The 57,348-nt window shown below is 48.9% G+C and carries 55 protein-coding genes (1 of these 55 only partly in view); 42 read left to right on the top strand and 13 right to left on the bottom strand.

Annotated features, from left to right (window positions below; genetic code table 11):
• The first annotated feature begins 499 nt into the window (after window positions 1–499).
• The gene (locus BUB73_RS06890; protein ID WP_073284636.1) at window positions 500–1,318 is read left to right on the top strand and encodes a hypothetical protein; all 819 of its coding nucleotides are present in this window, start codon (window positions 500–502) and stop codon (window positions 1,316–1,318) included.
• A gap of 764 nt (window positions 1,319–2,082) precedes the next feature.
• Window positions 2,083–2,316 carry a DUF7675 family protein gene (locus tag BUB73_RS06880; RefSeq protein WP_073284630.1) on the top strand — a complete coding sequence of 78 codons (234 nt, stop codon included), beginning with the start codon at window positions 2,083–2,085 and terminating at the stop codon, window positions 2,314–2,316.
• A gap of 846 nt (window positions 2,317–3,162) precedes the next feature.
• Here the strand turns inward: BUB73_RS06880 and BUB73_RS16615 are convergent.
• Window positions 3,163–3,312, bottom strand: a complete 150-nt coding sequence (locus BUB73_RS16615; RefSeq protein WP_083539678.1) for a YkvA family protein — start codon at window positions 3,310–3,312, stop codon at window positions 3,163–3,165.
• 173 nt (window positions 3,313–3,485) lie between these two features.
• Here BUB73_RS16615 and BUB73_RS06870 point away from each other — a divergent pair, with 173 nt between their 5' ends.
• The 6 genes from BUB73_RS06870 (at window position 3,486) to BUB73_RS06845 (ending at window position 6,395) form a co-directional block, all read left to right on the top strand.
• A complete protein-coding gene (locus BUB73_RS06870; protein ID WP_073284627.1) occupies window positions 3,486–3,836 on the top strand; it encodes a contractile injection system sheath initiator in 351 nt (116 codons plus the stop codon).
• Between the two features lie 2 nt (window positions 3,837–3,838).
• A complete protein-coding gene (locus BUB73_RS06865) occupies window positions 3,839–4,030 on the top strand; it encodes a hypothetical protein (protein WP_073284624.1) in 192 nt (63 codons plus the stop codon).
• A 270-nt stretch (window positions 4,031–4,300) separates the two neighbouring features.
• Window positions 4,301–4,591, top strand: coding sequence for a type II toxin-antitoxin system RelB/DinJ family antitoxin (locus BUB73_RS06860; protein ID WP_073284621.1), 291 nt, complete (start codon window positions 4,301–4,303; stop codon window positions 4,589–4,591).
• Window positions 4,588–4,989 (top strand): type II toxin-antitoxin system tRNA(fMet)-specific endonuclease VapC, encoded by a 402-nt coding sequence (locus BUB73_RS06855; protein WP_073284618.1) that lies wholly within the window; start codon window positions 4,588–4,590, stop codon window positions 4,987–4,989. Before BUB73_RS06860 ends, BUB73_RS06855 begins: the two co-directional genes overlap by 4 nt.
• A 43-nt stretch (window positions 4,990–5,032) precedes the next feature.
• A complete protein-coding gene (locus BUB73_RS06850; RefSeq protein ID WP_073284616.1) occupies window positions 5,033–5,860 on the top strand; it encodes an FISUMP domain-containing protein in 828 nt (275 codons plus the stop codon).
• 115 nt (window positions 5,861–5,975) lie between these two features.
• The gene (locus tag BUB73_RS06845; RefSeq protein ID WP_073284614.1) at window positions 5,976–6,395 is read left to right on the top strand and encodes a DUF1810 domain-containing protein; all 420 of its coding nucleotides are present in this window, start codon (window positions 5,976–5,978) and stop codon (window positions 6,393–6,395) included.
• Between the two features lie 65 nt (window positions 6,396–6,460).
• Here BUB73_RS06845 and BUB73_RS06840 read toward each other — a convergent pair whose 3' ends face one another.
• Entirely contained in the window at window positions 6,461–6,913 is a 453-nt protein-coding gene (locus BUB73_RS06840; protein ID WP_088666778.1) for a hypothetical protein, read from the bottom strand.
• A gap of 311 nt (window positions 6,914–7,224) precedes the next feature.
• Here BUB73_RS06840 and BUB73_RS06835 point away from each other — a divergent pair, with 311 nt between their 5' ends.
• Window positions 7,225–8,487 carry an ATP-binding protein gene (locus BUB73_RS06835; protein ID WP_073284609.1) on the top strand — a complete coding sequence of 421 codons (1,263 nt, stop codon included), beginning with the start codon at window positions 7,225–7,227 and terminating at the stop codon, window positions 8,485–8,487.
• Window positions 8,488–8,574: 87 nt separating this feature from the next.
• On the opposite strand, the gene BUB73_RS06830 is transcribed toward BUB73_RS06835, so the two are convergent.
• Window positions 8,575–9,153 (bottom strand): hypothetical protein, encoded by a 579-nt coding sequence (locus tag BUB73_RS06830; RefSeq protein ID WP_073284605.1) that lies wholly within the window; start codon window positions 9,151–9,153, stop codon window positions 8,575–8,577.
• Window positions 9,150–9,638, bottom strand: coding sequence for a hypothetical protein (locus tag BUB73_RS06825; RefSeq protein WP_139259139.1), 489 nt, complete (start codon window positions 9,636–9,638; stop codon window positions 9,150–9,152). The genes BUB73_RS06830 and BUB73_RS06825 overlap by 4 nt, the downstream gene beginning before the upstream one ends.
• 149 nt (window positions 9,639–9,787) lie before the next feature.
• On the opposite strand from BUB73_RS06825, the gene BUB73_RS06820 reads away from it, so the two are divergent.
• Together BUB73_RS06820 and BUB73_RS06815 are read left to right on the top strand one after the other, a co-directional pair.
• On the top strand, window positions 9,788–10,111 hold the full coding sequence (locus BUB73_RS06820) for a type II toxin-antitoxin system RelB/DinJ family antitoxin (protein WP_073157981.1): 324 nt from the start codon (window positions 9,788–9,790) through the stop codon (window positions 10,109–10,111).
• Window positions 10,096–10,683 (top strand): PIN domain-containing protein, encoded by a 588-nt coding sequence (locus tag BUB73_RS06815; protein WP_073157984.1) that lies wholly within the window; start codon window positions 10,096–10,098, stop codon window positions 10,681–10,683. The genes BUB73_RS06820 and BUB73_RS06815 overlap by 16 nt, the downstream gene beginning before the upstream one ends.
• A gap of 104 nt (window positions 10,684–10,787) precedes the next feature.
• Here BUB73_RS06815 and BUB73_RS06810 read toward each other — a convergent pair whose 3' ends face one another.
• Window positions 10,788–12,398 carry a bifunctional indole-3-glycerol phosphate synthase/phosphoribosylanthranilate isomerase gene (locus tag BUB73_RS06810; RefSeq protein ID WP_073284599.1) on the bottom strand — a complete coding sequence of 537 codons (1,611 nt, stop codon included), beginning with the start codon at window positions 12,396–12,398 and terminating at the stop codon, window positions 10,788–10,790.
• Window positions 12,399–12,560: 162 nt separating this feature from the next.
• Here BUB73_RS06810 and BUB73_RS06805 point away from each other — a divergent pair, with 162 nt between their 5' ends.
• From BUB73_RS06805 to BUB73_RS06770, 8 genes are all read left to right on the top strand, one after another.
• Window positions 12,561–12,971 carry a type VII toxin-antitoxin system MntA family adenylyltransferase antitoxin gene (locus BUB73_RS06805; protein ID WP_073284596.1) on the top strand — a complete coding sequence of 137 codons (411 nt, stop codon included), beginning with the start codon at window positions 12,561–12,563 and terminating at the stop codon, window positions 12,969–12,971.
• A gap of 171 nt (window positions 12,972–13,142) precedes the next feature.
• Complete coding sequence (locus BUB73_RS17675) at window positions 13,143–15,731, top strand: fibrobacter succinogenes major paralogous domain-containing protein (protein WP_073284593.1); 2,589 nt, start codon at window positions 13,143–13,145, stop codon at window positions 15,729–15,731.
• Window positions 15,732–16,001: 270 nt separating this feature from the next.
• Window positions 16,002–16,823, top strand: coding sequence for a four helix bundle protein (locus BUB73_RS16880; protein WP_073284590.1), 822 nt, complete (start codon window positions 16,002–16,004; stop codon window positions 16,821–16,823).
• The gene (locus BUB73_RS06790) at window positions 16,783–17,073 is read left to right on the top strand and encodes an FISUMP domain-containing protein (RefSeq protein ID WP_158236663.1); all 291 of its coding nucleotides are present in this window, start codon (window positions 16,783–16,785) and stop codon (window positions 17,071–17,073) included. The genes BUB73_RS16880 and BUB73_RS06790 overlap by 41 nt, the downstream gene beginning before the upstream one ends.
• Window positions 17,070–18,134 carry an RNA-directed DNA polymerase gene (locus BUB73_RS06785; RefSeq protein WP_073284587.1) on the top strand — a complete coding sequence of 355 codons (1,065 nt, stop codon included), beginning with the start codon at window positions 17,070–17,072 and terminating at the stop codon, window positions 18,132–18,134. The genes BUB73_RS06790 and BUB73_RS06785 overlap by 4 nt, the downstream gene beginning before the upstream one ends.
• Before the next feature lie 211 nt (window positions 18,135–18,345).
• A complete protein-coding gene (locus BUB73_RS06780) occupies window positions 18,346–19,548 on the top strand; it encodes an ATP-binding protein (RefSeq protein WP_073284584.1) in 1,203 nt (400 codons plus the stop codon).
• Between the two features lie 39 nt (window positions 19,549–19,587).
• On the top strand, window positions 19,588–20,559 hold the full coding sequence (locus tag BUB73_RS06775) for a fibrobacter succinogenes major paralogous domain-containing protein (RefSeq protein ID WP_073284582.1): 972 nt from the start codon (window positions 19,588–19,590) through the stop codon (window positions 20,557–20,559).
• 94 nt (window positions 20,560–20,653) lie between these two features.
• Entirely contained in the window at window positions 20,654–21,727 is a 1,074-nt protein-coding gene (locus tag BUB73_RS06770) for a Fic family protein (protein WP_073284579.1), read from the top strand.
• Between the two features lie 174 nt (window positions 21,728–21,901).
• Here BUB73_RS06770 and BUB73_RS06765 read toward each other — a convergent pair whose 3' ends face one another.
• Together BUB73_RS06765 and BUB73_RS06760 are read right to left on the bottom strand one after the other, a co-directional pair.
• Window positions 21,902–23,497 (bottom strand): bifunctional anthranilate synthase component II/anthranilate phosphoribosyltransferase, encoded by a 1,596-nt coding sequence (locus BUB73_RS06765; RefSeq protein WP_073284576.1) that lies wholly within the window; start codon window positions 23,495–23,497, stop codon window positions 21,902–21,904.
• 121 nt (window positions 23,498–23,618) lie between these two features.
• Window positions 23,619–25,031: an anthranilate synthase component I family protein gene (locus BUB73_RS06760; protein ID WP_073284573.1), complete on the bottom strand. Its 1,413-nt coding sequence runs from the start codon at window positions 25,029–25,031 to the stop codon at window positions 23,619–23,621.
• Window positions 25,032–25,659: 628 nt separating this feature from the next.
• Here BUB73_RS06760 and BUB73_RS06755 point away from each other — a divergent pair.
• From BUB73_RS06755 to BUB73_RS17970, 5 genes are all read left to right on the top strand, one after another.
• On the top strand, window positions 25,660–27,366 hold the full coding sequence (locus tag BUB73_RS06755) for a type II and III secretion system protein (protein WP_249269314.1): 1,707 nt from the start codon (window positions 25,660–25,662) through the stop codon (window positions 27,364–27,366).
• Window positions 27,367–27,500: 134 nt separating this feature from the next.
• Window positions 27,501–28,427 (top strand): hypothetical protein, encoded by a 927-nt coding sequence (locus tag BUB73_RS06750; protein ID WP_139259137.1) that lies wholly within the window; start codon window positions 27,501–27,503, stop codon window positions 28,425–28,427.
• A gap of 86 nt (window positions 28,428–28,513) precedes the next feature.
• Window positions 28,514–29,281, top strand: a complete 768-nt coding sequence (locus BUB73_RS06745) for a hypothetical protein (RefSeq protein WP_139259136.1) — start codon at window positions 28,514–28,516, stop codon at window positions 29,279–29,281.
• Window positions 29,278–29,592 carry a type IV pilus modification PilV family protein gene (locus BUB73_RS06740; protein WP_073284562.1) on the top strand — a complete coding sequence of 105 codons (315 nt, stop codon included), beginning with the start codon at window positions 29,278–29,280 and terminating at the stop codon, window positions 29,590–29,592. The genes BUB73_RS06745 and BUB73_RS06740 overlap by 4 nt, the downstream gene beginning before the upstream one ends.
• A complete protein-coding gene (locus BUB73_RS17970) occupies window positions 29,580–29,810 on the top strand; it encodes a prepilin-type N-terminal cleavage/methylation domain-containing protein (RefSeq protein WP_073234831.1) in 231 nt (76 codons plus the stop codon). Before BUB73_RS06740 ends, BUB73_RS17970 begins: the two co-directional genes overlap by 13 nt.
• A gap of 71 nt (window positions 29,811–29,881) precedes the next feature.
• On the opposite strand, the gene BUB73_RS06730 is transcribed toward BUB73_RS17970, so the two are convergent.
• Complete coding sequence (locus BUB73_RS06730) at window positions 29,882–31,453, bottom strand: glycosyltransferase (protein WP_170932275.1); 1,572 nt, start codon at window positions 31,451–31,453, stop codon at window positions 29,882–29,884.
• Between the two features lie 160 nt (window positions 31,454–31,613).
• On the opposite strand from BUB73_RS06730, the gene BUB73_RS06725 reads away from it, so the two are divergent.
• From BUB73_RS06725 to BUB73_RS06670, 13 genes are all read left to right on the top strand, one after another.
• Window positions 31,614–32,114, top strand: coding sequence for a sulfurtransferase TusA family protein (locus BUB73_RS06725; RefSeq protein WP_249269312.1), 501 nt, complete (start codon window positions 31,614–31,616; stop codon window positions 32,112–32,114).
• Between the two features lie 10 nt (window positions 32,115–32,124).
• Entirely contained in the window at window positions 32,125–32,709 is a 585-nt protein-coding gene (locus tag BUB73_RS06720) for a hypothetical protein (RefSeq protein WP_073158038.1), read from the top strand.
• A 14-nt stretch (window positions 32,710–32,723) separates the two neighbouring features.
• On the top strand, window positions 32,724–32,999 hold the full coding sequence (locus tag BUB73_RS06715) for a hypothetical protein (protein WP_073158041.1): 276 nt from the start codon (window positions 32,724–32,726) through the stop codon (window positions 32,997–32,999).
• Between the two features lie 88 nt (window positions 33,000–33,087).
• Complete coding sequence (locus BUB73_RS06710) at window positions 33,088–34,977, top strand: SulP family inorganic anion transporter (protein WP_073158044.1); 1,890 nt, start codon at window positions 33,088–33,090, stop codon at window positions 34,975–34,977.
• Between the two features lie 202 nt (window positions 34,978–35,179).
• Window positions 35,180–35,314: a hypothetical protein gene (locus BUB73_RS17820; RefSeq protein WP_254917597.1), complete on the top strand. Its 135-nt coding sequence runs from the start codon at window positions 35,180–35,182 to the stop codon at window positions 35,312–35,314.
• A 64-nt stretch (window positions 35,315–35,378) separates the two neighbouring features.
• Complete coding sequence (gene purN, locus BUB73_RS06705) at window positions 35,379–35,969, top strand: phosphoribosylglycinamide formyltransferase (protein ID WP_073158047.1); 591 nt, start codon at window positions 35,379–35,381, stop codon at window positions 35,967–35,969.
• Between the two features lie 100 nt (window positions 35,970–36,069).
• Window positions 36,070–36,801, top strand: coding sequence for a ribonuclease HII (locus BUB73_RS06700; RefSeq protein WP_073284559.1), 732 nt, complete (start codon window positions 36,070–36,072; stop codon window positions 36,799–36,801).
• A 233-nt stretch (window positions 36,802–37,034) separates the two neighbouring features.
• Complete coding sequence (locus BUB73_RS06695; RefSeq protein ID WP_139258260.1) at window positions 37,035–37,727, top strand: MotA/TolQ/ExbB proton channel family protein; 693 nt, start codon at window positions 37,035–37,037, stop codon at window positions 37,725–37,727.
• Window positions 37,728–37,735: 8 nt separating this feature from the next.
• Window positions 37,736–38,146: an ExbD/TolR family protein gene (locus tag BUB73_RS06690; protein ID WP_073158055.1), complete on the top strand. Its 411-nt coding sequence runs from the start codon at window positions 37,736–37,738 to the stop codon at window positions 38,144–38,146.
• 11 nt (window positions 38,147–38,157) lie between these two features.
• On the top strand, window positions 38,158–38,934 hold the full coding sequence (locus tag BUB73_RS06685; protein WP_249269311.1) for an energy transducer TonB: 777 nt from the start codon (window positions 38,158–38,160) through the stop codon (window positions 38,932–38,934).
• Between the two features lie 19 nt (window positions 38,935–38,953).
• The gene (locus BUB73_RS06680; RefSeq protein ID WP_249269310.1) at window positions 38,954–40,264 is read left to right on the top strand and encodes a translocation protein TolB; all 1,311 of its coding nucleotides are present in this window, start codon (window positions 38,954–38,956) and stop codon (window positions 40,262–40,264) included.
• A 17-nt stretch (window positions 40,265–40,281) separates the two neighbouring features.
• Window positions 40,282–40,881, top strand: coding sequence for an OmpA family protein (locus BUB73_RS06675; protein WP_073158058.1), 600 nt, complete (start codon window positions 40,282–40,284; stop codon window positions 40,879–40,881).
• A 99-nt stretch (window positions 40,882–40,980) separates the two neighbouring features.
• Complete coding sequence (locus BUB73_RS06670) at window positions 40,981–41,982, top strand: tetratricopeptide repeat protein (RefSeq protein WP_254795012.1); 1,002 nt, start codon at window positions 40,981–40,983, stop codon at window positions 41,980–41,982.
• 393 nt (window positions 41,983–42,375) lie between these two features.
• Here the strand turns inward: BUB73_RS06670 and murA are convergent, their stop codons facing one another.
• Together murA and BUB73_RS06660 are read right to left on the bottom strand one after the other, a co-directional pair.
• Window positions 42,376–43,659: a UDP-N-acetylglucosamine 1-carboxyvinyltransferase gene (gene murA / locus BUB73_RS06665; protein WP_073284553.1), complete on the bottom strand. Its 1,284-nt coding sequence runs from the start codon at window positions 43,657–43,659 to the stop codon at window positions 42,376–42,378.
• Between the two features lie 5 nt (window positions 43,660–43,664).
• Window positions 43,665–44,501, bottom strand: a complete 837-nt coding sequence (locus tag BUB73_RS06660; RefSeq protein ID WP_073284550.1) for an RDD family protein — start codon at window positions 44,499–44,501, stop codon at window positions 43,665–43,667.
• Between the two features lie 86 nt (window positions 44,502–44,587).
• Between BUB73_RS06660 and rapA the strand changes: the two genes are divergently transcribed.
• The 5 genes from rapA to BUB73_RS06635 all read left to right on the top strand — a co-directional run bounded on the left by rapA (window position 44,588) and on the right by BUB73_RS06635 (window position 52,884).
• Complete coding sequence (gene rapA / locus BUB73_RS06655; RefSeq protein WP_073284547.1) at window positions 44,588–47,575, top strand: RNA polymerase-associated protein RapA; 2,988 nt, start codon at window positions 44,588–44,590, stop codon at window positions 47,573–47,575.
• Window positions 47,576–47,761: 186 nt separating this feature from the next.
• Window positions 47,762–48,901 (top strand): glutamate 5-kinase, encoded by a 1,140-nt coding sequence (gene proB, locus BUB73_RS06650; RefSeq protein ID WP_073158072.1) that lies wholly within the window; start codon window positions 47,762–47,764, stop codon window positions 48,899–48,901.
• Between the two features lie 15 nt (window positions 48,902–48,916).
• Complete coding sequence (gene scpB / locus BUB73_RS06645; RefSeq protein WP_073158075.1) at window positions 48,917–49,624, top strand: SMC-Scp complex subunit ScpB; 708 nt, start codon at window positions 48,917–48,919, stop codon at window positions 49,622–49,624.
• A complete protein-coding gene (gene mutS, locus BUB73_RS06640) occupies window positions 49,624–52,275 on the top strand; it encodes a DNA mismatch repair protein MutS (RefSeq protein ID WP_073284545.1) in 2,652 nt (883 codons plus the stop codon). Before scpB ends, mutS begins: the two co-directional genes overlap by 1 nt.
• A gap of 105 nt (window positions 52,276–52,380) precedes the next feature.
• Window positions 52,381–52,884 (top strand): HD domain-containing protein, encoded by a 504-nt coding sequence (locus tag BUB73_RS06635; RefSeq protein ID WP_073284542.1) that lies wholly within the window; start codon window positions 52,381–52,383, stop codon window positions 52,882–52,884.
• Here BUB73_RS06635 and BUB73_RS06630 read toward each other — a convergent pair whose 3' ends face one another.
• The 3 genes from BUB73_RS06630 to BUB73_RS06620 all read right to left on the bottom strand — a co-directional run.
• Window positions 52,885–53,391: a RidA family protein gene (locus tag BUB73_RS06630; protein ID WP_073158084.1), complete on the bottom strand. Its 507-nt coding sequence runs from the start codon at window positions 53,389–53,391 to the stop codon at window positions 52,885–52,887.
• Window positions 53,392–53,567: 176 nt separating this feature from the next.
• Entirely contained in the window at window positions 53,568–56,960 is a 3,393-nt protein-coding gene (locus BUB73_RS06625; RefSeq protein WP_083539672.1) for an MFS transporter, read from the bottom strand.
• 123 nt (window positions 56,961–57,083) lie between these two features.
• Window positions 57,084–57,348, bottom strand: partial view of a sodium-dependent transporter gene (locus BUB73_RS06620; protein ID WP_073284539.1) — the end only. The gene runs 1,409 nt beyond the window's last position; only the last 265 of its 1,674 coding nucleotides appear in the window; its start codon lies off the right edge, out of view; the stop codon is at window positions 57,084–57,086.

Here is a 57,348-nt window from a genome sequence, read left to right as displayed (position 1 = left end):
TCCACCCTGATGATTAACAAGAGTCCCGGATGCAGGTGAGATGCGCCGGCGCCTTTTTTTGCATTGCTCAGCGGCAATGCTTTTTTTACATCGGGCTTCCCTTTGGTGTTTTCCCCTGGTTCAAAAAGAACCCCTATAAGATTAAAAGACGCGAATTTCTCCACGCCTACGCTGTCGTTCCTGGGCCATACCCACGCAACAGCTGCAACTGATGCTCCTGCACCTCCCAGCCCTTATTCGCCGCCAAAGCCATAATGGGATTGACAATTATTGGTTAAAGAGGTATATTATTGACACACCGGTTGCGTTAGCCATTCCCTGATAAACAACCGGCGTCACGTAAGGAATGGAATTCGTGAGAGCCTTTACAAGCCCCTTCTTTTGAAGGGGCTTATTTATTTCCAGAATTCAAAAAACATTCCAACAGAATCAAGCAAGTCATTATTTGTCACAAAAAAATATATGTTAATCAAGCGACCGTCCAGCAAAGGAGTTCATCATGCAGAAAAAAATCGAAGGAAAAATCTTTGAAGAACGATTCGTTATTAACAATGGTTGTGATATATACGACCACTGTGTATTTTTGGACGAAGTTGTTATTGATGGACCAGCATCGCCAACTTTTCTTAAATGCACTTTTTGTTATGAGGGAGTCTCTATTCAAAATGGCGGCAAAGGCCTCTTTGTTGAGAGAGACGAAAAAGAAGAAGAATTTTTTAAAGTTCGCATCGACGGAAAGGATTCTTTTGGTGATTTTAGAGATATTCTGATCGAAGGCCTTGACGAGGTAAGCCTCAACATATCCAATGGAGGATCAGGCAATTTCTCAAACTGTCGCTTATCTTCCGATGGCGCAAATGATCCCATTTGTGCATATATCGACGAAGGTTCAAGCGCTAACTTTTCAAAATGTGCATTTTGTTGCATACCAAACGATGGCGTCATAATTGGAAAGGAATCTTTCGCAACTTTTGATCATTGTCTTTTCAGCAACTTTTACACTATCGACGAATTTCATCCTGTTGGCCCAGTTACCTTATTGGATAATATCGTTGAAAAAACAATCTTTACAAAATGTCGCTTTTTTGGTTCAGACGAACAGGGGCGTTTCACATTCTGCATTGGAGGAAAAGGAGACGCAAATTTTCACTCTTGCAACTTCTTTTTTCCTAAAGGCGCAATCATCCTCGACAAACCCCACGAATCTAAATCAGTTTACAAGAACTGCAGGTTTAACACAGAATTTCCCCTCAGCAAAAACCAAGTTGATTGCAGCTATGAACCCAACGCCAAAGAAGACGACTTTTTAATTGTATAAGGACAAAAGATTTCCCTAATCTCAAAAAATACCGATTTAAACAAAAAAAGACGCTCCATCAAGAACGTCTTTTATAATAAAGTGAAGAACGTAAGACAAGGCGGCGAACTCTTGCATACGGTACTGTGGCTTCGTTCAAAAAGCTTAGCTTCCGAAGTGGTAAACCTCTTTCCACTAACTCATACGTTCTTCAACCATCAACATACCTCTTTTCTTAGAGAAATGCAAATGGTCTCTACAGAAATTGACGAAAAAAAGGTGAAAATCACCCTAAGATTTACCTAAGCATCAAAACAACCTAAATAAAACTTGATATTCTCCGAATAAAGCGGTATATTGAAGGTGTAGAATGTTTCTAGTAAGTGTCAAGTCCGAAACACTTGGTCACGTGCCGAAAGGTAACGCACTTTATGGCGAGGTAACGGGCCGCCAGAACATTCTACTTTTTTATTCTGATTTACCTAGGCGTCAAAAACAACCTAAATAAAACTCTGGCATGGGGTATTGACAATTATTGGTTAAAGAGGTATATTGGGAGTGCTTGAAGGTTTTAGGGCTGCAACCCGTTGTAAGACTGGAAAGGGGACGGTACTCTTGCAGGAGGCCGTCCTCGACCATTTATGGGGCTTTGAAAATTTTAACACCTTCAATCATTGATTCATCTTTTGTTGAAGCTATAGCAGTCCAAATCTTAAAGATTTACCTAGGCGTCAAAACAGCCCTTATAAAACTGAAAAGAGGTATATTATGGGGAGAGGTTAAGTATGATTACGGTTGACAAAGAGACGAGAAAGTTCGAGTTTTATAAGGAAAAAGAGGACGATAAAATATGGTGGGTTGACTACATTGATTTTTTGGGGAATTATGCTGTATCTTTTGATAAAAAAAAGATTCTGTTTTTATTCGGTGACTATCCGAAGAATTTTACCAAAGAGGAAAAAGATTTGTTTGATAAGGAAAATCCTTATTGGGCAAACTTTTTCCGCAACAAGAAATAGATGCTGTTTACTACATATTCGTGTTAAACAATCCTAACAACTCCCTGAATTTTGGAGAGTTTTTCAGATTTATCCAGGTTCAAAAACAGCCCCTATAAAACATAAAGAAAACAAACCCTTGTTTAATGCGGGTTTGCTAGGCATTTAACGTTAAAAAAACATAAAAAAATAAAAAGACGCTCCATCAAGAACGTCTTTTATAATAAAGTGAAGAACGTAAGACAAGGCGGCGAACTCTTGCATACGGTACTGTGGCTTCGTTCAAAAAGCTTAGCTTCCGAAGTGGTAAACCTCTTTCCACTAACTCAATACGTTCTTCAACCATCAACATACCTCTTTTCTTAGAGAAATGCAAATGGTCACTACAGAAATTGACGACAAAAAGGTGAAAATCACCCTAAGATTTACCTAAGCATCAAAACAACCTAAATAAAACAAAATAGGACATGCAGGTGGCCCGTTACCTCACCATAAGAATCTCCTTCAACTGAAGGCTAATCCAAAGCGTTTCGGACTTTACGCTTACTTGCATATCCTATACCACTAATATACCTCTTTCCTTGGAGAAAATCAAGATTTATCCAGGTTCAAAAACAGCTCCTATAAAACATAAAGAAAGCGAAACCCTTGTTTAATGCGGGTTTGCTAGGCATTTAACGTTAAAAAAAACATTAAAAAAACAAAAAGACGCTCCATCAAGAACGTCTTTTATAATAAAGTGAAGAACGTAAGGCAGGGCGGTAAACTCCTGCATACAGGCACTTGCTTTCAAGAAGTAGTTGGCTCAAGTGGATAACCTCGTCCCACTAACTCAGTACGTTCTTCATCCTTAATATATATTTTTTTCTACGCTTTCGCTATAATAGCTAATGCAGTCAAAATCACCCCCACATCATCCGCCCAGCCAACAACTGGAACGACATCGGGAATTATGTCTACCGGGGAAATTCCGTATGCGGCAGCTCCAATGGCGACTAATAACTTGAAGAATCCCATATTCAATCCTCTAATTTTTCGTAATTATTTTGGTAATTTTTCATCCACCATCCAAATGTAAACAAAAAAAAACATTGTCAAGTCCTTTTTGAATTTTTCTCAAATTTTGGTCTCTTTTGGCATAGTTTGGCGCTCCATTGGGGGGCGCCTTTTTCGTGCCTAATTTAGGGGGAATGAATGAATTGGCCCTCAACAGTTCCCACGACATTTTCCTGCAAGGAGACCATATCTGCCGCATTTCGCGTATGCAGAAGCGCGTCCAGCAGGCGGTTCACAGTCTTTTAAGGACGGAAGAAGGCGAAGCGTTCACAAACCGAGAGCATGGCGTTCCCTGGCTTGAAAAGGTCGCGGGGCTTCCCATGAACCATCTTGACGTCGCCCAGAAAATACTCCGCGAGAAGATCGAAAAGGTCGATGGCGTCAAGGAGGTGGTCTCCATAGAAATCAAGGCAGACGGAAGAAACATTTCCGGAAAGTTCAGCGTCCGAAGCAAGGACGATGAAAACATCATCGGAGCGTTTTAGATATGGCAATAGGCGCAGTCGCAATCGACAGCAATTCCGGAATTTCCATCAAGAGCTTTCGCGAAATACGCCAGGCCATAGCCACAGCCTTTGTGGAAGTCTTTGGCGCTGGCATTAACCTTGACCCCAGCGCACCCGATGGGATGCTTGTGGACTTACTCGGTTTTCCCCTGGTTCAAAAAGAACCCCTATAAGATTTCCTTTGGAAGGATTCAATCCCTCAAATGAATTGTTTCTCCCGAAAAAATCTTTCTTGAATGTCAAAATTTGTCCTTATAGAAATCTATCTTTTCTAACGAAACATCGCGCTTGTATAAAATCCTGAATAGAAGCTTGTAGCGCGAAAGGAGTAAGAATGCCTAATTACGCCAAATGTGGTCACTTGTGTGAATACATTTTAATTGAATGTATTGCAAATGTAAATACAAAGAGTTATATTCTGGGGGTGTAATATGGAGGTTGTCATGTCCGCATCTACCACAGTCACCTTTAGGATCGATCCCGAAGTCAAGAAGGGGGCGGAACAGGTTTTTGATTCCCTGGGAATGAACCTTTCTGTCGGTATCAACATGTTTCTGCGTCAGGTCGTGCGGGAACAGAAATACCCTTGCGCCCTGGATCTGGATATTGCGCAGTCCGCCAAAAGCACCTACACATCCAGCTTCTGGGATTTGTTTGGCGCAGGTAAGGACTTGGACATCGATGTACCCGAAGAATTGGATTCTTCCCTAGATGCTTCCAGGGAGGAACTGTGAAATACTTCCTGGACACAAACATCATTGTCTATGCCGTAAAGGGAATGTTCCCGGAAATTCGAAAGCATTTTGAACGAGTCCCATCTACATCCATTGTGGTTCCGTCTGTTGTCTGCGCGGAGCTTGAATATGGCGCGCGGAAAAGCAACAATTACGAAAGGACCATTGCCCTGTACAATTCGTTCCTGCGGGAATTTCAAGTCGTGCCCTTCTCAAAATCCGAGGCTGCAGCGTATGGTGAAATCAGGCGTCAGCTTGAAACCGCCGGCGCACCCATTGGTCCCAACGATTTGCTTATTGCGGCAAGTGCCTTTAATGGTGGTTGCCTCGTGACCCACAACGTGAAGGAATTCTCACGCATTGATGGCCTTGTCATCGAAGACTGGACCATGGGGTGAGTTATCTTTCTTCTTTTCTAATAAAAGGTATTTTTGCAGTAGAATGAAACGCTATAATTTTTTTGAAAAATATTCTACCCTGAGTAAATCGGTTTTGACTCTGGCTTTGGGGTTCTTCGTTGCTTGCTCCGATTCGGGAACTTCTTCCGATGAAAATGGAGGCTCAACTTCTGGAAACACAAATGGTGGGTCTTGCAAGGAATTGGCAAAGGAATGCCCTTTATCTCTTGACGAAAATTCCATTTGCGATAGCCGTGATGGACAGGTGTACAAGACTGTAAAAATTGGCGATCAGGTTTGGCTTGCTGAGAATATGAATTTCTGCACTACAGAAAGCTGGTGCTATGATGGTCGCGAAAAGAATTGCCAAAAATATGGTCGTCTGTATAGCTGGTCTGCAGCCATGGGCCTCGATAAATCCTACCAGCAAAAATACGCGAACTTGACAGGAAATGTCCAGGGCGCATGTCCAGAAGGGTTCCATGTTGCAAGTGTCGATGACTGGAATGAGCTGGAAGCTTTTGCAAAAACAGAAGCTAAGGCAAGCCAATCCGATGTCGGTGCACTTCTTCGTTCTAACACCAATGACTGGCAGGTTGAATACAATGATGTGTTCGGCGAAATGGGTGGCCCGGGCAATGATGGGTTGGGCTTTGGCGCGCTCCCCGCAGGCGAGAAATGGTCTAGGGAATACAAGGATTTAGGTACTGTCGCCTATTTCTGGACTGCCAATGAGGATACAAACGAGCCTCCCATTGGAAGCCCGTCCAAAGCACTCATCCGCTCTCTGAAAAAGAACATCAATGATGTAGTGGGTTTTGGCTCGCTGTTGAAGGATGAGGGCCTTTCCCTTCGTTGTGTAAAGGATTGATACTTCTCCAAGAAAGTTTTGGTGGAGGCAGGGATTGTCAAATGTCTATCCGTCGGGAAAATTGAACCCAGATATCTCCCTGGTAAACTGTATAAAGTAGAGTAGTTTTATCAATATGAGTTTTGATTTGCAAAGGTTTAAAGACGCCCAGGAATCCGATTATCCAGTTGCGTTGAACGAAATTAAGGCTGGCTGCAAAGAAAGCCATTGGATTTGGTACATCTTTCCTCAACTGAAGGAGCTTGGATATAGCCCAACGGCAAAATACTACGGATTGACGAAGGATGAGGCCAGGGCTTACATTGCAGATGATGTTTTAAGGACTCGCCTTGTTGAAATTTCAGAGGCGTTGCTGGCGTTGGAAAATAACAATGCAACAGAAGTCATGGGGTATCCCGACGACTTGAAACTAAAATCGTGCATGACTCTGTTCATGGAAGTGGCGCCTGAAATTGAAGTCTTCGGCAAGGTCCTTGAGAAATTCTTTTCCGGAGAAAAGGACTCCAGAACTTTGGAACTGCTGGCTATAAGATAAATTGCGGAAAAATGTTAATGAATCTACGGCTCCAAGAATCCACAAAAGATTAATATGCTGCTATGCTATTGATTTTTCTGTGTGTATCCGATAATTGGGTACACGCATTTTTTATTGTTCTTTGTATTGGGCTTGATTTTGACATTGGCCTGTTCAAGGTAGTCAATCAGAATATCGGATGTGTATGAATATGTGACATTCTCGTCGGTACGCATGGCAAGGTTCATTCCGATGATGTGACCATTATAGTAGAGTGGACCGCCGGAAATGCCGTGTTTACCCTTTACGCTGATGGAATACACGTAATCAAACGGCATTCGAGAGTCGTAATCAGAAACAGGTCCGGAGACTCTGTATTTATCCAGTTTTCCTTTCCCTGGTACATTGCCATACATTTCGACGATTTCCCCGTCCTTGGCGAAAATAGGGGCAATCTGACAAGCTTTTAGATGTATTGAATCCGGTACGGTTACGATTGCGAGGTCTACCATTTCCTCTTCCTGCCTTGACTGGACCATTAGTCTGAGGCTTACGTAGGAACCGTTTACGATGGTCTTCCCGGAGTCCGTACCGAAGACTCCGTGGGATGTTGTGATGATTCATTGACTGCGATTCCATTAGATACGAGGTCGGCGCGGCTAACGGAAGCAAGAAATGCGATAAAAAGGAATATGTACCAGAATGTGGTTGTCAAAGAGCTGTCATTAAACATGGTGGCGTTCTCCTTGACTATAATATCGGCATACATTCAGGGATTGTCAAATGGATCGCAGAAATTCTACTGAAAACTTTTGTATATTTTGGAAAAAGTTTTCAGTAGAGGTTTTGAGTGATTTTAAGAGAAAAGTACATTGTTCCGATTCGTGACTTTTATAAATCTGATTTGATTAAGATTATCACAGGGATTCGCCGCTGCGGAAAGTCTGTGATTCTTAAGCAAGTTATGGATGAAATTTCAGTCAAGTCATCCAACTTGATTTATCTTAATTTTGAAAACGCAGTCAATGTTCCGGACATAAAGAACGGCAATGACTTGATTGATTACGTTCTGAAAAAGAAAAAACGCGGGCTTTGCTATGTTTTTCTGGATGAAGTGCAAACCATCGATGGATGGCAACTTGCGTGCAAGACATTGCGTCTGAATCAATGCTCCGTATTCATTACAGGTTCAAATTCAAAACTTCTTTCAAGCGAATTTACCAAGGAACTAAGCGGCCGTTATGTTTCATTCCGGATTCGTCCCTTTGTTTACAAGGAAATTTTAAAGATTGCCAAGGAAAAGAGGAAAAAGGTTCCCATTTCCGATTACTTGATTTGGGGTGGTTTCCCGAATCGATTCTATATGAAGAATCAAGAGGCTCAAGACTTATATCTTAATGACCTTAAGGAAACTATTGTCGTTAATGACCTGGTAAACCGCTACGGCATCAGAAAACGCTCACTCTTTGAAAGCCTTGTTACTTTTATACTGCATTCCAATAGTCGCATTTTCTCGGCCAAGGCGATTCGTGATTACGTGAAACAGGAACATGATAAGTGCTCTGTCAACACAATTATGAAATACCTTGCCTATTTAAAGGAGGCTTACGTCATTTGCGGATTGCCGCAATACTCCACCAAGGTCAAGCGTGAACTTTCTTTCTACGAGAAAATCTACAATGAAGATGTTGCCCTCAATTCTATCCATGCCTCCGCGGGTCGTTACGACATTACCCACAACCTGGAGAACATTGTCTACAATGAACTAATCTATATGGGCTACGAATTGTTTGTGTACAACAACAAGGGAAAAGAAATTGATTTCCTTGCCCAAAAGGGTAACAAAAGATACTTGATACAAGTTGCCTACAGCGTCGCCGAGGAAAAGGCCTACGCAAGGGAATTTGATGCGTTCAATGGCGTAGAAGGGGATTTCCAGAAAATCATCATCACCAATGATGACGTGGACTACTCTTCAAGTACAGTAAGACATATCATGCTCAAGGATTTCTTGGTTATGGAATCTTTGGAAGTAACGCCCAAAGCAACGACCTTGGCAGAGGCGCAAGCTGCTTACAATGTGTGGCTGCAATACAAAAAAGAACATCCCTAGAATGGAATGTCCTTTTAACGAGTAAAAATTCCTACTGAAAACTTTTACTTATTTTGGAAAAAGTTTTCAGTAGAGAAAATGCTGTTTTTATAAATCTAAGTATTTATATTTTTCTGTTTCTCGGCATTTGGGATTGTCTTTAAATATCGTAAACCATTCATTCTCTGGCTGGCGGTTGTCTGGCATGTGAATATAAATTCGTGAAACCGAGGTTCCGATATAATTGTTTAAGCACAATTCTTGCTTTCCATTCCAAAAGGCTTTAAAGGAAACGATATCCCCTTTCTTTATCGTATATTCGATATTCAAGGTTTGGTAAGGAACTCCTTTATTGTACCACACGATTTCGGTTGCCGGGTCGAATTCGTCTATAAGAACTTCGTAAGAGGGTATTGGATTCATAAAGTCGAATCCTCCCGTTTTTAATGCATATCTATAATCAATATAATATTCGTAAGGAACGACGCTTTTGACAGGAGTATTTTTGTAAGCGACAATCTGGAAATCCTTTGGGGACACTCCTTCAGGAAAATCACCGACTACAACAAAAAACGGCTCAATCTCAATTTTTGGGGGTAGCCTATCTACATAGGACGATGAATCTGAGCTGAAGATCCCTCCACAAGAAGCAAGAAGAAATAGTGCTAATAAGAGTAAGGCTTTCATTTTACTTCAACCACCCATTCATCTCGTGATTTCAGAAAAGTTACATGCGTTGTTTTGTCAAGAATGTTCTTTACAACGAACTCTTTTTTTTCTGCATCGCAATATGCTTGTATTCCCCGATGGGCTACTCCCTCTCTGTACCAAATTACATAATAGTTGTAACCGCGATATCCTTCCCAAAGTTCATCGGGATCGCATGTCATTCGCCCGTACCGTGTAAATTGGATTTGCCTTACATTTTTATAAATCGTTGCGTTATGCCATTCCACATCCTTGTCGCTTAGAGGACAATCCCCAGGGCAGTCCCTTTGTGCATAAACAACGACGGATTCTTTTTCTATGGTTGCATTTTTCGGCAGGGATTCGTTAATGCGGATTAGGTGTGATGGAGGCAGACAACCCATCAGGCTAAAACAGAGGAACATCCATAAAAGCGGTGGTATGAATTTTGGCATGTTGATGTTTTTAATTAAGCGGCGAAGCAACTCTTATAAAACTAGAAATTTTCAATATGGTTTAAGAATAGGTGCGTTTTTTTTTGCCTTTTTTATACTGCGATAAAAATAAGTGCTTTATGATTACAATACATTGACAAATGTATGCTATTATCATATATTCTATAATGAGGTTAAATATGGCGACGTCGTTATTACAAATTCGAATGGATGAAGATTTGAAAAACCAGGCCGCAGAATTGTTCGAAAGTCTCGGCATGGACATCCCTACTGCAATTCGTGTATTTTTCAAGCGAGCCCTTGTTGAAAAAGGATTGCCCTTTGATGTCAAAACCACTTCGTCAAAAGAGGCTGATGATCCAATGGGGCTTTTGTCTTCACTTCAGGCGTTGAATGCTAATGCTCAAAAAAATGGGACTATAGGCATGAGCGAAGAAGAAATTGAGGAAGAAATCAAGCAGATGCATGCTGAAAGAAGGAAGAAAAAATGCTCTACGCGGTAATAGACACCAATGTTCTTGTATCTGCAGCTTTAGCGAGAAATCAAATAGAATCTGTTCCTTATTTGATTTTGTTGGAAATTTTGAAAAAATCTTTTATCCCTATAGTTGATGAATCGATCGTTGAAGAATATAAAGAAGTTTTGTTTAGAACGAAATTTGGCTTTATTCACAAAGAAGCAGAAAATGTAATTGAAATCATCTTAAAGAATGCGCTCAAGGTTTCCATTCCATCGACCGGGAAGATTTTACCGGATATGGATGACGTCATCTTTTATGATGTTGCTTTTGCCAATCAGGACAAGGGTGCTTACATCGTAACCGGAAATACAAAGCATTTCCCTGATTGCGAATTTGCAGTAACTCCAAGGACTTTTTTGAACATGATTAATCCAACTATTCCATTGGTGGTAAACGACAACGGTGCTATTTACGATCCGACAGGATTGCTAGCGGCCTTCAAGGCTGCAAATGAAAATGCTCTTCGCAATGGTACTGCCGGCATGAGTGAGGAAGAAATCGAAGCCGAAATCAAGCTTATGCACGAAGAACGGAGACGGAAAAGAAACGGTTAGTTTTCAAAATACGGCAGTGCGGATTAACATGCGTTAGAAAAATGAGAAAACTCCGGAGTTGTGATTTCTGGAGTTTGAATTTTTTGAATGCTTATTGAGAATTCTTACAAGCTGTTGATTGCTTCGAACAGCTGCATCATCTTTTCTGCGTTCTTGATGCCTGGTGCGTCTTCTACGCCGCTGGAAACATCGATAAGTTCCGGGGAGAACTTTGCGCAAATGTCGCCGATGTTCTCGGGAGTGATGCCGCCGGCGAGCCAGAAGGGTGTTTCGCCTGCTTTTTCGCGAAGCAGTTCTTCAGGAATGCGCTGGCCGGATCCGCCGGGGATGCCTTCTACCTTGGCGTCCAGAAGAACGCGGGGTTCGCCGTGCTTGCGGATGGCGGCGAAGTTTTCGAAGTCTTCTGCGGAACCGATGCGAAGGGCGTTGTAGCAGGGGAGGGCTGGAGATTGGGCGGCGCTTGCACCTTCTGCGGGAATTGCGTCAAATGCGGGTGCTGCAAATCCGTGGAACTGCACTGCGTCCAGAATGCCTTCGGCGGCAAGCTTAATGGCTGTTTTGCCTTCTTCTGTGGTGGTCTCGGTAATGACGCCGATAAACAGGGGGCAGGTGCGGCCTTCTGCGGCGTATTCGTTACGGAGCAGTTGGGTAAAGTTACGAACGAAGGTTTCGTTGGTGAGACGCTTGGTATTGCTGAAAACAAAGCCCAGCATGTCGGCGCCCATTTCGGCGGCGGCAAAACCGTCTTCTTCGCGGGTGATGCCGCAAATCTTGACCATGGGAATCTTGTGGGCAGCACTTTCTGCGGCGGCGCTTTCCATACCTGCGTCTGCCATAGCTGCGGCGTAGGCGGCGCGTTTGGCGTCACGGCGTTCTGCAAAGGTTTTCCAGAAGTCACCGCGGCGGTTATCTTCTGCGGTGCCAAATGCGGCAACCAGCTTGGCGGCCAGCGGCGGGTTCTTTGCCACGGCTTCGCCAACGAGAATTCCCTTGAAGCCCAGACTGCGGGCGAATGCGGCATCGGCAGGAGTGTGTACGCCGCTTTCAAAGACGGCCTTTGCCGGCAACTTGTTGCGGATAGCCGCAGGAACCATGGGGTCGATGTGGAAGGTTGCCAAGTCTCGGCTGTTTACGCCTGCGACGATGGTCTTTTCTACGCTTTCGCCCAAGGCTTCCAGCACCAAGTTCAACTTTCTCAAATCATCCGGTTCACGGACTTCCACGAAGGCCTGCATCTCGAAACTTTGGGCACGGCGAGCCATCTTCAAAAGCTGTTCGTCATCCAGGATGCGGGCAATCAAGAGAACCGCGTCGGCACCGCAGCGGTAGGCGATGTCGATTTCATCTTCGAACAGCAAGAAGTCCTTACGGAGCACGGCGCACTTCTTGGTGCCATCTCCATTATCCACGGCCTTGGCCACCGCAATCAGGTCTGCCAAAGTTCCCTTGAAGTAGTTGGTTTCCGTAAGCACAGAAATTGCCTGTGCGCCGGCGGCGGCGTAGGTGCGTGCCAAATCCGCAGGAACCAAGTCCGGGGCAATGTCCCCCTTGGAGGGCGAAGCTCGCTTGACCTCGAGAATAGGTCCCGGACGGCCGAGGAATTCGCAGCGGCCCACGGTACGCTTTTCAGGAATGTCAAAGCCAAAGGTGAGACCAAGGCGTTCAATGTCTGCACGTCTCTTGTCAACAATCTTCTTTAAAATATCTTCGCTCATTTATAGGTTCCAGGTTCGAGGCTCCAGGTACGAGGTTTGATGCTCGAAGTGCTGGGCGCGGGGCTTGAAATTTTACCTGCAAAATTTAGAAAAAAAGATAAATGAAAAATTGCGTTGGGAAATCGGCTTGCGTTGTTTTGTTGAAATAGTTATATTCTAGCTGTGCAGATACAAAAGGACATAATCAAGTCCAAGTTGCAGGACTATTTTGCGCATCAGGATTCCATTGATGCGGTAATCCTTTATGGCTCCTTTGCGAAAGGTAATTTCAACGAGTATAGCGATATTGACCTTGTGGTCCATTCAAAGGAAAGCCTGGATTTTGATTCGCTTGCGACAATGCAGGTGGAATTGAGTCTTCTTTGCGGTCGAGAAATCGACATTTCAGATTTGTCCAAGGCCGAGGGTGTATTTTTGCATCAGGTGATGACCACCGGTGAACGCATCAAGTTTGACCATACGGTATTCCACAAGTACCTTATGAAGGCCCTCTATTTTTACGAGGATTTTTTGCCGATTATCCGTGCTTGCCGTGCAGAAAAAATAAAGAGGTTTGTCAATGGAAATTATTGACAACAAAATAATTTACTCCATTGTCAAGAATAACCTAAGCGATTTTGTTGAATTTGCTGCGAGCATTGCCCGCTTGTAAGGGCTGAGTTAGCACTTATCTGTTGCACTCATCTATAAAAAAACGTATATTCCTATTTATAGACAACCTCCATTTTACCCTAGGAGTTTTATATGCGTAAAAAGATTTCGCTGATGCTTCCGCTGCTTTGTGCCCCGTTGGCCTTTTGGGCCTGCGGTGACGGCGAGTCCAATTCCGGGACCTCTGCAAATGGTTCCGTTTCTGAGGCCGATTTGGTTGTTGCGACTTTCGATGACTTGCCTGTTTGCAGCGACAAGCGGGAGGGCGCTACCGCCTACGTGAAGGATGAAAAGACCGCCTACATCTGCGAAGACGGCAAATGGATTTCCGATGACGAAACGGACGGCGACGATTCCTCGTCGAGTGTCAAGCCTAGTTCCTCTTCATCTGACAAAATAGACTCTTCTTCATCTGTCAAGCCTAGTTCCTCTTCTTCTGTCAAGCCAGGCTCTTCCAGTAGCAAGAAGGACGACCCGATGTCCAGTAGCAGTTTCAAGTATGAGCAGGATTCCACGGCCTACGAACAGCCTGATGTTGTGAAGGTGAAGGATAAGTCCATTGCAGGCGTTAGCCAAAAGGGACCGTTTGTGACGGGTTCGGCGGTTAAGCTTTATGAACTGGATGGCGAAACCTACGCACAGACCGGCAAGAGCTTTACGGGCAAGATTACCAGCGACAACGGTGAGTTCGGAGTATCTAGCGTTACCTTGGCTAGCCAGTATGCATTGCTCGAAGCCAGCGGCTACTACCGCAATGAAGTCAGCGGTAAAAAGTCTGGCGGTACCATTACCTTGAACGCACTTACAGACCTTAGCGACCGCGAAAAGGTGAACATCAACTTGCTGACTCACCTTGAATATGAACGCGCCCTTTACCTGGTGGGCACCGGCGTGAATGTTCCTGCTGCCAAGAAACAGGCCGAAGCAGAAATCTTCAACGCCTTTGGTATCCAGGGCGATTTTGCGAACTCCGAAGACCTGAACATCTTTAGCAAGGGCGAGGGTAATGCCGCCCTTTTGGCCTTCAGCATTTTGATGCAGGGTAATCGCAGCGAAGCGGAACTCACGGAACTTTTGACAAAGTTCGCAACCGACATCGAGAAGGATGGCGAATGGAATGACGCTTCCACTAAGGCAAAGATTGCGGACTGGGCTAACGAACAAGACTTGAATGGCAAGCTATCTTCGATTCGTTCCAACATCAATAGCTGGGGGTTGGGTTCGGCTCCGGACTTTGAAAAGTATGTGCGCAATTTCTGGTATGCAAATTATGGCCTTGAGGCTTGCGAAGCCGATAGCAAGGGCGTGGTTGCCGCAACCACCAATGAACTTGTTGAAGCCTATGGTACTAAAACCCGCTATATCTGTAATGGCGAGGGTTGGGTAGAAGCTAGCGACATTGAAAAGGACACTTACCAGTGGGCTGCCGGCGAAGATGGCGAAATCAAGCAGGGAAGCGTAACCAAGTCCGTGAACTATGTTTACGACGGCGCTAAAAATGCTTGGAGAAACGCCTCCACGGTTGAAGCCGCCCTTGGCGGTTGCACCGAAACTCGCGAAGCCGACATTTCTTTGAATACGGGCAAGGTGAATGGAACCTGGTACATTTGCAAGAACCGCAAGTGGGAATCCACCAACAACATTACCGTTGATACCCAGGGTTGGGTAGAAGGTAGCGATGGTGATATCAAGAAGGGGGACTCCACCGATGTGCAGTACAAGTACGACGAGGCCCTGGATCAGTGGGTGGCTACGAATGCAAATGATGTGAGCCTGGGCCTAATGGGCTGCACCACCAACCGCACCGGCGAAATCGGCAAGAGCGGCGAAACTTACTACGTGTGCAAGAACAGCAACTGGCAGGTGGCTGCAGAAATAGACTACGACACCTATGGCGAAAAGTGCACCAGTGCCGAAGTGGGCAAGACCATGAACGGCAAGGAGACTGCAACCAACAAGTACTACTGCTCTAGCAAGGGCTGGGTAAGCCTGATGGGAGACTGGACTTTTGATGTGCCAAAGGAAGCTCGTCTGAATCCGGAAATCACCTACGGCACCATGACTGATAAACGCGACAATAAGACCTATAAGACCGTAAAGATCGGCGATCAGGTGTGGATGGCCGAGAACCTGAACTATGCCGATTCTACAAAAATGCCGAGCCTGAAGGGTAAGTCCTGGTGCTATGATAATAAGGCAGAGAATTGCGATGTAACCGGTCGCCTTTACACCTGGGCTGCAGCCATTGACTCTGTTGCCTTGGCAAATGATGCTGATAATCCTCAGACTTGCGGCTTCGGCAAGACTTGTACTCTGCCGGCTATTGTGCAGGGTGTGTGTCCCAGCGGCTGGCATTTGCCAACATACGACGAATGGCAAACATTGTTCAAGGCTGTTGGTGGTTCCAGCGCTGCTGGTAAGGCTCTTAAGTCGGGCAGTGGCTGGTCCGGCAATGGCAACGGAACGGATACCTACGGCTTCTCCGCGCTCCCTGCAGGCGACAGATACGACGATGGCATTTTCTACAATGCCGGCTACTACGCCCTCTTCTGGTCTGCTAGCGAGAACGATAGCAACTACGCCTATTACATGAACTTGCTCTACCGCCGCGGGAGTGCCAACATGGACAGCCGCAGTAAGTACGCCGGTTACTCCGTTCGTTGTCTCCAGAACTCTAACTAGAGGTGCGTAGCACCACTAGCACGCGCCAGCTATACAGCGAGACTTCGAACTTCAGTTCTTTAGTCGCTGTTATCCACTCTGTGGACAAAGCAGGCGCGTAGGTCCGATCCAAAAGGGCGAAGCCCAAAGGGAACGGACCCGGCGAAGCCGGAAAAAAATCATCCCCGCCCCAAAAGGGCGGGTCGATTTTTTTTGGAAAAGTAACCTATGTCAAAATATGACACTTGTGTAATCTATATTTGCTTGTGTAAAAAAAAAGGTGAATGTGGAATGAAAATTGAAAAAATTTATAGCATAGAGTCGCAAAACCGGTGTGAAATCCATTTAGTTCGCGATAGTAAATTCTGGCAGGCCTGGGAACGATCTTCATTTCTGTTCAGTAAGTTGTTCCGACCGTTTAAAATCAATGCCCGATTTTTCAAGAACATCTCGGCCGAAATGGTGTATCTCGGATTCCCTGATACATTGCTTGCTAAAATCCAGGAGGAATGCGATGGCAAGTACAGTTACAAGGTTATTGATGAGAATCATGTAGTAATTACTGGGTTACCCGTATTAGAGAACTTTGACGATTGGAAAAAGTCTGTGCTTGGGGCGGTGCCAAAGACTTCGCCCGCTTCAAAAAAACAGGAATCTCATTCCAATGTAAACCCACGAAACATGATGCTTGCCTATCGCGAAATGTACGACTATACCTTGGATATATGCAGGCGTACGGGTAAGTTCTACAAGAATTACAAGTTCGGCCTTGGCGATAGGCTGCGCAACGACTCCATGGAACTTCTGGAGATGATGCAGCTTGCCATGCAGGGTTTTGCCAAGTTCGACTTTGATCGTGCCATGCAAATACTGGTGCGTGCAAGGATCCAGCTTCGCATATTACAGGACCTTAAACAAATCGCGAACAACCAGTGGATTTTCGTAAATGCAAAAATTGAAACCATATTGAATCTTTTACGGTTAGAGTCTTGCGGTAATGACACCGTGGGAGAAAACCTTTCAGAGTTCAGCAGCCCGCTCTCGCCTGCGATGCAGAGGAGTAGACAAACCCATGGCGATGGCCTGCCGCAAGGCACTCCATGCCGTGTTTAATAGCGGCTGCCCATCAAATTCATGTAGGGCCTACGGCTTCTCCGCGCTCCCTGCAGGCAACAGAAACAACAATGGCAATTTCAACAATGCCGGCAACAACGCCAACTTCTGGTCTGCTAGCGAGAACAATAGCAACAACGCCTATAACATGAACTTGAACTACAACAACGAGAATGCCAACATGAACAACAACAATAAGAACAACGGTAACTCCGTTCGTTGTCTCCAGAACTCTGAAGAATTTACATGAACAGCTTGCTTGGTGAACTCTACATTGCCTATCGCGAGGCCCGCAAGCACAAGCGCAATACCCAGAATCAGCTTGACTTTGAACGGAACCTGGAAAGTAATCTGCTTGCATTGGCATACGAACTGCAAAATAGGACCTATGTTCCTTTGCCCAGTATCTGCTTCATTAACGAAAAGCCAGTAAAGCGTGAAATCATCGCCGCCAATTTTCGCGATCGCGTGGTACATCATCTGCTATACAACTGGATTTACCCCATATTCGACCGGCAGTTTATTTTCGATTGCTACAGCTGCCGTGTGGGCAAGGGTACCGACTTTGGTATAAAACGAGCCAAGGCTTTTGTTAGTTCAGAAAGCAAAAATTTTAGCCAAGAGTGCTGGGTTTTGCGCTTGGATATAAGCGGGTTCTTCATGGGCATTAATCGCGACATTCTTTATGGTTTGTGTATTGAAGGGTTGCGTAAGGTAAAGTGGCGTGGAGTTCCCGATAAGGATCTGTGTACATTCTTGATCAGGATTTTCGTGTATAATGATCCGCTGAAGAACGCCCGGTTTCGTAGCCCCCGCAGCGCATGGAACGACTTGCCCGCCAATAAGTCGTTGATGGGACTGCCGGAAAATCAGGGACTTCCTATCGGGAATCTGACATCGCAGTTATTTGGCAATATTTACTTGAATCCCTTGGACCAGTTCGTAAAACGAATCTTGAAAATTAGATGCTATGGTCGCTATGTGGATGACATGGTGCTGGTGCATCGCGACAAACGTGTGTTGCTGGATGCTGTTGACCAAATCCGGGATTTTGTTGCCTCGCAGCTAGCGCTGAACTTGCATCCGAAAAAGGTGTATCTTCAACCAGTGCAGAACGGCTTTGCATTTTTGGGGGTGTATATCTTGCCGTGGCGGGTTTATCCTGGGCGGCGTATTGTTAGAAACTTCAGGGAATGTGTTGCAAAGCCTTCTGCAGATTTGCTTTGCCAGGCTGCACGATTGCAAAGTTACCATGGCTATATGAGTCACTATGATGCCAATATTTTGATTTGGAGGAATTATGCCCAATGAAAATTCTTGAAGAAGTAGGGAAATTTTTATAAAGACTCCGTTATACTTTGCCAAATCTCTGTTTTTTGATGACTTTTGGCGAGTTTAAATACCGTGCTCAGCCTTTCATAGAAAGATTCATTTTATTCAATTTGCTTGCTGTATTGAATAAAAATTAACCTTTTTTGTTCAATATGGTTGTTTTGTTGACTAAAAATGCTATTTTTAAGGCATGAAAAGTGCCATGCTCAATCAGCGAAAAGAACGGGACCGCCTTTTGGCGGAGCCTTACCTTACACGTCAAACAGTGTATGATTTTGATGCCTTGCTCCAGAGCCCGAACATAAAGTTGTTAACGGGGCCTCGTCGCGTGGGAAAATCTACCCAGGCTATTTTGATGCTGCGCGGGAAGAATTTTGCTTACCTGAATTTCGATGACAATGAATTGCTAAAAGGCTGGAACGAGGAACAGGCGGAAATGCTGCTGAACGAGGTGTACCCGAATTTTCAGTACCTTTTGCTTGACGAAGTCCAGAACGTAAGTGGCTGGGATGTTTGGGTCGGCAAGCTTTTTCGTCGTGGGTACAACCTGGTTATAACAGGTAGTAACGCCAACATGCTTTCGGGAGAAATGGCAACCGTGCTTACGGGGCGATATCTTGAAATCAAGATGCTGCCTTTTAGTTTGTTTGAAACGAACGCGTTTAATCGGGAATTGACCAAGGACGATTATCTTAAAAACGGGGGTTATCCAGAAACGGTGTCGCATCGGGCCATAACGCAAACATACTTGCAGACACTATTCGATTCCATTGTGTACAAGGATGTGGTTCGCAGGCACAAGATCCGAAATGTTACGGACCTGAACAATGTGGCTACATTCCTTCTTGCAAATTTTACGGGAACATTTAGCTACAACGATGTGGCGGATGACCTTGGCCTTTCCAGTGTTGCCACGACAAAAAAGTTCATGGACTATTTGCATGAGCCATTCCTGTTCTATTATCTGGATAGATACAACAACAAATTGAAACTGATGAAAAAGGCTCCGCGCAAGGTCTATGTGGTTGACAATGGCTTTGTTTCGTCGAGGGCGTTTAGTCTTAGCGAAAATCTGGGAAAACTTCTGGAAAATCAAGTCTTTATTGAATTGCTTCGTCGTGGGTACGATACCGAAAAATCCTTGTTCTACTACCATTCCCGCAATGACAAGGAAACGGATTTTGTAGTTCGTGAAGGTAACAAGGTAAAGCAGCTAATTCAAGTTTGTTACGAGATGTCGAACGAAAAAACAGAAAAGCGAGAGGTGGGTAGCCTTGTGGAATGCGCTGGCGAACTGAAGTGCGATAACCTTACTATCGTAACATGGAATGATGAACGGGTCATTGAAAAGAACGGGTATGTTATTAAGGTTGTTCCCGTGGAAAAATTTTGAATATTTTTTATCTTGTAGGTGATTCAAGGAGAAGTTTCGATGAGAAAGCTGTTTTATGGAATAAGCGTTGTGGCCATGGTTTTGGGCATGGTGGCCTGTGACGATAGCGTTTCTTCTGCAAATAACGAAAATGCGGACAAGGAATCTTCTTCGTCTGTTATTTCGGAGGACGCTTCATCTTCCAGTGTCAAACCCGGTTCCTCTTCATCTGACAAAATAGACTCTTCTTCATCTGTCAAGCCGAGCAGTTCCTCGTCTGACTTGGATGTCAAACCCGGTTCCTCCAGCAGTAAGAATGACGACCCGAAGTCCAGTAGTAGTCGCGGTCTTTTTGATGTGACGAAGGATGAATTTCTGAACCCGGAAATCACCTACGGCACCATGACTGATAAACGCGACAATAAAACCTACAAGACCGTTAAGATCGGCGATCAGGTGTGGATGGCCGAGAACCTGAACTATGCCGATTCTACAAAAATGCCGAGCCTGAAGGGCAAGTCCTGGTGCTATGAAAATGCCGCAGATTCTTGTGCTAAGTATGGTCGCCTTTACACCTGGGCTGCAGCCATTGACTCTGTTGCCTTGGCAAATGATGCTGATAATCCTCAGACTTGCGGTTATGGTAAGACCTGTACGCTGCCGACAGTTGTTCAAGGCGTGTGCCCCAGTGGTTGGCATTTGCCAACATACGACGAATGGCAAACATTGTTCAAGGCTGTTGGTGGTTCCAGCGCTGCTGGTAAGGCTCTTAAGTCGGGCAGTGGCTGGTCCGGCAATGGCAACGGAACGGATGCCTACGGCTTCTCCGCGCTCCCTGCAGGCAACAGAAGCTACAATGGCTATTTCAACTATGCCGGCAGCTACGCCCTCTTCTGGTCTGCCTCTCAGTACGAGAACTATAGCGACTGCGCCTACTACATGTACTTGGGCTACAGCCTCGAGGATGCCTACATGGGCTACTACGATAAGGACTACGGTAACTCAGTGCGTTGTCTCCAGAACTCTAACTAAACTTTTACCTAAAATACTCCGTTTAGAACGAAAAGTTTGCAAAAAGGTGGTTGTTTGACTACCTTTTTTACGAAATTTTGCTACTTTAGATGGCGTGAGATACCTAACATTAGAAAAAGCCCTTGATGCGTGGAGAAAACTCCAGCCTATTTCAGATGAAAATAGGGCTCGTCTTGCTCGTCGTTTTTCCGTTGACTTCAACTATAACAGCAACCATATCGAGGGGAACACCCTTACTTATGGACAGACGGAAATCCTTTTGCTGTTCGGGAAGGTGATTGGTGAAGCGAACGTGCGGAGCGTTCAGGAGATGGTGGCCAGCGAAGTGTCTCTCAAGATGATGGTGGCTGAAGCTAAAATCAAGGAAACTCCACTTACACAAAATTTTATACGAGGCCTGCATCATACTCTACTGCGGGAGGATTATTCCGTTCATCGGGAACTGCCTGGTGGAATGCAAGTCGGGTATGTGGTTCACGCAGGGCAATACAAGACACGCCCAAATAGTGTCATTACGCGTTATGGAGATCGGTTCGACTATGCGTCACCAGAAGAAACTCCTGCACTGATGACGGATTTGGTGGATTGGTATAATGCTGCAGAAAAAGAGGGGAAGTTGTCCCCTGTGGAATTGGCCGCGCTGTTCCATTATCGGTATATTAGAATCCACCCATTCGAAGATGGAAATGGTCGAATCGCTCGTTTGCTAGTCAATTACATTTTGGCGAAACATGATATTCCCATGGTAGTTGTTCGCAGTCGAAAGAAAGACGAATACCTGGAAGCTTTGCATGCAGCCGATTTGGCTGTAGGTGCTGCGCCGACATTAGGCGCGAATGCCTCGTTGCGAACTATCGCTCCATTTCTCAAGTATTTTAAGAATATGGTGGCGCAAGAAATTGATGGCGATGTTCGCTTTCTTACAAAGTGTGGTGAAAATATCTGGTGGTATGATGGCGAGTGCGTTGAATTTCGCACCCCGAATTATGGCCGGATTTTAAACCTTATGCAAAGTGAACCGGTTTTGACGCTTGCCGATATTCAGCGAAAACTTGGTATTCGAATTTCAGCTGTTAACAAGCTGGTTCAGCACCTTCTTGATTGCCATTATATTGAACGCGGGAAAGATGTTGGCAAATGGCATGTGTTTATCGTGCCGTCAGTTTAGAGACTTTGCAATATTAAAAATGCAAAAAAAGGACCTGAGTTTTCTCAGGTCCTTTCTGTTTCTAGATTCTGCTCCTTTGAACCTAAGAATTGTAAGGAACTAAAGTTCCAACAATTCTATATCGCTAACGCTCAGGATGACACCGTGAGGCGCATGGTCTCCGCGATGTTCTAATTAGGAATTACTAGCAACCTTCACGGCTTCGATCTTCTTCAGCACGGAGCCGTCTTCGATTGCCTTCATGGCCATGTCGTAGCCTTCCTTGATGGTGGTGGCCTTCTTGCTGATGTAGAGGGCGGCGCCAGCGTTCAGGGCGCAGGCGTACTTGATGCCCGGGCGGCCCTTGCCGTTGAGCAAGTCCATAGCCAGCTTGAAGTTTTCTTCGCCGGTTCCGCCTGCCAGGTCGTCTTCATCTACAGCGGGAACGCCGAAGTCCTTTGGGTCGATGCGGTATTCCTTGTAAACGCCATCTTCCAGGATTTCTGCGATGGTGGTGGGAACGCAAGGAGAAATTTCATCGTAGCCGTCGTCGCTCAAGGCGACCATGACACGCTTTGCACCCAGAGCATGAGCAGCCTTGGTAAACGGTTCCAAAACGGCCTTGCTGTAAACGCCCAGGCAGAGGTACTTGGCTTCTGCAGGGTTGGTGAGAGGTCCGATGAGGTTCATGATGGTCTTGATGCCGAGGCAACCACGAACAGGACCTGCGTAACGCATTGCACCGTGGTAGACCGGAGCCATCAAGAATACGAAACCGGTCTTCTGCAGAACTTCGGCAGCCTTTTCCGGAGTCATGTCCAGCTTGAAGCCTGCAGCGGTGTAGAAGTTTGCTGCACCGGACTTACTGGAAACTGCGCGGTTGCCGTGCTTTGCAATCTTACAACCACAGGTTGCTGCGATAAGGCCAGACATGGAGCTCACATTGAAACTACCCTTGCCGTCGCCACCGGTACCCACGATGTCGGTAAGTTCGTCACCAGACATTGGGAATTTGCGCTTCTTGCGGCTAAGCACAGCGGCGCAGCCGGCGATTTCATCAGAAACTGGGCCCTTGCAGGAAAGTGCTGTAAGGATTGCTGCCATCTGGCGTTCATCCATAATGCCATCGGTCAAGTCGTCCATGAACATTTCAGCAGTTTCGCGAGTCAGGTCCTTGCCTTCCATGAGAGTGTTCAATACACCGCGAATGTTCTGCGGTTCACGACGGTAGTTGAGGAATGCCTTGAAGAAATCGGCTTCCCTGTCGCTGGCGATGGATTCCGGATGGAACTGCACACCTTCGATATCCAAGGTCTTGTGACGAATGCCCATAATGTCGCCGTCTGTGGCGCGGGCGGTCACTTCGAATTCCGGCGGGAGGGTGGTTTCGTCAATGACAAGGCTGTGGTAGCGGGTGAAGGAATTCTTTGCGCCCATGGTGCGGAAGAGACCCTTACCGTCCAGGTTGATTTCTTCGACGATGCCGTGCTTGATGAACTTTGCGCCAACGATCTTTGCACCGAAAGCGTAGCCAATAGCCTGGTGACCAAGGCAGATGCCGAGAATGGGGAGCTTGCCTGCGAAGTGCCTGATGGCTTCAACAGAGATGCCTGCATCTTCAGGGCGACCCGGGCCCGGGCTCACAATGAGGCGGCTGGGGTTCAGTGCTTCGATGTCTGCGATGGTGCATTCCTTGCTGCGGAGCACGCGGATTTCTTCGTTAGTGATCTTGGCCAGAGCCTGATACACATTGTAGGTGAAAGAATCGTAGTTGTCAATTAAAACGATCATGATAAAAAAGTGGTTAGTGGTTAGTGATTAGTGGTTGGTGATAAGTAGTTAGTGGTTAGTCGTTAGTGGCTTGTGATTGGTATCTGTCATTCACTGTTTACTAACCACTGTTTACTAATCACTACCTACTTCCTTCCAGGACTGCGCGGACAGCGCCCAGCTTTTCGTTAGTTTCTTCAAATTCGCGTTCTGCGTTGGAGGCGGCCACAATGCCACCGCCAGCCTGCAAGGTAATCTTCTTGCCCTGTTTGAGACAGCAACGGATAGAAATACAGAAGTCCAGGTCGCCATCGGATTCAATGTAACCTACAGCGCCTGCATAGAAGCGACGTTTGACCTTTTCGAGGCCAGAAAGGATTTCGATAGCGCTGATCTTGGGGGCGCCGCTCACGGTACCTGCAGGGAAGCTGGAACGAAGTACTTCGATGGACTTCTTGCCGGCGCTAACCTTGCCCTGAACGTCAGAGACCAGGTGGATCACGTGGCTGTACTTTTCACATTCCATGTACTTCATGGCTTCCACGGTTCCGGCGGCACAGACGCGACCCAAATCGTTACGAGCCAAGTCAACGAGCATCAAGTGTTCTGCACGTTCCTTCGGATCGTTCTTCAGTTCCTTCATCAGATCATAATCTTCCTTTTCGTCCTTACCGCGGCGGCGTGTGCCGGCAATAGGATGGATGGTTGCGATACCATCACGGACGCGTACCAGGCTTTCTGGAGATGCACCAATAAACTGGTGGGTGCCGTAATCCAGGTAGAACATGTAAGGAGACGGGTTCACGGAACGGAGGCGACGGTAAATGTCCAGAGCCTCGATGTCGCTTTCGAACTGGATGCGGCGGGAAGGCACGGCCTGAACGATGTCGCCTGCCACAATGTGCTTCTGCAGTTCTTCCACCTTGGCGGAGTATTCTTCCTTGGACTTGGAAAGATCGGTAACGGTAACACCCTTGGCCACTTCCGGTTCCGGAGCCAGGTAGCTGAAGTCCATGTCGGCCAGACGCTTCTTCACGTTGTTGATGGCGGCCGGCAAGTCGATCTGGTGTTCTTCATAGTTCAAGGCGAACAGGTGAAGCTTTTCGGTGTAGTGGTCGAACACGATGTAGATGTGACCCACCATGAATTCAGCTTCGGGAATGTTCAGTTCATCCACCTGGGGAGCCAGGTGAATAGTGTCGCAACGTGCGCAGAATTCGTAACCCAGGTAGCCCACGCCAGAGGAGGGAATAGGAATCTGGTTAGGAGGCACGGTGTTTTCTGCAGAAATCTTCAGGAGGGCATCCAGGATATCGCCTTCGCCTTCCTTGAGGAATTCCTTTTCCTGACCGTCAACCACGATGGTCACGTTCTTTTCGTTCTGGCGGAGACGGAAACCTTCGTCCACCATGAGGGTGGAATAGCGGCTCTTGCCGTGGGCAAAGCTTGCGGATTCAAAGATTGCCTTTGCACCCAGTTTCTTACCCAGGGAGAAAGGTGTGTAGCGTTCGCCGGGGAGGGCGACGTAGATGCTGTCGGTACGAGGTTCCTTCATGTTCAATCCTTCGTTTTTCGTCGTCACCCTGAGTGAAGCGAAGGGTCCAGCATAGCATGGATTCTTTCACTGCGTTCAGAATGACGCACTTATTAAAATTCTTTTTGGCGAGGCTTTACGACCCAAGACAGGGTTGTGGTTCCGACCCGGAGGATTTCAATTTGTCTTGGAAAAATTTAAGGCCTCCAGGGAGTCTGGAAGCCTTGCTGCTTTGCTCTTACGCTTTAAACGCGCGATACAATTTGCAAATACCAGACTCTATGTTAGAGTCCGCGCCACCATCGGCCGTCGAATGCAACTGTAAGAGCATAAATCATCTTCATGTCCAAAATTTATGAATATCCCTACCTGTTGGCAAGGGATTTTTCGTAAAAAAGGGGCTGTAAAAACGTAAAAAATGTGCCGGTTGCTTTTTTTATCCAGTTAGCGTTAAATTGTCTGCAGTTTTATATATTATCTCCATCACTTCAAATTGGAGTGCTTTCTCTATATCCCTGGCCGGGCGCCCTTGTGGGCGGTATAAGCCTAACCAAATCGGGATTTCTTGCATCCTTTAAAAGTACTGTTCTGGGCCCTTTGGGGGGCTTTCAGCGGCGTTGCCTTTGCGCAGGCGGTCGCTTTGGATTTTGTGGACACGCCGATTGCAGATGTGGTCCGTTCTGTTTCGCGGGCCTATGATACGCCGATCCTGGTAGATGGAAATCTGGATATCCGTGTCACTTTTCACCTTGAGGGGGTGGGGGTGTTAGATGGACTAGCGGCCCTGTGTGAGGCTCATGGGCTAGAGCTGGCCCAGTCGGGAGAGGTGTTTCATGTGCGGCAGGCCCGCATTCGCGGGGAGCACCTGTTCTCTATGCATGATTCCCTGATTTCGATTTCGGTTAAGCAGAAGGGGATCGCTGACTTTATAAGGGAATTTGGAAATAACACGGGAATGAACGTCCTGATGATGGAAGGGGTACAGGGGGAAGTGAACGGCAATCTTCAAGGTGTAACGGCCGAAGAAGCCCTGCGTCTGCTGATGAAGTCTAATGGTTTCAAGTTGGTGCGGGACGGGGCTGCTTTTCGCGTAGAAAAAGCCGGTGATGCAGAATCTGAAAGCGTTACTGCCGATGGGGTTTCTGGAACTTTCGGTCATGCGGAGGTGGGGCAAGTCTTTTTGCAGAAGGATAGTTTGTGGGGAGATTCCTGCTATTCCATTGACGCCAATGAGGCTCCTCTAGAACGTGTGCTAAAGGAATTGTCCGATGTGGCGAACCTAGACCTGGCGCTTTATGGTGAAATGGCCGAAGTGGTTCGCCTCCGTTTGAAAAACGTACCGTTGGAGACGTTGCTGTCGGCTATTTTCAAGGACCGCCGTCTAGGATACTCCCTGGATCGTAAAACCCTGTATGTGGCAGGAACGGGACGCCTAGAGACGTTATCAATAACGCGGCTCTATACTCTGAAACATGTGCATACGGAACGGGCGCTGGGGCTCCTTTCCAAGTTTCCCCATAGTTCCGGTTTTGTGGCTGTAGAGGTAAAGGAGCAGAACAGCTTGCTGTTGAATGGCTCCGGCGAAGATATTCGCTTGGCTGAAGATTTGCTGTCCCAGGTAGATGTTCCTGCCTTGCAAGTGACATTGTCTTGTCTGATTGTAGAATTTAAACGGGGGAAAAATTTTGAAATCGGGATTCATGGTGGGGCGGCCCGTAAGACGGGGGAGAAAAATGTGGGCTTCCGTGGGTTCTGGGATTTTACAGATTCCCGTTGGCAAAAGTCGGGGGCCTTTGGAAAGGTGGGCGTGTTGCCGGACCGTTTTGAAATGGAATTGGCCGCCCTCGAAGAAAATAATTCTGCGGAAGTGTTGGCTCGGCCTAGGCTAGCCACGATTAACGGTAATAAAGCCGAATTGAATGTGACCAATACCGTCTACTATCTAGTGAGTCAAGTTTCGGCAGATGGCTATCCCATTACGGATTACCGCTCCTTTAATGATGGAATTTCTCTAGAAATCACGCCGACGGTCACGCAGGACGGAAGTATTACCCTGGAAGTTTCGCCAGAAATAAAGACCGCTGGACGTAGTACCGGAGATGGTCCACGAGACATTAGTACCCGCAATCTAAAAACGGTTGTGGTGTTGAAGGATGGGGAAACTTTTTGTCTTGGCGGGCTAATCCGCAAGAACAAAACGGAGGTGCGGTCGGCTGTCCCCTTTTTAGGAAGTTTGCCGTTGGTGGGTCGATTGTTCAGCTATGTGTCGGAGGAAGAAGAGGAAAATGAACTTGCCATTTTTATAACGCCTCACATAGAAGACCTGAATTATCTTGAAGGTGGGCGTGTTCCGTGATAAAGCGATGTTATTCTGCTGATTGTGAATTGCTGACCTGGGAATGGACGACGACTTACGACAAGTCTCCCACGGTGCAGGAATTGCATGAATCCTTTGAAATGGATTTCCCCTTGACGTGCGAAAGGTTGCGGATGGCTGGTAGGCGCTATTGGCTGTTTCCCCTGATATCCTTTAATTCGGCTGAAGGTCGTCGTTTCCGTTATCTGGCCGTTCTTGGTTGCGAAGATCTAGAACCTTGTAAAGGGATTGTTGGATGGAGGAAAAACTTGGGCTTGGTTCGGATGCTTCCAAAAAGTTTTTGGATTTATGGGGCCGCCGATGAAATCCTGCGAGGTAGTCAACTAATGGGCAAGGACTGGGGTGGGAATGGGCTGTTCTATTTTTGGGAAGGAGGGACGCTCACTGTATTGATTTTCTTTGAAGGGCGTCTTTGCCATTGGCTAGAGGAAACCGGCTATGAAAAAGATGATTCTTTGAAAAATCGACTTGAAACCTTGAGGGGCTTTGTGAAGCAAGACGCTCTTTTTAGTCGATATGAAACTATGGAATTCATACGGATTGAATGTCCGAAAGATGTATCGCAAACGGTCTGGAAAAACGGCTTGTTTAAAAGGGCTGCCATGGATCCCTTGGGGCGAGAAATCAATTTGTGTGATGATAATCGGTTTGTTGGCTTGTCGAGGTACGCCATCTTTTTTGTTGTGTTCGCATTTCTTTTAATTGGAGCGTGGCTGTGGTGGATCGGCTCCTCGAAAAAATCAATTCCCCTGGAAGATGTGGTTCCTCCGGAATTGACTACGGTTCCTGAATTGCCTATGGTGTCTGAAGAAACAGTCTCTGAAAAAGTGACGGAGTTAAAACCCTACATGGGGACTGTGACTATGAAATGCGATTCTTCTGTGCGGGTACAGGGGGTTGTGTCTGGGAAGTTGTTTATTTCGGATGGAAAAACTTTTTTTAGGGGAGATTCTCTTGGAGGGCTTGTTGTGCGGGACGTTCTAAAAAATGGGGTTCTCTTTTCTTGCAGAAATAAACCGTTTTTTGTGGAGGTTAAATGAAGGGGGCTGTGTTGCCCGTCGTGGTGGTAATCTTGTTATGTGTCGGTTTTATGGTCTCCGCCTTGCTGTCTATGCCAGGGGGTGTCTTGCGAAAGGCGAAATCTCTAGAAAAGGATCTGCAGACCTTGTATGATAGTGAATCTAGAATGCTAATGCACTTGGAGGGGTTCGTCGATACTAGTGTTGATTGTGCTCCGGCAGGCCCATGGGTGGAACTATCGACTCCTGTGGATTCTCTTCGGCGTCTTAAGGTTTTGGCGGGACGTCGTTTGGATTCTTCAGAAATTTCTTCGCAGATACCGCGCCTGCTGAAGAAAAATATCGTCGAAAATTTTCGGACAAATCTCAACCGGGAAATCCTGCTGAAAAAGAACCTCGTCATAAAATCGGGCAACCGCCGTCTGATGGGACCTGCAGAAAATATTTCCCTGTTTGTTCAGGACGGAGATTTGCTGGTGGACTATTTCGGATCCGCCCAATCCTGTAATTTTAAGTCCACGGGGAGTATCTCTGTTCGAGGTTCCGCAATGTTTGATACTTTGCGATTGTATGCTGCCGGGATGATAGCTTTGTCTGGCCATGTCAGGGCTGGGTGGCTTGAAACCTATAGTTCTGATCAGCAGGAAGTTTCTGGAAATGTTCGTTTTTCTGGAGCCCTCCTGGCAGATGGTCCCGTTGTTTTGCGACAGCACGCCTTGGGGGAATATCCTTCTGCCTTGATGTCGTTGAACGATTCTGTGGAATATGCTCCCCGGAATATATCCGCTCCATTGTTGCTTCCTGCCAGAGATTTGGCTTCGGACGGCAATTCGTTTTTGTCTGGCCTTGAACCGTTTCGCTGGAGCCTGCAATGAACCTAAACTCTTGCCGAGGCTTTACCTTAATGGAGGTCTGGACAGCGGTTGTGGTCATGTCTGTCGGGATGTTGGCGGTTGACCGTATGTTCGACTTCTTTAATCGAATGAAGACGGCTGAACGCAATCAAACTCTGGCCTTTGAATCGGCTGTCACTAAGGTTGAAAGCTTTGTTTTAAATCCGCCTCCCTGCAATCAGCTTGACTCGGTGTTGCCAGGAACCGGTCTCGCGTGGGCTGATGTTCTTGTAACTCCAGAACCTCCTGCTCATCCGGTTCATTTTAGAAGGCTTGTCCAATGCAAACGATAATCCGTCTGCAGAAAAATAGAGGCTTTACCTTGATGGAATTGATGGTTGCCGTGTCTGTTGCGTCCGTCGTTACATTGTCTGCATTTTTGTTTTATGTCAGATATCATGAAGCGACGTTACACCTTCAACGAAAATACATCACGGAATCTCGAATTCAGATAGAACAAATGAATGGGGTTCTTCCCTATGGTAAGGGGCGATGTTATCAAAGACGGTAAATGCCTGATGCTAGAAAAAAAAAGAAACCCCGGCGAAAAAGCCGGGGTTTAATCTCTAGGTGGGTTAGCTGTTAGCCTTGACCCTTGTCCACGTCTTCAACGAAATGATTTTCGTCCTTGCGAGCCTTGTGAACTTCAACCAGGTTGCCCAGGTAATGCATGAAGCTCAGAACGCCAACAGAAAGGAAACCGATGGAGTAGAGGGCGAGGAACGGTCCGATAATGAACTTCTGTGCGCCGATGTATTCCAGCATACCGAAGATACAGTAGACGCCAACGCCCAGTTCAAGGATTGCCTGCCAGGGGAACTTCTGCTTGTAGTGGCTGGTAGCCTTCTTCTTCTGGCCGACACCGCTCTTGGGGGTGCGGACGAAGCCGCTCTTGCGGCCGGTGATTGCGGCGAACACAGCCTTGGAGTTGCTGACTGCGATACCTACACCCAGTGCCATAAGGATCGGCATGCTGAGGAGGCGGACCTTCCAACCGGTATAGCCGGAGCAACGCTGTGCAACAAAGTAAAGAACAGAAGGAGCGATTGCAGCGAGGAAGATGAATGTGAAGCCTACTGTGTAAACCCAGACCGGCAGGTTAGCTACGGGCTGGAAGAATGCCAGCAGGGGCCATGCGCAAAGTGCAGTGAACAACATGCAGGGGTGAATAGAATAGTGAGTCGTATGAAGGATTGCACCAATCTTTACGCGAGTCGGAACGTTGGACTTGAGAACGCGGGGCAGAATCTTGATTGCGGTCTGGATAGAGCCCTTTGCCCAACGGAACTGCTGAGCCTTGAAGGAGTTGATATCGTTGGGGAGTTCTGCAGGAACGATCACGTCGAACACGAACTTCATCTTCCAACCAGCAAGCTGAGAACGGTAAGAAAGGTCCATGTCTTCGGTCAAGGTATCGCCTTCCCAGCCGCCACCGCCATAGATGGCCTGCTTGCGCCAGACACCTGCGGTACCGTTAAAGTTCATAAAGAGCTTGCCCCAGCTACGTGCAGACTGTTCCACCACGAAGTGGCCGTCGATACCGATAGACTGAGCGAGAGTAAGACCGGATTCGGTGCGGTTCAGATGACCCCAGCGACCCTGGACCAGGCCCACCTGTTCGTCCATGACCATGTAGGGGATGGTCTTCAGGAGGAAGTCCTTCTCCGGTACGAAGTCGGCGTCGAAGATTGCAAGGAATTCACCCTTGGCGACAGCCATGGCTTCCTTAAGAGCGCCGGCCTTGAATTCCTGACGGTTGGTGCGGTGGATGAGCTTGATGTCGTAGCCCTTGGCTGCCAGTTCTTCCACCTTCTTCTTGGCGACTTCATAGCATTCGTCGGTGGAGTCGTCCAGCACCTGGATTTCGTGCTTGTCCTTGGGGTAGTCTATGGCGCATACGGCCTCAAGGAGTCGTTCGACACAGTTAGCTTCGTTGAATACGGGAAGCTGGGTGGTGACTTGAGGCAGGTCTGCCATGCTGTGTTCGCGATAGAACTGCAAGATTTTCTTGCGGTCGGAAAGGCGTGTGGTACGGCTGTTCTTGAGGAACAGGTAGATGCTGTAGTAGCAGCTGAAGCCGTAGATGACGAGTCCAACACCCGCGATCACGTAGACCGCGAACATGATGTCCAGTAGGATTGTACTGATTGCCATAATAACCGTATAACCTGTATTAAAATAATGGCCTTTTTCAAGGTTTGGGGCCAAATATAGAAACCCAATGTGAAGTTTGCTACATTATATTGTGATTATCTGGTGTTTTTTACCTAAAATTTGGTCAAATATGGCTGGCGAATTGGAAAAAAGTCCTATCATGAAATGGTTGACCGCCAATCAGGGGCTGTCTAATTTTGATGAATCCTTAAAAAAGTTGCTGGCTTTTGCCTGCGCCGACTGGATTCGTCGTGGTTCCGGCAGGGTGGTTCCGCCGGAAGAGGCTCTTGCCATGGTGGTTGCCGCCAATTTGCCCGGAATTCCCATGGGACCATGGCTAGAGGACCCATGTGCCAATGGTATTAAAATTGCCGAATTTTGCGAAAAAATAAAGGTTTTGGAACTGCCGAAGGAACTTTGTTCTGATTTTCCTGAACTTTTGGACTTGCGCGGGGTGGTATGCCCCAGAAACGCGGCCCGCAGTCGGCTGGTGCTTGCCGGAGCTCCCAAGGGGACCCGTATGACCATCTATCTAGATGAGGGGTCGCCCATCGAAAACGTACCCCAGTCCTTGGTCGCCGATGGCCATATTGTGGAAAATCGCGAAAAAAAAGGAAATTTTTGGTCTATAAGTGTGGTTTGCGGCGGTGCAATTGTGTAGATTATAACATGTGGAAAACCGTATATTGATATTAGGCGATGAATTTCTGGGAGAACAGGGCGAGGCAGCAAACCGTTGCTCCGAAATGATCCTGTGTCGAGAAGCTAATCGGCCTATCCAGTTTTCCATCAATGCGCCTGCCCCCCAGAGCATGGCTCAGCTTTTGACCCGGGCTTCTTCCGACATTATCGGCAAAAAGGCTGGCCGCCTTATCATAGGTCTTGGACTTCGCGAACTGAAGCGGGGCGGTGTAGACTATAATGGCGTTTTTGATCGGTATAGCGCATTGGCTAGCGAACTCCTGAACAAGACAACCGCTCCACTGCATTTTTTGACTATTCCCGAAGACATGTTTCCTCCGGAACCGGCGCAGTTGACGGCCCTGAACGAACGAATTTTTGAATTGGCCGGACGAAACGAGAAGCGGGTCTTTGTAGAAGATTTCGCAGCCCATGCCGCAAAATACAAGGAAAAGCAGCTGGAAAGGGGCAAGTTTGGACGTAGCCTCTACACAGAAGAGGGAAGGGCTACCCCCTTGTGCAATATGCTGCTGGGTTTATTCATGTATGATTTTATAATTAGAGAAATAAAATAAGAAAAGGTGGAATAATGGAAATCAAGACTGAAAAGATGCGTACTCCCCGTGAACCTGCCGTTCCCCAGATGGGTATCTGCGACAAGTGCAAGACTGAAGCCCTCCTTAAGAAGTTCCGTTTCAAGGAAACTTCTATTTCTGACGGCGCGGCAAGCTTTGGTACCGTGGTCAAGCGTCTCTGCGAAAATTGCGCTCCCAAGTCAAAGGCTCAGAAAGAGGCTGACGTTCCTTCCATGTCTAGCAAGGAAATCAGGAATCTGATGCGCTCCGTGAAGAAGAGCCTCCGCTAGAGGGCGGCTTCAAATAGGTAATTTTTACCCTTAACGAAATTCTTGGATTTAATTAAATTTGGGCCGCTTTTTAAAGGGAGAAGCCCAAATGTCTAACGTTAATGCCAAAGAATCCGTCAAGAAATTCTTGACCGAATCTGTAGCAACTGTTACCCCCGAACTTGTAAAGTCCATTAAGAGGGGATATACCAAGCAAAATCTTATTAGCGACTTGATGTCCGGCGTTATCGTCGGCATCCTGGCATTGCCTCTGGCAATCGCTTTCGCTATCGCTTCTGGCGTGGGTCCTGAACAGGGCCTCTACACTGCCATCATTGCTGGTTTCACCATCAGCCTTTTGGGTGGTTCCCGTTTCCAGATTGGCGGTCCCACTGGTGCCTTCATCGTGATCGTGTACGGCATCGTTAGCCAGTATGGTTACGATGGCCTCGCTTCCGCAACGCTCCTAGCCGGTATCATTCTTATTGTCTTCGGCCTTGCCAAGTTTGGTGCCATCATCAAGTTCATCCCGTATCCGGTGACTGTGGGCTTTACTGCCGGTATCGCCGTGATCATCGCCCTGGGTCAGGTTCCCAACTTCTTCGGTCTGAAGTTCCTGGCTAAGGACCCTGCCGACGCCGTGGGCAAGATCAAGCTCTATGTTTCCTCTTTCGACACTGTAAACGTATACTCCGTGATTATCGGTGTTATCGCCTTGGCCGTCTGCATTCTTTGGCCGAAGATCACCACCAAGGTTCCGGGTTCCCTCATCGCCATTATCGTTGCTACCGTCATTGTCAAGGTGCTTGGCTGGGACGACCCCATTAACGGCCACGGCGTCATGACCATCGGTATGAAGAACCATATCCCGTCTGGTTTCCCCACTCCGCATCTCCCGAACATCAGCCTTTCCATGATGCGCGAAGTGTTCCAGCCTGCTTTGACTATCGCTATTCTCGGTGCTATCGAATCCCTGCTTTCTGCTGTGGTGGCCGACGGTATGACTTCTACCAAGCATCGCTCCAACACTGAACTTTTCGGTCAGGGCGTGGCTAACCTTCTTTCTCCCATGTTCGGCGGTATTCCGGCTACTGGCGCTATTGCCCGTACTGCAACCAACATCCGTAATGGTGCCGTTTCCCCGATTTCCGGTCTCGTTCATGCTGTTGTGCTCCTGCTCATCATGCTGGTTCTGGGTAAGTATGCCGAAATGATTCCTATGGCTGCCCTTGCCGCAGTGCTTTTCCAGGTGGCATTCAATATGTGCGGCTATCGCGCTGTGATCAAGATGTTCAAGCTTCCCAAGAGCGACGTAATCGTTATGCTGGTTGCATTCTTCCTCACAGTGATCATCGACCTGACGGTCGCTATCGAAGTGGGCGTTCTCCTTGCTGCCATCCTCTTCATCAAGCGCATGAGTGAAGTTGCCGAAGTGGATGCCGTTACCGATGCAATCCGTGCCGATGACGAAGAAGTCTCACACACCGAATTTGCCCGTCAGGTTCCCAAGGGCGTTGTGGTTTATGAACTTGCCGGTTCCCTGTTCTTTGGTGCTGTAGACAAGTTCAAGGAAACCCTGAACCGCATTGCAGTGAAGCCCAAGATCCTCATCTTACGCATGCGTAGCGTTTCCAGCATCGATGCAGCCGGTATCAACATGATCGAAGACCTGCTGAACCACTGCAAGGCCGACGGTACCCAGCTGCTCCTTTCCGGTGTGCACGCCCAGCCGGTGGTGGCCCTGACCCGCGCAGGTGTGCTGAAGCAGCTTGGCGAAGAAAACGCCTTGGGTAACATCGATGCCGCCTTGAACCGTGCCCGCGAACTTCTGGGCCTGCCTGTGGTTGACGCTTCCGTAGATCCGAACCCCACTGTGAGCTGGGAAAAGGGTCTCGACAAGCCCTGGCTGCCTGAAGAATCCAACGCAGCCGTGGCCGAAGGTACTCCCGAAGTCATCGCAGAAAAGGTTGCTGAAGAACCTGTCTGGAAGCTGAAATAATTAGATCCTATCTATGAATTTTAAGAGTCGTAGGGCTTTGCCCTGCGACTTTTTTGTTCTCAAAAAATATGTTGAGAATTGCTGTTGTGAATTATCTCACACTGAAAATTTTTATGGGCTTGTGTTCCTAGGAGGTGAGCCTTTCCTTTTCTATATTTGGCCTCGCTTAGGGAAGTTTTGGTTGGGCACTATAGGAGCTATAATGTATAAGTACTTGACTGCAGAACCGAAAAAAGTGAAAAAGAAAAAGTCCTTCAAGAAGACTCCTTTCGGTATTTTTATGGAAAATTACATCATGGTTTTGTTTGCCGTGATTGTTCTTGTCCATCTGTTCTAGTCAAATTCTATAGTTTTTGTGGTTAATGCGGCCTTGAGTCGCATTTTTTTTTATCTTTGGCACCATGTTTAAGATTGGCGTTATGGCTTCCGGTGGAGGAAGCAATTTTAAAGCGATTATAGATCGAATTGGCGAGGGCGATCTGGAGGCCCAGTGTAAGTTCCTCATTACCAATAATGGTGGCTGTGGTGCTGTTGACCACGCCAAGACTTACGGTGTCCCCGTGTTCCATATTTCTGGCAAGACCCATCCGGACCAGGCGGAATATGAAGCCGCCCTCCTGGAAGTGATTGACAAGTATGATATCGACTTGTTGATTCTGGCTGGTTATATGAAGGCAATTCCTACCAGCATTTTGAGACGTCTGCCCGACCGTGTGCTGAACATCCATCCGTCTCTGTTGCCGAAGTTTGGTGGTCGAGGCTTCTACGGGCATTTCGTACACGAGGCTGTTCTTGCCGCAGGCGAAACGGAATCTGGTCCTACCATCCATCTGGTATCCGAAGAAATTGACGCCGGTCGCATTCTTGCCCAGCGAAAGGTGCCTGTTATGCCTGACGATACTCCGGAAGTCCTTGCTGCCCGTGTGCTTGTTCAGGAACACGACCTGTACTGGCGTACCATCAAGGAATACGGCGAAGCGCTGGTAAAATAGTTGTCAGCAATCAGTTGTGAGTTTTGAGCTTCAATAATCGCGGCGAAGCCGCCTGACTTTAGCTCGCAGCTCATGGCTCGTAACTCACCGCACGTAGCTTATGAAATTTAAACTGCCGGCATTTCTGGATGGAATCGAATCGCCTATCGATGGTGAAGTTGCCCTTCGTGAAAACTTCGCAGGATCCATCATTGCCGGTGTTGATGAGGTGGGTCGAGGGCCGTTGGCTGGCCCTGTGGTTGCCTGTGTTGCCGTTCTCAAATCGCCTGACGCCTTGATTTCGCTGAACGACTCCAAGAAACTGACCCGCCCCAAGCGCGAAGCTATGTTCGAAGCGGTGAAGGAGGCTTGCGCCTGCTATGCCATTGCCAGTGCCAGCGTTGCCGAAATTGATGAAATCAATATTCTAGAGGCTGACTTTTTGGCCATGCGCCGCGCCTTGCAGGCTTTAGGTTTGCCTGGAATTCAGGAAACGGCGCCTCAGATTCCTGTTGAGGTCAAGGGTTCCTTCGCTGAAGGTTCGTCCCTCTCGTCTATATTAGTAGCAGTAGACGGTAACTTGAAGATCCGAGGTATTCCTCAGGATAACCAGCTGCCTATTGTAAAGGGTGACGGCCGTGTTGCCAGTATATCTGCCGCTTCTATCCTGGCGAAGGTCTTCCGTGACCGTTACATGGATGAACTGGAAAAGAAGTACCCGGGCTATGGCTTCGACAAGCATGCCGGATATGGTACCAAGGCTCATCTTGATGCGATCCGAAAGCTTGGCTATACCCCAGAGCATCGCATGAGTTTTCATCCCAAGTCTTTGCAGTTGGAACTTCCGTTATAATTTTTATTTATAAAAGTTTGACTTTTATTTGTTTTGACGGACCCATTTATTTTGTAAGAAATTGTAAATGTTGGGTCTTGGCACCTTCTTTTTTGTATTTTCTCTTTAATTTGTGGTGAAAACTGACATTTTGCCATGGTTTTATGTCTTAATGAAGATGTAAAACTTGAAAATTTTCTATCTTATTGATAGTCAAAGATTTATGTAATCCTTTTTTATGAAGGGAGGCTATTTTGAATAACTCAGTTCCTCTGTTTCAAATGATTGCCCAGTCGGACATCGCTACCATTGTTGTGCTCTGCATTCTTGCAGTCATGTCCTTGGGTTCCTGGGGCATTATTCTGGTCAAGTATGTGGTGAACAAGAAGAATCAGCGGGCCAATGTGGTGTTCTTCCGCAAGTTCATTAACGTTCAGCAGTTTGTGGAACTGCAGACCCTGTGCGAAACCGCCGACGAAAGTGCCCTGAAGAGCCTTACTTCCGAAGTACTTAAGGAAGCTTCCAAGTTCAGTAACTTCGTGAGTTATGACTCCATCCAGCACCGCGCGTCCTTGCTGGAAGATACCATCCAGCGTTCTATCGAAGGTCTGCGCCTGGCCGAAGACCGCTATCTGAGCTTCCTGGCAACCTGCTCCAACCTGGCTCCCTTCTTCGGACTGCTGGGTACGGTCTGGGGCATTATGGTGGCCTTCTTCCAGATCGGTCAGCACGGTTCTGCCGACTTGACTGTGGTGGCTCCCGGTATCGCTATGGCTTTGATTACTACGGTTGGCGGCCTTGTGGTGGCAATTCCCGCATCTGCCGGCTACAACTACTTTACCTCCCATAACGGTCAGAACGAAATTTCCTATTACAACTTTGGTTCCCAGGTGCTGAGCTTGTTCAAGCGCGGCGACTTGCTGGCTCTTGAAGAAGTGGCCGGCTAGGAGGCGTCGTGAAGCGCAGTCGCGGTAAAGAACTTAAGCAGGAAATGAACCTGACGAACATGATCGATATCGTGTTCGCCATCTTGATCGTGTTCATCATTTCTGCTCCCCTCATGAGCCAGGGTGTCAAGGTGGACTTGCCCAAGGCCGAAGCTCCCACTATGGAGCAGGAAAAACTTTTGAAGGTTTCCATCACCAAGAAGGAAGAAATCTACATCGCAGACATGATGGTGGATTTCCATAGTTTCAATAACGTGTTCAAGTCTTTGTGGAACGGGGAAATGGCTGTGGTCATTAACTCCGACGAAGAAGTGAAGTACGGCCTTGTGATGAAGGTGGTGACCCAGGTGCAGAAGCTGGGCGTTACAAAGCTTGGCTTCTTGACCATGAACCCGAAAGAAAAACCGGGTAAAAGGTAAGGATTATTTTAGTGAGCGAACGTAAGGAACAAATCCGCTACTTCTCTAGCGAAGGCGATGGAATGATGGTGCGAATCATCATTTGCGCCGTTGTGTTCCATATGGTGATCGCAGGAATTTGTATTGGTATTCACTTTGTGAATTTCAAGCAGGAACCGGAACCCATTCCCGTGTTCGAGATGGTGCAGGTGCAACAGCCTCCGAAGGCTCGCCCCAGACCGCCTCGTCCTAAGCCCCCAGAAATTCCGCCTGATCCGCCTAAGGAACAGCCTAAGCCCGACGTGAAACCTAAGCCTGAGCCGAAGCCCAAGGTAAATAAGGAACTTCCGCCGGACATCAAACCCGAAGAAGAAAAGAAGCCGGAACCCGAGCCGGAAGAAAAACCGGAACCGCAGCCGGAACCGGAACCCGAGCCGGAGCCGGTAGATGACTTTGACGTGGATGACCTGGATTTGCCGGCCGCTGTAGAAGCGCCCAGCTTGAATCCTGTGGGTTCTGTTGACATGGACCCGTTGATGCAGGTCTACCTGGAACAGCTGAAACGCATTATCATGGCGAACTTCAATCCTCCCAATAGTTTGTCTGTGAAGAAGAGCGTGAAGACCACGGTGCAGTTTACCATTGACCGTTTTGGAGGCATTACTGGAATTACGCTGAAGCGTTCTTCGGGTAACAAGACCTGGGATCATTTGTCTGTTCGTGCGGTCTCGATTTCCAAGGCTCCGGAGCTTCCGCTTAATTTTAGAGCTCCCAGCTTGACGTTGCATTTTAACTTTACGCCGAATTAATATAGAGGTGTGATCGGATATGATTGAAAAAATCAAGGCTATCTCTAAGTTTCTGTCCTGGGCTCTGGTACTGTTCTTTGCGTACCTGCTGTTTTCCCCGGTCGCAAGCTTTGCTGCCATTGATACCATTGCGGTAGACGTTGGTATTTCGGTGTTCAAGACTATGCCCATTGGCATTGTGCCTTTTACCGAAACCAAGGGTGCCATTGAGTGGATCGAGGAAAAACCTCATCAGATCATTACCCGAGATGCAGAACTCTCTGGACGTTTCGAAGTGATTGCTTCTGACAAGTTCAACTTGGCCTTGTTCAGTAAGAATCGTGCCAAGCACTACATTACCGGTAAGGTGACTCCGGCTGAAGGTGGCAAGCTCCGTCTGGAATGTTTCCTTTATGTGGCTCAGACCAAGGACATGATGCTGGGCGAAGCCTATACTATCAGTCAGCAGGACCTTCGCCGTGCCATGCACAAGTTCTTTGACCAGGTCATTTACCGTTTGTGGGGCGAACGTGGTGTTGCCTCCACCAAGCTGGCCTATGTATCCAAGATCGATGGAGTCAAGCAGGTTGTGGTTTCTGACTACGATGGTTTCCATCGTTCCCAGATTACTCGCGATACGACCATCAGCATGATGCCTGTATGGACCCGCGGCAATAAGGGCTTGATCTTTGTGAACTTCCAGACTCACCGCCCCAAGCTTTATTCCAAGACGTTTGGCGGACCTATTAAGTCTTTGTTCCCTCATCTAGATCAGACGTATAGTCCTGCTGTAAATCCCAAAACTGGCGAATTACTTTTCTCCAGTACCGTAGACGGTAAGACGGATCTGTATATCGGTAATCCTGAAACGGGGAAGGCCAGGAAGTTTGCCTATCTGAAGAGCAATCAGACCAGCCCTGCCTGGAGCCCCTTTGCCAGCGAAGTCCTGTTTACCAGTGACCGTGGCGGTGGACCTCAGATTTTTGTGATGGGCAAGGATGGCAGCGATATGCGCCGCGTGACTTTCATGGGCCGTTACAATGAACGTGCCAGCTGGTCTCCTGAAGGGGATCGCATTGCCTATACTTCCATGGATAATGGCAAGATGAATATTTATACCTGCGCCCTGGATGGCTCTGACATTGTACAGCTGACCAACAACGCAGGCAACAACGAGCATCCCACCTGGTCTCCCGATGGTAAGCTCATCGCTTTCGCAAGTAACCGCAGCGGAAGCTATCAGATTTATATCATGAGGAAGGACGGATCCAACGTGACCCGTATTACCAACTCCGGCGAAAACACCGCGCCTACCTGGTCCTTCTTCTATGAAGACGATAATAAACAATAAACAAAAGAAGGTGCAAAATGAAGAACTTCGTTAAACTCGCCCTGGTGGTTACTACCGCCTCCCTCGCCCTTGTCGCTTGCTCCAAGAAGCAGCCCCCTGTAACGGATCCCGCTGCAGAACAGGCTCCTGCTGCAGAAGCAGCTCCCGCTGTTGAATCTGCTCCCGTGAACCAGGATTCCCTGGCTGCAGAACAGGCTCGCCTTGAAGCTGAACGCCTTGCTGCAGAACGTGCCCGCCTTGAAGCAGAACGTGCCCGTCTGGAACAGCTGATCAACCAGATCATGAGCGAAGACGTCTACTTTGACTTTGACCGTTCCGAACTGACTGAAAAGGCTAAGGAATTGCTGGCCCAGGTTGGCGAACTCCTGATCAAGGAAGAACGCTTCACCATCACTATCGAAGGCCATACCGATGCTCGCGGTACCGAAGATTACAACTTTACCCTGGGTGCAAAGCGCGCCATGAAGGTGAAGGAATTCCTGGCTGCTTACGGCATCGACAACAAGCGCATGGAATCTGTTAGCTACGGTAAGGAAGCTCCCAAGGCTGAAGGTTCCTCTGAAGAAGCCTATTCTCAGAACCGTCGCGCTAACTTCCGCGTGAATATTAAGGACTAGAGCCGGGTGTCGCGAGCAAGCTTGCTTGCTCATGATTGAGGCCAATGAATAATGTGGACTTGAACGTTTATTTTTCGCTGGTTTTATAGCGAGGTGTATATGAAACGATTGGCTTTGGGTATTGCTGTTGTCGCGCTGGCACTCACTGGCTGTAGTCAGGTGACCATGCTCCGCACTCAGGAAATGAAGGCTGTTGGCACGGACGTGCAGACTACCGTGCAGAAGAATGCTGCCTATACCGTAGAAACTCTGGGCGCTCAGAATGATTCCCTGCGTGCAGAACTGGACTCGGCTTTGGCTCGTCTGGAAGCGGCCTCCCTGGCTCAAAAGCGTATGCAGGCTGAAATTACCATGCTTTCTCGTCGAGTGTCCGACGAATCTGAACGCAATGACTCTAGACAGGAAGAAATTCTGTATCGTCTGGACATGCTGTTGGGTAAGTCTGACAAGATCCTTGCCAAGAAGGTTGTGGTCAGCGGCGCTCCGGCTCCTGTTTCTATGGACAGCCTGGAACGCGAAGCTGAAAAGCTTGTGGAAGCGGAAGCCATGTTCAATACTGCTCGCAGCGACTATCACCGTAGCGAATATAAGCTGGCCTACTCCGGCTTTAAGCAGGTCTATGAACAGATGAAGACCGGCGAACTTGCCGAAAATTCTCTGTACTGGATGGCTCTCTGCCTGATTGAAGTAAATCAGATGGATAAGGCCAAGAAGGTTTTCGCCCGTATGTCCGAAGCATTCCCCGATGGTCAGAAGACTTGCCCGGCGATGTTCAAGCTGGCTAGCATCTACAGCGATGAATGCGATATCGATATGCAGAAGCAGTATCTGCAGAAGATTCTTTCTAACAAGTCTTGCGAAACTACCGGCGAGTTCGAACAGGCCGCCGAAATGCTCCAGGAAATCCTGGAAAAGGAAGACAAGGTTAAGGAAGGCGCTCCTGTAGAAGCTTGCGTGCCTAAGGAAGTACCCCTGGAAGCTCAGCCCGTTGCGGAAAAAGCACCTGCCGCAGCCCCCGCTGACCCCTCCGCCGCTCCTGCCGTAGAATCCGCAAATCCCGCCGCAGCCCCCGCACCTGCTGCCCCCACTGCAAATCCGTAGAATTTTACCTACATAAAAATGAAAAAGTCCGACGCAGCCCGCTGCGCCGGATTTTTTTTGCCTTAAGGTTTTGAATGGGGTGCGGAAGTGGAATTCGCGTGTGTGGGAGTTTTTTTTTTCGGGGTTTACTAACCTAATGTCGAATGTAAGAAAGTTTGGTTAGTAAGAAATTAGTTTATATATAGTGTTTTCTTGAAAATTGGAATATATATACTAACCAAACATCGTTTTTTTGTCAATTTGGTTAGTAAGACAAAAACAAAAAACCTCTTCCGTTGGGAAAAGGTATTCTTTTTTTACTGACCAAACGACGCCTTTGGACCAATTTGGTCAGTAATTTGGTCAATTTGGTGAATGAATCAAGGGTGGAATAGCTCCTCCCTTGCATCATTATCAGAAATTATCTTCTTCTTCGTCGTCGGAGTGACGGATCACTACGCCGCCGATCTTAGCGACTTTATTTTCGAAGTCTTCGTAACCGCGGTCCAGATGGTACACGCGGCTGACGGTACTTTCGCCTTCGGAAATGAATGCGGCCAGAACCAGTGCGGCTGTTGCACGCAGGTCGCTACCCATGATATCGGTACCTTCCAGCTTGGTGCCGCCCTTGATGATGGCGGTGTTGCCGTTCACCTGGATGTCTGCGCCAAGACGCTGCAGTTCTGCCACGTGCTTGAAGCGGTCGTTGTAGACTGTATCCTGGATGGTGCTGTTGCCCGGGATGGAAACGAGAGTTGCCATCAGCGGAGCCTGCATGTCGGTGGGGTAGCCGGGGTAGGGGAGGGTGGTGACGTTGATAGGCTTCAGTTCTACGCCGCGGGCGTCAACCTGAGCCCAGTCGTTGCCCACTTCCACCTTGCAGCCCATATCGCGGAAGGCGTCCAGGGTGCTGGCGATATGTTCGGGAAAGACCTTGGTGACCTTGATGCATCCGCGGGTGATGGCGGCTGCGCAAAGGAAGGTGCCTGCTTCGATACGGTCGGGAATGGTAAAGCACTTGCCCGGACGGAGAGCTTCCACGCCCTGCACGGTAAGGGTGCGGGTTCCGCGGCCCTGGATCTTGGCACCCATGGAGTTGAGGAAGTCCACCAGGTTGTCAATTTCGGGTTCAAGGGCGGCATTCTGAAGAACGCTGGTGCCCTTGGCGAGAGTGGCTGCCATCAACACGTTGACGGTGGCGCCTACAGAAGAAATGGGGAAGTTGAAGTTACCGCCGGGGAGACGTCCTTCACAGGTTGCTTCTACATAACCGCGGGTCAATGTGATTTTTGCACCTAGGGCTTCAAGACCCTTCAAATGCAAGTCCACGGGGCGGGGGCCCCAGGCGCATCCACCGGGGAGAGAAACGCGGCAACGTCCGAAGCGGGCCACCAGAGGTCCCAACACATAGAAGCTGGCGCGCATGGTCTTTACCAGTTCGTAGGGGGCTTCCAGATGGTCGGCACCGCGGGTGTCGATTTTAAGCTGGTGGGATTCACCGCTGATACGGCAACCGATAACGCGGAGCACGTCAGACATGGTCTTCATGTCTTTCAGGTGGGGGACGTTTGTAATTTCGGAAACGCCGTCGGCCAGGAGAGCGGCTGCCATCACGGCAAGCACGGCATTCTTTGCGCCGGAAATTTCGACTTCACCTTCGAGAGGTTTTACCGCCTGGTGAACTTCAAAACGATACATATAAACTATTTCTCCTGATCGTCGTCGGGACGAACTTTGATTTTAACACTTGTGTCGTGAACCACGTAGGTTCTTGCAATCCAGTCATGAAGGGATCTGCGCTTGGGGTCAATCATGACCACCAGATAGCCGATGCCGTAGAACATCAAGGTGAACTGGGTGAAAAGGCTTGCCACATAACGCAATGTGCTGAGAACCCAGCTAACCTTTGCGATTCCGCTGACGGTACTGATGCTGTAGGCGGGTTCCACATGGATCTTGAACAACTTCTTGCCGGGGGTGGCGGACTTTATTGCGGTAAAGACGATGAAGTAAATGCCCTGCACGATACCCCAGATGGATAGGAACAGATGGGTGCCGGGGGCTTCCAGGATCTTGCTCATGGCGTCTTCGGCGGTGGGGTCTGCGATGTAGGCGTTCATTGCTTCGGAAATGGCGTTCAGGTCGGCCAGCTGCATTGCGCTCAGGACCATGAGGATGACGATTCCGAATGCAGAAAGGATGAGGTTGTCGACGAAATAGGCGGCGGCGCGGACGAAGAATCCGGCGTAGCGCTTGGAGGCCTTATGTTCTGCCAGGATGGCTTCTAGGGCTGCCTTGATTTGCTCTTCGTCGGAAAGGGCGGAACCTTCTGCGGATTCCCCCTTTTCAAAAAGGTTAGCATTGTTCTTTGCTTCTTCCGTATCTTCCCAGCGGACCCAGTCCTTCATACCTGAGTGCCATACCAGAGTCTGGGGCTTTACCGTTTCGGATTTGACAAGATCCATTAATTCATCGATAGAATAAGGACCCTTGCGCCTGTCTCCGTCGGTTATGCTTTCATCAATATAATACCAAATCATACTGGGTACAATGTAGCAAAAAAAGCGGATATTGTCGGGCGTAGTAGGGAAGCCGAAATTTTGAAAAAAAACTAAATTGGGGGCTTATGATGAATTTTAAGGTTGGCCAACGCTACGTAAGTCAATCGGAACCTGCTCTGGGACTCGGCATAGTCACGGAAGTTCAGGACCGTATTGTGAAGATTTCTTTCCCTGCTGTGAATGATGTTCGTCTTTACCGTTCCATGGGTGCCCCGGTGGACCGTTTCCTGCTTGCCGTGGGTGAAACTGCGAAGAGCGAAAAGGGTGTTTCCTTTACGGTGGAAAATGTGGTGGAAGTGGATGGGCTGGTGGTCTATGAAGGTCGCGCCGGTCGTTCCATGAAGGAATCCGAACTGAATGGCAAGATTTCCATTGCTAGGCCCGCCGACTTGTTCCGTGCCCTGCAGGAAAACCGCATTTCCGATAGCGACCAGTTCCTCCGCCGCGAACAGTCCATGAAGCTGTATTGCAAGTGGCAGTCTTCGCCGGTACGCGGTATGATTGGCCCCCGTGTAAGCCAGATTCCCCACCAGTACTATCTGTGCCAGCGCGCCTGTTCCAGCTCCGCTCTGCCCCGTCTGATGCTTTCTGACGAAGTGGGCCTGGGTAAGACTATCGAAGCCGGCATGATCTGGCATGCCCTGAAGGCCCGCGGACGCGTGACCCGTACCTTGGTGATTGTTCCCGAAACTCTGAAGCATCAGTGGCTGGTGGAAATGAAGCGCCGCTTCAACCATCTGTTTACCCTGGTGGACGAAGGCTACCTGAAGGGCTTGTTTGTGGCTGACGAAGACGATAAGCCCAATCCGTTCTCCCAGGCCAACGACATCATCTGTTCCATCGACTTCTTGATCAAGCAGCCGGCCCTGATCGAAGACTTGCTGAAGGTCAAGTGGGACATGACCATTATCGATGAAGCTCACCACCTGGTTTGCGAAGATGGATTTACCAGCCACGAATACTTGCTGGCCAATGCGGTGATCCAGCGCTCCAAGGGTGTGTTGCTCTTGACCGGTACTCCGCTGCAGTTCCATCCGGAATCCCAGTTTAACCGACTGAAGATGTTGGACCCGGTCCGCTTTGCGGATTACAATAATTTTATCAAGGATCAGGATGCGTACCGCAAACTGGTGAATGAACTGAACAAGTTGCCTACCGATCCTGGTCAGCAGATGAGCTGGGACGACCTGAACGAAATTGTTCCCAAGAAGTCCATGATCCGCCCCTGGCTTGAACAGGAAAGCGCCAAGTCCATGTCTGCCGATGAATGGATCCGCCGTATCGTGGATGCCGTGGGGACTGGCTCCGTGGTGTTCCGCAATACCCGTAAGGGCGTGGGCGGATTCCCCAAGCGCGTGTTGGACGAAATCCCGTTGGAACCTAACGAACGTTATCGCGAAATGGTGAACGTGGCTGCCGAGAACGACCTGGATATGTCTACGGACATTCAGGAAAACGGTTTGCTTTGCACCAGCTACTCCGATGCCTGGTGCATGGACGAACGCTATGTGTGGTTGAAGCAATTCCTGAAGGAACATAAGGACGACAAGGTCCTGCTGATTTGCGAATCCATTCAGGTGGTTCTTGCTCTTGAGACCTTGCTGACGGAATACATGGGCGAAGGCGCCTTCTCCATGTTCCATGAAAATATGACCATCATGGCCCGCGATAAGGCCGCCGCAAACTTTAGCCGTGAAAACGGCGCTAACCTTCTGATCGCTTCTGAAATAGGTTCCGAAGGCCGTAACTTCCAGTTTGCCCATCACTTGATCTTGTTTGACTTGCCGCTGGACGCTTCCTTGGTGGAACAGCGTATCGGTCGACTGGACCGCATTGGCCAGACTGAAAACATTATCATCCATGTGCCTTATGTAAAGGGTTCCGGTCAGGAAGTCATGTTCCGCTGGTACCACAACGGCTTGAATGCTTTCGGCACTCCCATGATGAGCGGTGGCGAACTGTTCCTGAAGTACACCGACGAGTTGATTGCCGCCTTGGCAGAACCCCAGGAATTCCTGCAGCACTTCATGGACAATGTCATTCCCCAGGTGAAGAAGGATTGCGACACCATGCGCAAGAACATCGAGAAGGGGCGTGACCGCTTGCTGGAATTCAACTCCCGCAATCCGGCGAAGGCAAAGGAAATTACCGACGAAATCCAGCGCGTGGATGCTGAACCTGAACTTGAAACTTTGGTGTTCTCTTCGTTGATGAACCGCGGACTTGAAATTGAAAAGAGCAAGATTCCGGGTTGCTATGTGGTGACCATGGGAACTCAGGTGGAAGCCGGTTCTGTGCCGGGGATGCCCGAATCTGTGGGCGGTGTGCCTGGTAGCAGTGGCGGTGGCGGACGTGTGGTCCAGAATGTGGGCGACTTCTCTGAAGGTGGTGGCGGTGACGAAGATGCTCGTTACTCCGATGCCTCCAGCCTGACCGTTACCTTTGACCGTAATGTAGCCATGATCCATGACGAAGTGGATTTCGTTAGCTTGGAACATCCGCTGTCTCAGGGTGTGATTGACTTTGAAACTACTTTGGACAATGGCGCTGTGTCTTGCAATATGTGGCAGAACTCCGGTATGCGCGGCCTGCTCATGCAGTACAACTTTGCTGTAGACTTCTCCATTTCTGAAGAATGGGGCGTGTCTGACATTGCGGGTCCCAAGTACATTAGCGTTCTGGTGAACCCCAATGGCGAAGACTTGTCTAGCAAGCTTGAAGATCTTGCCAAGGCTACCTTTAAGGATGTGGCCGTGCCTCAGGGAAATCCGGCTGTGAACATGACTCTGAAGTACTTTGGTAAGGAAGGCTTGGCTATTGCCCGTCGTGAGGTGACTGCCAAGGCTAAGGAACTTGCCGAACAGGCTGCAGAAGCTGTGGAAGCTCGTGCCGAACAGGAATACCAGCGCATGAACCACTTGCTGATTATGCGTGGCAAGGCTGGCAACAACGAACAGTTGAAGCAGCTCCGCAAGAATGCCCAGGAATGGAAGAAGATTATTTCTAACCCGCAGCTCCGCCTGGATGCCATCCGCCTTCTGGTCTGCAGATAATAGGTATGAGGAATGAGGTCGGTCCTTGCGGCCCTCTGAGGTATGAGGTCAACCGGGAAAGAATTTTGAGAGATGTAAAGAGATTTGTAATTTAACCTGAAAGCGAGCGACGCGAGCGACCTGATACCTCAAAGCGAACGTAGTGAGCGACCTGAAAACTGAAAGCACCAAAGGTGCGACCTGAATATGAGTGAATTAAGAAAGAACATTTTGAATGAAGCCCACCGCATTGTGGTAAAGATTGGTTCCCGCATTCTGGTGGATTCCGAAAAGGGTGGCGTCCGTACCCGCTATATCCAGAAGCTGGCTGATTCCGTTGCCCGCCTTATGGAAGCTGGAAAGGAAGTGGTCATCGTGACTTCCGGTGCTGTGGGTACCGGCATGAGTCAGCTGGGCTATAAGGAAAAGCCTACGGTCATTGCTGAAAAGCAGGCCTGCGCCGCTGTGGGTCAGATCGACTTGATGTACGCCTACCGCGAAATGTTCCGCTGGTGCCAGCTTTCTGTGGGCCAGATTCTTTTGTCTGCAGATGACTTCCGCGATCGCGGCCGTTACAAGAATCTGCAGAACACCATCAAGGCCATGCTCGCCCGTAAGATCGTTCCTATCATCAACGAGAACGACTCTCTGGCTGTGGCTGAAATCAAGGTGGGCGATAACGATAAGCTGTCTTCTGACGTGGCCCTGTTCCTGGATGCAGACTTGCTGCTGATCTTTACGGACGAAGACGGTCTCTTTGACGATAATCCCAAGAAGAATCCCAATGCCCGCCTGCTGCGTTTCGTTCCCGAAATTACTCCCGCTGTTCTCGCTCTGGCTGGTAAGCCCGGCGAAGCCGGTTCTGCTGTAAGTACCGGCGGTATGCGCAGTAAGCTTGAGGCAATCCGTAATGTAACCAAGAGCGGCTGCAATGCGTTCCTGGCTTGCGGTATGCGCGTGCTTCCCCACGAAGTGATTCTCGAACAGGCTGAAGGTACTTTATTTGTAGGCTCCAAGAAAAAGTTGAACAGCCGTCAGCGTTGGCTCAGCTTTATTACCACTCCCCGCGGAAGTGTCGTGGTGGACGAAGGTGGCGTAAAGGCCTTGCGCGAAAAGCATTCCAGCCTGCTGCCCGTTGGTGTTGTCGCTGTGAAGAAACATTTTGACAAGGGCGACCTTATTGAAGTCCTGAGCGAATCTGGCGAAGCTGTGGCCCGCGGTGTCGCTAAGTTCGATAGTGAAACTTTGAAGCTTGTACTCCACAAGAAGACTTCCGAAATCCATGCCTTGCTGGGTAAGGACGTTGCCGACGAACTGGTTCACAAGAACGACCTGGTGGTGTTTTAATAAGAGAGTTGAATTATGGCAGAAGATCAGAACTTAGACGAATTGGCCGAAGAATCGGCGGAACTCCCGAAAGTTGAAAGTCAGGAAGATCTGGCTCGCATTATCCAGGCATTGGTTTTTGCCTCTACTGATGTGGTGACTTTGAAGAAGCTTCGTGAAATCCTGGGCGACTTCCTGGATGCTCGCCTAGTGTCTGACGCACTTATTGCTGCCAACGATTCCCTGAACAAGATCAATTCACCTTTTGAAATTGTGGAACAGGCCGGTGGTTATCGCTTCCGTACGCGCGCCAAGTATTATCCTTGGGTCCGCAAGTTGTTCCCCGAAGCAAATGCCCGCCGCTTAAGCCAGGCTGCACTTGAAACTCTCGCTGTGATTGCTTACCAGCAGCCCATTACCAAGGCGGCCATTGAACAGGTTCGTGGCGTGTCTTCTGTAGATGGCCCGATCCGTAACTTGCTGGATAAGGGTTTCATCGCCCTGGGTTCCCGCGCCGAAACTGTGGGTAACCCTTACACCTACGTGACCACCCAGGAATTTATGAAGTACTTCGGAATCAACCGCATTCCCGAAGACTTGCCCCGCCTCCGCGAATTTAGCGAACTTCTGGAAGCCGGCGCCCTGGTGCCTCAATACGCCAAGCCTGAATCCATTGCCAACGATGAACCTCAGGAACCTGAGGATAATCCGGATCAGGTTGAACTTTCTATGGGAGATCTGTAATGGCCTGCACTCCTTTAATGCAACAGTATTACGATATCAAGGCCCAGAATCCGGGCTGTATTCTGTTCTTTAGAATGGGTGACTTCTTTGAACTTTTTGAAGAAGACGCTGTTATCGCCTCCAAGATTTTAGGCATTACCTTGACCAGCCGCAATAACGGTGCATCTGGAGCCACACCCCTTTGCGGATTCCCTCACCACGCCGCTGAACGTTACGTTCCCAAGATGGTGGCCGCAGGCTATCGAGTGGCTATCTGTGAACAGGTCGAAGATCCTAAACTGGCCAAGGGTATCGTCAAGCGCGACATTGTTGAAATCATCAGTGCCGGTACCGCTATGAACGAAGCTAACCTGGATGCTAAGGAAGCAAATTACCTTTGCGCCTACATCCCTGCGAAGGCTGCCGTTGCGGAAACCGTCGACGGAAAGTGTGCCGACTTGGCCGCCTTTGCCATCGCCGATGTGACTACCGGTTATTTGGCCACAAGTAAAAGTTCCATTCAGGCTTTTGAATGTGAATTCTGCCGCCGCATGCCCAAGGAAATCGTTGTTCCCGAAGGAACCGTGATTCCCGATGGTGTCATGGATTTGGTAAAGTCCGAAAATATTCTGGTGACTGAACTGCCCGCTTTCCAGTTCGGTGAAGAGGCTGCCCGCGATACGCTGTTTAGCCATTTCAAGGTGGAAGCTCTGGATGGCCTTGGTCTTGATGGCCGCCCCGAAGAAACTTCTGTGACTGGGGCCATGCTCCAGTATTTGATGTTCCAGAAAAAGTCTGAGCTGTCTCATTTTACGGCTCTGGAAATTTTGAATCTGGATGACTACATGACATTGGATCCGTCCACCTTGCGTAACCTGGAACTGGTGCGCCCGCTGAACGCCGATGACATGAGCAGCACCCTTTGCTATGTGCTGGACTTTACCGTTACTGCCATGGGTGGTAGAACTTTGAAGGACTGGGTGAGCCATCCGCTGATTTCTGTAGACCGCATCAAGGCTCGCGAAGAAGCCGTCGATGAACTGGTGAACAATCCGGTAGCCCTTGACGAGTTGAGGGAATCCCTCACTTCTATTCTGGATATGGAACGCCTGATGGGCCGCGTAGGCTCTGGCCGTGCCAATGCCCGTGACCTTGCGGGTATGGGTCGCTCCCTTTCTCAGGCCGCCAAGGTGGCCGATGTTCTGGAAGGTTTGCGTTCTCCCATTTTCGAACCCATGCGTGAGGCTTTGATCCGCGCCCAGGGCAGGGGAGAGAAACTTCTCAACCAGTTTAACGAAGACTTGCCCTTGACCGTTCGCGAAGGCGGCATGATCCGTGAAGGAGCCAACGCAGAACTGGACGCCATGAATGCTGACATTAAGGATAGACGTCAGTGGATTGCGTCCCTTGAAACTCGCGAAAAGGAACGTCTTGGAATTCCCAGTCTTAAGGTGGGCTACAACAAGGTTTTCGGTTACTACATCGAAGTGACCCGCGCCGCCATGGCCAAGGCCACCAATCCTATTCCCGACGAATATATCCGTAAGCAGACTACGGTGAATGCCGAACGTTACATCACTCCGGAAATGAAGGAATGCGAATCCATCATCAGCAATGCCGAAGTGAACATTCACGCTCTGGAATACAAGATTTTCTGCGAACTCCGCGACTGCGTCAACTCCTGGCGTGCAGAACTTCAGGAAATCGCCAACGCCATTGCCCGCGTGGATACGCTTTACAGTTTTGCCCGCGCCGCCCGCAAGTACAACTATGTTTGCCCTGAAGTCTTTGAAGGTTCCGGCATCGAAATCAAGGGTGGTTTCCATCCGGTGATCGTTGCGGTAAATCCTGACCTGGATTTCATCAGCAACGATGTAACGCTTTCTCCCGAGGCGACCCGACTGATGCTTATTACCGGCCCCAACATGGCTGGTAAATCTACGTACCTGCGTCAGACCGGCTTGATTGTCCTGATGGCTCAGATCGGTTGCTTTGTGCCTGCGGAAAGTGCCCGCATTGGCGTTGTGGACCGTATCTTTACCCGCGTAGGTGCCAGCGACCGCCTGAGCCGAGGCCTTTCTACCTTCATGGTGGAAATGATTGAAACTGCAAACATTCTGCGTAACGCTACCGCCCACAGCCTGGTGCTTCTGGACGAAATCGGCCGCGGTACCAGTACCTTCGACGGCCTCTCCATTGCCTGGGCCATCGTGGAGACTTTGCACGACGAGCCGGCCCGCGCTGCCCTGACGCTCTTTGCAACTCACTACCACGAATTGACTGGCCTGGTGGAAGACCTTGAACATGCTGGCAACTACCAGGTGGCCGTTCAGGAAAAGGGCGATAAACTCTTGTTCCTCCATAAGATTCTCGAAGGGGCTTGCGACTCTAGCTACGGTATCCATGTGGCAGAAATGGCAGGCCTTCCCAATAACGTGCTGCGCCGTGCCCGCAAGATCTTGCTCCGCCTAGAAAAGCACAAGATCGACCCCAGCGACGAAGCCGCCAACAAGAAACTGAAGGAAAAGCCCCAGGTGGACCTGTTTGCAACCCCTGTAGACGAATCCGCCCAGCTTCTGAAGGAAGAAATCCGCCGCCTCCGCCCCGAAGAAATGACCCCCATGCAGGCGCTCCAATACCTGATGGACATGAAGGACCACTACGGGAAATAGCGTAGAGCGTAAAGGTTAAAGGGAAAAGGTTTTTGCATATCTTGCAAACACCTTTTCTTTTACAAAGAATGTGTGGCAACTGAAAAAATTGCTATTAGTTGTTGTATGATCGATTTCGCTGCATTACAGGACTACGTTTACGAGGATCGGGTTTACGATTCCAATATCCACGGATTGGCCCATTGGCGCCAGGTGGAGTTTAACGGACTTTTGTTAGCTAAAAAGACCAAGGCCGATGTCACTGTGGTTCGTCTGTTTGCGCTCTTTCATGATTCCAAGCGGGAAAGTGACGGCTACGATAGCAAGCATGGCGGCCGCGGGGCTGAATTTGCTCTAAAATGTCGCGAAGAAAAACTGTTCGAAATTACGGACGAACAGTTTGAAAAACTGTATCACGCCTGCAAGCACCATACTACGGAACGTAGTAGCGGTGACCCGACGATTGATACTTGCTACGATGCCGACCGTCTGGATTTGGGCCGCGTAGATTTTCTTTTGGATCCACAAAAAATGGCGACCTCGGCGGGCGCCCTTATTGCAACCAAATCCCGCAAGGAAAACGTTCCGACGCAAAAAATGCGAGATTGGTTGCTTCGATTTGAATTCTAGTTACTTTTCGATCCAGCCGTAGCGACCTTCGAACTTGGTTTCGCTCTTGATCACCTGGAAGGTACAGCTGACTTCTACGCCGGCGTTCTTGGGCAGGGCGGCCACACCTACTGCGGTGCGGGCGTGCTTGCCGTTATCACCCAGAATCTGTACGGCCAGTTCGCTGGCTCCGTTCAAAATTGCGGGCTGTTCCTTGAATTCCGGGTTAGACTGCACAAAGCCCTGGAGCTGAACCAGCTTCAAGGTTTCGCCGTCCTGCAGTAAGCTCATGGCGGCGGCAAGGTTGTTCAGCAGGCAGATGGCTGCGCCTTCCTTGGCCTTTTCCGGAGAAAGGGCGTCGGGCACAATGCCGGTGTATGCAGAAAAATCACCGTTCACGGAGGGCAGCTGGCCCGACACGAAAATCACATCGCCTGCACGAGTGGCGGGTACGTATGCGGCCAGAGGGGCTGCAACGGCGGGAAGGGTCAAACCCAGTTCTTCGACTTTCTTAACGATGTTCTGCATAAGGATCTCCTTGACTTTTACCTCTAAATAATACAAACTTTCCTTTTCTGAGTTTTTCTTTTTCTTTATAAAGTTTGCTTTTTTTATTTGCGGTTCCCCATAAAAAACTCATAGAAAAAGGCGAATCTTTCGATCCGCCTTTTCTATAGCTCTTGTTGTAGGAACACCCAGAAGATTTACTTCTTGGTGCCTTCCATCAGTTCGATGGCCAACTTCTTCATGTTGGTGAAGTCCCACTTGCCGGAACCCAGCTTGGGGATGCTGTCCACCTTGAATACGGATCCGGGGATCATAAGGGGCGGGATGCCGGACTTACGGATGTTGCGGGATAGTTCTTCGACGTCGAACTGGCCGTTTACCAGCAGCACGATTCGTTCGCCCTTCACGGAGTCAGGAACTGCGGTGACTGCGAATTCCATGCCTTCCAGGAGCTTGGTTTCGGCGAGGCGCAATTCCACGGCGGTCAGGGAAATCATTTCACCGCCCAGCTTGGCAAAGCGGCTGTAGCGACCGAGAATCTGTACGAATCCGTCGGGAGTGTGGGTGCCCTTGTCGCCGGTCTTGTACCAGCGGCGGCCATCCTTTTCGAAGACCACGCTTGCGGTCTTTTCGGGATCCTTCAGGTAACCCTTCATGACCTGGGGACCGCTGACCACGATCATGCCCTCTGCGGTGGGTTCCAGGAATTCGTTGGTTTCGGGATCGATAATGGCGGTGATGGAACCCGGGATGCCGAGGCCGATACTGGAGGTATCGTTGCACTTGCCCATGGTCAGGAAGTCATCCAGCAACACGTTGGGTGCGTTCAGGGTGGCCAAGGGGGAGAGCTCGGTACAACCGTAAGCTTCGTAGATGTCCTTGCCGAATTTCAGCTTGAAGGCTTCGCGCATTTCGGGGCGGAGCTTTTCGGCTCCGGCCACGATGTAACGCAGGGAGTCCAGACACATGGGGTGGACCCAGCGGTTGATAACGATGGCGCGCAGGAAGGTGGGGGTACCCATCAGGATGGTAGTCTTGTACTGGGCACAGACGCGAGCCAAAGTCTTGATGTCGGTGGGATCGGGGCAGAGCACCATGGGAACACCGTTCAGCATGGGTGCCATGAAGGTCATGGTAAAGCCGAAGGAGTGGAACAGCGGCAAGAGGCAGGTCATGACATCGCCACGATGCATCTTGATGATGTAGTCCATCTGCTGGGCGTTGGAGACGATGTTCTTGTGGGTCAGCTGAACGCCCTTGGGGGTACCTTCGGAACCCGAACTGAAGAGGATCAAGGCATCGTCGTTAGGCTTTGCAGAAGTAAACCACAGGAACTTGAGCCACTTGGCGGGGAGGAACTTGATCTTTGCGGCATCGAGTATTCTTCCGATGGAACCCAACTTTTCTTCTTCGTCGTCAAGATAGATCATCTTGCAACGGTTGGCGATTTCTTCGAAAGCGGGGTTCTTGCTGGAAAGCTTGGTCAAGAAGGCGCGGGTGGTGACCACCGTAGAAATTTCGGCCTTTTCGATACAACCCAACACAGTGTCTACGGGGGCGGTATAGTTCAGGTTGACGGAGGTCTTGCCAGTGCCGAGAATAGACATGATGCCTAGGGCGGCGTCACGGCTGGTGGGGAGCATAAAGCCGATGTGGCGTTCTCCCTTGGAAACGGAACGGATTTTGCCGCCGAAACGGTGGCAGAGGCGGAGCATGCCGTGGCCGGAAACGTGTTTGCCTGCAGGGTCGATGAGAATGGGACGGTTGCGGCGTTTGCGCATGGCCCTGAACCACAGCGGAACGATGGGCTTGGAGTGATCCATGGCTACGTTCCACACGTCGGCGCTCAGTGCCTGCAAGTCGGCGCGGATCTGTTCTTCGGTTGCCGTTTCGGTCAGAGCCTTGGAGAAGCCTACGCTAACGATGCGGTTGTAATATTGGGGGCGGTTGACGCATTCCGAGGCGTGGCTGTAGCGGCTGCCCCAGAGACCCTGAATATAGAAGGGAATGATCTGTGCGCCGGTATCTTTGACGGCGGCGGAATAATCAAGAGTAAACTTTGAAATAAACGGCGACTTGGAAACTTCACCTTCGGGGAAGATTACCACCACTTCTCCATTGAGCAAGGCCTGACGGATTTCTTCCATGGCGGGCTTGGGATCGCGGCGGTTAATGGGAATCAGGAACTTGCCGTGGAACAGCCAGCGCTGGTACCAGTCCGCAAAGGTATTTCTGTTGCTTGCGATGCGGAGGGGGCGCGGGCTTGCCATCTGGAGTACTGCCCAGTCGATGTAGCTGAAGTGGGGGCCGACTAGAAGGGCGGGGCCACTTTCGGGAATGTTCACGCTTCCCTTTACCATGATACGGTAACGGAAAACATAGCTGAAAGCAAAGCGGAGGCCAGCTCGCAGAAGTGTCATGGGATTACTCCGCAATGTTAGGATGAAGGTGATGATGAACATTACAGACAGAATCAGGAAGCAGTGGTAAACCTGACAGTCGGTAAAGATGAGGAGCAGTGTCTGACCGCCAGTGAGTACTGTAAGAACAATCATCTGGATCATGTTGGATACAGAATGAATTCGTCCTGCCGTGTTGGTCTTGGCCAGATTCTGGGTTGTTGTTCTAAGAATGACAAAGGCGGCACCAGTGCTGATTCCAAGAATGCTGTAGAGGATGCCCTGCAGCCAGTCAATATGAACGAAGGGAATCAGGAACATGACCAGAGCCGATGCGATTGCGGCAAAGGGAATGATGCCTGTTTCTACGAACCCCTTGGATGAACGACTTGCCATGACGGCGCCGACGATAATACCTGCTGCAGTCAGCGTTACTGTAAATACAAATCCTGCCAGGGTCAGGCTGAAAGCGTTGTTTGCGCTGCCGCTGGACATGTGCTGTGCCAGAAGCATCAGAATCTGGATGACACCCCAGAAGGCAGAAAGACCGAGAATGGCCAGGCGGGCGCTGGGAATCTTCCAGGTGGCGGTAAAGACGCGACTTGCGGAACGATACTTGATGGACTCGTCGCGGCGTCCCACGCGGACAAAGAAACTGAAAATGGTTGTGGCGACGGAGGCGCCCAGGTAGATAAAGAGAATCTGATTGAAACCGATAAAACCGAGGTAGGCGGCCAGTGCAACTCCCAGTACGTAGTAAATCATGAACCAGGCGTTTGCCTTTACAAGATCGCTTCCGTCAAAGACTTTCTGCATGGCGCTGAGTCGGGCTGGCACATGGAGCGCATAGCCGATGCCGTAGACTCCAACTAAGCCAAATGCAACCCAGTTGCAATCCGTAACGTAGCAGACCGAAATGGCGATAAGGGCTGCTGCTGCAATGATGCTGGACCAACCCATGGCTCTGCTCTCGGATTGCTTGCTCACAAAGTAGCTTGCAATGGGCATCATGAAAATGCTGGGCACGAACATCCCCACCTGCAAAAGCAGACTTCTCCAGAGGAACGCAGTATCCTGGTAATTGGCACTGAGCCAGGCCTGGAAGTGAACGAAGATTCCCATCTGGGTAAATGCGCCGAAGAATACGGCGAAGAAGAAAGGAATAGCTCCGTGGTATTTATACAGTTTCATAAAAACTCGAGGTGGGTGTTTATTTCTTTTTGAAGACCTTGGCGAAACAGAACGCGCAGAGGGCTATGATGGCTGTCCAGGAGCCAATCATGAAAATGAGACCGCCGGTAGTGAGTTCCATTGTTAGACCTCCATGTTTGACGAACGTTCAGTGTCGGAATTTCCCACAGACATGTTCTGTTTGTGGTGGTTCTTGGGGGGCTGGTCTGCGGGATCACCCTTGCGCCAAGCAAAGTAGATGAGCACGTTCAAGAGAATGGTCAGGACCAGCAAGAAAATACGGATGCCCCAGGTAAAGGAAATCTGACTCATTTCGCAACCCAGGAAAGTGACCATGGCGTCTGCAGGTACGTTCTGCAGGCTGACTACGGCCCAACCGTCGTGGATC

This window comes from Fibrobacter sp. UWH6, assembly GCF_900142465.1.
GTDB lineage: Bacteria > Fibrobacterota > Fibrobacteria > Fibrobacterales > Fibrobacteraceae > Fibrobacter.
The sequence above is the reverse complement of the archived record's forward strand: the minus strand, read 5'-3'. Positions and strand labels throughout refer to the sequence as shown.

Bases quoted from the DNA above. Each gene is read 5' to 3' on its own strand.
- purN (WP_073158047.1), top strand. From the start codon at position 35,379: ATGTTTAAGATTGGCGTTATGGCTTCCGGTGGAGGAAGCAATTTTAAA.
- BUB73_RS06815 (WP_073157984.1), top strand. From the start codon at position 10,096: ATGCTCTACGCGGTAATAGACACCAATGTTCTTGTATCTGCAGCTTTA.
- BUB73_RS06730 (WP_170932275.1), bottom strand. From the start codon at position 31,453: ATGGCAATCAGTACAATCCTACTGGACATCATGTTCGCGGTCTACGTG.
- scpB (WP_073158075.1), top strand. From the start codon at position 48,917: ATGGCAGAAGATCAGAACTTAGACGAATTGGCCGAAGAATCGGCGGAA.
- BUB73_RS17675 (WP_073284593.1), top strand. From the start codon at position 13,143: ATGCGTAAAAAGATTTCGCTGATGCTTCCGCTGCTTTGTGCCCCGTTG.
- BUB73_RS06750 (WP_139259137.1), top strand. From the start codon at position 27,501: ATGGCTGGTAGGCGCTATTGGCTGTTTCCCCTGATATCCTTTAATTCG.
- BUB73_RS06670 (WP_254795012.1), top strand. From the start codon at position 40,981: ATGAAACGATTGGCTTTGGGTATTGCTGTTGTCGCGCTGGCACTCACT.
- BUB73_RS06765 (WP_073284576.1), bottom strand. From the start codon at position 23,497: ATGATCGTTTTAATTGACAACTACGATTCTTTCACCTACAATGTGTAT.
- BUB73_RS06870 (WP_073284627.1), top strand. From the start codon at position 3,486: ATGAATGAATTGGCCCTCAACAGTTCCCACGACATTTTCCTGCAAGGA.
- BUB73_RS06880 (WP_073284630.1), top strand. From the start codon at position 2,083: ATGATTACGGTTGACAAAGAGACGAGAAAGTTCGAGTTTTATAAGGAA.
- BUB73_RS06635 (WP_073284542.1), top strand. From the start codon at position 52,381: ATGATCGATTTCGCTGCATTACAGGACTACGTTTACGAGGATCGGGTT.
- BUB73_RS06710 (WP_073158044.1), top strand. From the start codon at position 33,088: ATGTCTAACGTTAATGCCAAAGAATCCGTCAAGAAATTCTTGACCGAA.
- BUB73_RS06630 (WP_073158084.1), bottom strand. From the start codon at position 53,391: ATGCAGAACATCGTTAAGAAAGTCGAAGAACTGGGTTTGACCCTTCCC.
- BUB73_RS06675 (WP_073158058.1), top strand. From the start codon at position 40,282: ATGAAGAACTTCGTTAAACTCGCCCTGGTGGTTACTACCGCCTCCCTC.
- BUB73_RS06860 (WP_073284621.1), top strand. From the start codon at position 4,301: ATGTCCGCATCTACCACAGTCACCTTTAGGATCGATCCCGAAGTCAAG.
- BUB73_RS16880 (WP_073284590.1), top strand. From the start codon at position 16,002: ATGAAAATTGAAAAAATTTATAGCATAGAGTCGCAAAACCGGTGTGAA.
- rapA (WP_073284547.1), top strand. From the start codon at position 44,588: ATGATGAATTTTAAGGTTGGCCAACGCTACGTAAGTCAATCGGAACCT.
- BUB73_RS06810 (WP_073284599.1), bottom strand. From the start codon at position 12,398: ATGAGCGAAGATATTTTAAAGAAGATTGTTGACAAGAGACGTGCAGAC.
- proB (WP_073158072.1), top strand. From the start codon at position 47,762: ATGAGTGAATTAAGAAAGAACATTTTGAATGAAGCCCACCGCATTGTG.
- BUB73_RS06785 (WP_073284587.1), top strand. From the start codon at position 17,070: ATGAACAGCTTGCTTGGTGAACTCTACATTGCCTATCGCGAGGCCCGC.
- BUB73_RS06760 (WP_073284573.1), bottom strand. From the start codon at position 25,031: ATGAAGGAACCTCGTACCGACAGCATCTACGTCGCCCTCCCCGGCGAA.
- BUB73_RS06775 (WP_073284582.1), top strand. From the start codon at position 19,588: ATGAGAAAGCTGTTTTATGGAATAAGCGTTGTGGCCATGGTTTTGGGC.
- BUB73_RS06790 (WP_158236663.1), top strand. From the start codon at position 16,783: ATGGCGATGGCCTGCCGCAAGGCACTCCATGCCGTGTTTAATAGCGGC.
- BUB73_RS17820 (WP_254917597.1), top strand. From the start codon at position 35,180: ATGTATAAGTACTTGACTGCAGAACCGAAAAAAGTGAAAAAGAAAAAG.
- BUB73_RS06890 (WP_073284636.1), top strand. From the start codon at position 500: ATGCAGAAAAAAATCGAAGGAAAAATCTTTGAAGAACGATTCGTTATT.
- BUB73_RS06715 (WP_073158041.1), top strand. From the start codon at position 32,724: ATGGAAATCAAGACTGAAAAGATGCGTACTCCCCGTGAACCTGCCGTT.
- BUB73_RS06725 (WP_249269312.1), top strand. From the start codon at position 31,614: ATGAAATGGTTGACCGCCAATCAGGGGCTGTCTAATTTTGATGAATCC.
- BUB73_RS06660 (WP_073284550.1), bottom strand. From the start codon at position 44,501: ATGATTTGGTATTATATTGATGAAAGCATAACCGACGGAGACAGGCGC.
- BUB73_RS06820 (WP_073157981.1), top strand. From the start codon at position 9,788: ATGGCGACGTCGTTATTACAAATTCGAATGGATGAAGATTTGAAAAAC.
- BUB73_RS06830 (WP_073284605.1), bottom strand. From the start codon at position 9,153: ATGAAAGCCTTACTCTTATTAGCACTATTTCTTCTTGCTTCTTGTGGA.
- BUB73_RS16615 (WP_083539678.1), bottom strand. From the start codon at position 3,312: ATGGGATTCTTCAAGTTATTAGTCGCCATTGGAGCTGCCGCATACGGA.
- BUB73_RS17970 (WP_073234831.1), top strand. From the start codon at position 29,580: ATGCAAACGATAATCCGTCTGCAGAAAAATAGAGGCTTTACCTTGATG.
- murA (WP_073284553.1), bottom strand. From the start codon at position 43,659: ATGTATCGTTTTGAAGTTCACCAGGCGGTAAAACCTCTCGAAGGTGAA.
- BUB73_RS06780 (WP_073284584.1), top strand. From the start codon at position 18,346: ATGAAAAGTGCCATGCTCAATCAGCGAAAAGAACGGGACCGCCTTTTG.
- BUB73_RS06625 (WP_083539672.1), bottom strand. From the start codon at position 56,960: ATGAAACTGTATAAATACCACGGAGCTATTCCTTTCTTCTTCGCCGTA.
- BUB73_RS06845 (WP_073284614.1), top strand. From the start codon at position 5,976: ATGAGTTTTGATTTGCAAAGGTTTAAAGACGCCCAGGAATCCGATTAT.
- BUB73_RS06680 (WP_249269310.1), top strand. From the start codon at position 38,954: ATGATTGAAAAAATCAAGGCTATCTCTAAGTTTCTGTCCTGGGCTCTG.
- mutS (WP_073284545.1), top strand. From the start codon at position 49,624: ATGGCCTGCACTCCTTTAATGCAACAGTATTACGATATCAAGGCCCAG.
- BUB73_RS06850 (WP_073284616.1), top strand. From the start codon at position 5,033: ATGAAACGCTATAATTTTTTTGAAAAATATTCTACCCTGAGTAAATCG.
- BUB73_RS06700 (WP_073284559.1), top strand. From the start codon at position 36,070: ATGAAATTTAAACTGCCGGCATTTCTGGATGGAATCGAATCGCCTATC.
- BUB73_RS06740 (WP_073284562.1), top strand. From the start codon at position 29,278: ATGAACCTAAACTCTTGCCGAGGCTTTACCTTAATGGAGGTCTGGACA.
- BUB73_RS06865 (WP_073284624.1), top strand. From the start codon at position 3,839: ATGGCAATAGGCGCAGTCGCAATCGACAGCAATTCCGGAATTTCCATC.
- BUB73_RS06840 (WP_088666778.1), bottom strand. From the start codon at position 6,913: ATGGTCCAGTCAAGGCAGGAAGAGGAAATGGTAGACCTCGCAATCGTA.